The sequence below is a fragment of the Bradyrhizobium sp. ARR65 genome (assembly GCF_000472385.1).
GTDB lineage: Bacteria > Pseudomonadota > Alphaproteobacteria > Rhizobiales > Xanthobacteraceae > Bradyrhizobium.
In genome coordinates this window covers 1-57671 of the sequence record NZ_AWZU01000044.1, presented here as the reverse complement: position 1 = coordinate 57671, position 57671 = coordinate 1, and the positions used below count along the sequence as shown (strand labels likewise).

The window sequence follows — 57671 nt, the reverse complement described above, 5'->3', positions numbered from 1 at the left end:
TAACCAGGCCGTTCTCTTTGACGATGTTGCGGGTCTCGGCATAGCCGCGGGTGGTCGGCGCGCGCACGCGGATCCAGTCCGGCTTCGGCGGCGAGAAGGCATCCGGCCGGTTCACCTTTTCGGGGTGACGCGGGCGCAACGGGGTCGGCGAAACGGTATCGATAATGGTGACCATGATGGGCTGTAGGTAATCCGTATGCCGGAACCGCGCAACCCGGCTGCCCCGGACACTAGCAGAATGGTAGTGATATTCGCACCCCCACCACCTGTTCCCTACCGATTCCTCCTTGAAAATGGCTCAAAACTCGAAACCGGCTGCTGTCTCTGCGCCCATTCTCGGCAAGCCGCTCAAACGGACATTTTTCGGGCGCAGCGTGCATGAAGTCGCACCCGAGTTGATCGGTGCGACGCTTCTGTTCAATGGCATCGGCGGCCTCATTGTCGAAGTGGAGGCCTATCATCACACCGATCCGGCCGCGCATTCCTACCGTGGCCCCACCCCGCGCAATCAGGTGATGTTCGGTCCTCCGGGCTTTGCCTATGTCTACCGCTCCTACGGCATCCACTGGTGCGTGAACTTTGTCTGCGAACAGGCGGGCTCGGCGAGCGCGGTCCTCATCCGCGCACTGAAGCCGACCCACGGGATCGAAACAATGCGCCGGCGGCGCGGCCTGCATGACCTTCGGGCGCTGTGTTCGGGGCCGGGCAAACTAACGGAGGCGCTCGGCATCACCCAAGCGCATAACGGCCTGCCGCTCGATGCCTCGCCGTTTGCCCTTTATGCACGGACCAGCAAGGCGGAGCTGGCCGCCGGCGTCCGCATCGGCATCACGAAGGCCATCGACCTGCCCTGGCGCTACGGACTGAAGGGCTCGAAATTTCTAAGCAAGCCCTTTCCGAGCGCGGCTTGAACCAATGCTAAACGCCAACTTGCTGCAGTCGCTCCAGCGCCTCGAGAATCTTCTCCTTGCGCGCCACGGCTGTTTCACGCTTCTCGCGCTCTTCCTCGACGACTTCTTCGGGCGCATTGGCGACGAATTTCTCGTTTCCGAGCTTTGCGTCGACGCGCTTGATGTCGGCTTCGGCCTTGGCCATTTCCTTATCGAGCCGGGCACGTTCCGCGGACAGGTCGATCACGCCCTTCAGCGGCAGAGCGGCAACCTCGCCGCGCACGACGACCTGCACCGCCCCCTCGGGCGGCCGATCGGCAAAAGAAAGCTCTGACAGCCGCGCCAAGCGCTTGATCACCTCTCTCCAGCGCGGCGCGCGCTCTTTGGTCTCGGCGGAGCTGCCTGCCAGCACCAGCGGCGTCAATGTCGCCGGCGGGATGTTCATCTCGGCGCGCACCGAACGGATCGCCGTGACGAGATCGACGACCCAACCGATCTCAGCCTCCGCCGCCGTGTCCTCGAAGGAGGGATCGAAGGATAACAGCACGGGCGGAACCAGCGGATCGCTGGCGCTCATGCTCGTCATCAACGTAATCTCCGAAACCTGCTCGGGTGTCAGCTCCGCTTCCTTGCGCGACCAGGGCGTCAGGGCGAGCAAGGTTTCGCGACGCGCCGTCGTCTCCCACAGCGCTTCGGTGATGAAGGGCATGAAGGGATGCAAGAGCTTCAGGATTTCATCGCGCGCCCAAGCCACCATGGCCTGGGTCTCCGTCTTCACTGGCCCCTCCTGCCCGGTCAGCACGGGCTTTGCGAGCTCGAGATACCAGTCGCAATAAACGTTCCAGACAAAGCGGTAGATCGCATTGGCGGCGTCGTTGAAGCGGAACGCCTCCAGAGCCTCGGTCACCTCGCGCACGGCGCGCGCTGTCTCATGCGCGATCCAGCGGTTTAGCGTGTCCTTGACCTTGGTCGGCTCAAAGCCCTCCGGCTGCACACAGTCGTTCATCTCCGCAAAGCGGCAAGCGTTCCAGAGCTTGGTTGCAAAGTTGCGATTGGTCTCGACATGCTGTGATGACAGCTTGATGTCGTGGCCCTGGGCGGCGCCGCGGGCGAGCGTGAAGCGCAACGCATCCGCCCCATACTCATCGATGATGCCGAGCGGGTCGATGACGTTGCCCTTCGACTTCGACATCTTCGCGCCCTTCTCGTCGCGGACGAGACGGTGCATGTAAACGGTCGAGAACGGTGCCTCCTTCATGAAGTGCAGGCCCATCATCATCATTCGCGCGACCCAGAAGAAGATGATGTCGAAGCCGGTGACCAGCACGTCGGTCGGGTAATAGCGCTTCACCTCCGGTGTATCGTCGGGCCAGCCGAGGGTCGAGAACGGCCATAATGCCGAGGAGAACCAGGTGTCGAGCACATCCTCATCGCGGGTAATAAAACCGGCGCGCTTGTTGCGGTCGAGCGCCATCTCCCGCCCCTGCTCGGGCGTGATGACCTCCTGTTCAACATAATAGCCAAGCGCGTTGCTGACGGCCTCTTCCTCGGTCTCGGCAACGAACACCTTGCCGTCCGGCCCGTACCACGCCGGGATCTGGTGGCCCCACCAGAGTTGGCGCGAGATGCACCAGGGTTGGATGTTCTCCATCCATTCGAAATAGGTCCTTTCCCAATTCTTTGGGACGAAAACCGTTCGCCCCGAGCGCACGGCCTCGATCGCCGGCTGCGCCAGAGTCTCCGCGTCAACGTACCATTGGTCCGTGAGATAGGGTTCGATCACCGTGCCCGAGCGGTCGCCGTGTGGCACCATATGGGTGTTCGGCTCGATCCGCTCGAGGAAACCGAAATCCTCCAGACGCGCCACCAGCTTCTTGCGCGCAACAAAGCGTTCGACGCCGTTGAACTCTTCGGCAAATTCCTGCGAGCCTTCCGGCAATCCGCGCAAATAGTCTTCGTTGCCGACCAGGGCGAGGTGCGCCTCCTTGTCGAACACATTGATTTGCGGCAGACCGTGCCGCCGGCCGATCTCGAAATCGTTGAAGTCGTGAGCCGGCGTCACCTTCACCGCGCCTGAGCCCTTTTCGGGGTCGGAATAGGTATCCGCGACGATCGGAATCTTGCGTCCGACCAGTGGTAGGATCACGTATTTGCCGACTAGGTGGGTATAGCGCGGATCGTCCGGATGCACCGCAACCGCAGTATCGCCGAGCATGGTTTCGGGACGCGTGGTGGCGACCAAGATGAAGCTTGAGGGATCGTCGGGGCTGAAGGTCTTGTCCTCCAGCGGATAGCGCAGATACCAGAGATGGCCCTTGACCTCGATCTGCTGCACTTCGATGTCGGAAATCGCAGTCAGCAGCTTGGGATCCCAATTCACCAGCCGCTTGTCCTTATAGATCAGCCCTTGCCGATGGAGTTCGACGAACACTTTCACGACTGCGCGCGAAAGGCCCTCGTCCATCGTAAAGCGCTCACGCGACCAATCACAGGACGCGCCAAGACGCTTTAACTGGTTGATGATGGTGCCGCCGCTCTCTTCCTTCCACTGCCAGACACGCTCGACGAATTTGTGTCGCCCCAGTTCGCGTCGGCCCGGCTGCTGGCGTTCCATTAACTGCCGCTCGACCACCATCTGCGTCGCGATGCCTGCGTGATCGGTCCCGGGCTGCCACAGCACGTCGCGGCCGCGCATGCGCTCGAAGCGGCAGAGAATGTCCTGCAGCGTGTTGTTGAGCGCGTGCCCCATATGGAGCGAGCCCGTCACATTCGGCGGGGGAATCACTATGGTGAATGGCTTGGCATCGCGCCGATCCGGACGGCCGGCGCGGAACGCGCGGGCATCTTCCCAGACGAGGGACATGCGGCCCTCAATATCGGCAGGCTGGTAGGTTTTTTCGATCATGGCCGTGCAATCGGGGTATGGAACAGGCTAGAAAGCCGCGCGCGCGCGCCAAGTCAACCGGACAGACCGGCCCAATCGCGCATAAGAGCGGAGCTAGTGGCTGAATGGGGGCGGTCAACCCTGCCCGACGGCTTACCGGCCGCGCGAAACTCGCTCGATTTCCGCCTTTACGATCCGCTCGACCAGGCCCGGCAGATTGTCGTCGAGCCAGGATTTCAACATCGGGCGCAGCATTTCTTTGACCAGATCTTCCAGGGTCCGGGCGTTGTTGCTGAGCACGGTATTGGCAAGCGTATTGAAGGCGGATTCCACGGCGGCCACCGTCGATTGCGACAAAATCTCCCTTGAGGGCGCCGCCGGCGGCTCAAGTGGGGGCCGATCGTAAGCAGGCGGCCGATGGATCGCGCGCGAAGCGGCCGATTCGGCGAACTCGATGTCGTCGTGAGGCTCGACCTTTTGGAACGACGCTTGCGATGGCTGCGGTTGCGGCGGCGGAGCTTGCGGCGCGGGCACCGCCATCTCGTCGGTCAGCTCGAACACCTCGCCATCGGGCTGCGGCGGCCGCACTTCCTCCGGCGTCGTGGTTTCGTCGAGGCCGGCCAGCAGAGCGTCGATGTCGTCCTGGCTGTTGCTGGCCGCGACCGCAGGAGCCGGTGCCGATTGCGGCGGTGCTGGAGGCGGCGGCGCGGCCACCTTTGGCGGAGCAGGCGGCGCCGTGGGGATCTTCGACGGCGGCATGTCGGCGGTTGCCGGCCTGGCGGCGGCCGGTGGCGCAGCGGGCTTTTCCGGTTTTGCAGCGGCGGGCGCCGGTGGCGGACTGACAGGCTTTTCGGCTGCCGGCGGCTTCGCCTCGTCATCGGCGATGATGCGCCGGATCGACGCCAGAATCTCCTCCATGGAGGGTTCTTGGACCTTTGCAGGCTGCGTCATTTCCGACTCCACATCATCAACGCCCTCGCATGCGTTGTTTTACATCAGCCACGACGGGTTTTCCGGTTCCGGGGCCGAGGAGCCGGCGATTTGATCGCCCAGGACTCACTTGTCCCCAGATCAAGCGCCGCTCGATGCAACTCGCGCGAAAGCCCCACCCCTTGCTTGAGGGCAAACGAAGCGTCGCGGCTGACGACTCTCCGGACGCGCGAATCGCTCTGTCGCCCAAAGAAAGGCTATGTCATGGCTGTCAGCGTTTGCAAGCAAAGCGCCGGAAGACCCAACGGATCTTCCGGCGCTTGAAAACGACTCGTCGCTGAATGGTGCGCGATTAGCGTCCGTCGGGCGTGCGAACGCCGGCCCAACTGTCGCGAACCTGCTGGTAATGCACGCTCGGATCGTAAGTCGGGGTACGCAGATTGAGCACCTGCGGCGACAGCCGCCCAATCGCTTGTAGTACGTTGTACGATGCGACGACCCGATCATGTTGCGCAGTTACGAGCGCGATGCGTGCATTGACCAGCGCCTGCTGCGCGTTCAGCACGTCGAGCGTAGTGCGCTGGCCTGCCTTAGCTTCTTCGCGCACGCCATTGAGCGCGATCTCGGACGCCGTCACCTGCGCTTGCGCCGACGCCACCTGCGCCTTGGTTGCAACCAGTTGGCCCCAGGCTGTGACCGTGTTCGCGCGGGTCTGATCGCGGGTCGTCTCCAAGTTGAGCCGCTGCTGCGCGAGGTTTTCTTTTGACTGGCGGATTAGCGAGTATTCCGCGCCGCCCTGGTAAATCGGAACCCTAACATTCGCGATTGCAGACGCGGTAAACTGTTGCGCGATCGTCGGGCTCTGGTCGTTGGCTTGCTGGACCGATGCCTGCAACGTAACGCTCGGCAGCAGCGCGCCTTCGTTGATCTTCACCTGCAGATAGTTGACGTCGATGCCGTACATGGCGGCGGTCACATTCGGATTCTCGATCAGGCTGATGTCAACCGCCTGCTGCAATGTAGAGGGCAGAAAGCGGTCGACCGGCGAACCCGGCGCAAGATTTGTAGGTTCGGTGCCGATGATGCGGCGGAAATTCGACCGCGTCGTCGTCAGGTTCGACTCGGCGGTCAGTTCCTGTGTCTTGCCGGCGGCCAACTGCGCTTCCGATTGCGCGACGTCGGTGCGCGTCACCTCACCGACGTTGAAGCGATCGCGCGTTTGTTTCAACGTCTGCTCCAGCACGCGGACGTTGCTTTTCTGGACCTCCAGGTTGGCCGCATCCCGCAGATAGTCCATGTACACCGTGGCGGCGTTGAAGAGCACCGTCTCTTCCAGCACACGCAGAGCCTCGCGTGACCCCGAAACCTGGGCTTCGGCCGCGCGCACGCCATTGGCGGTCTGATATCCGTTGAACAAATTTTGCGAGGCCGTGAGACCGACACTGCGGGGAATGTTCGTGCCATGAACCCTGAGCTTGGCGCCGCTCTGGCTCAACGTCTCGTCTGTATATTGATAACCCGTACTGGCGGTGAGGTTCACCGTGGGACGATAGCCCGACAGCGCCTTCGGCACGTTTTCGTCAGTCGATCTCACCTGCGCGCGTTGCGCATTGAGCTGGGGATTGCTTTGATAGGCCCGGACCAGCGCAGCCTCGATCGTGTCCGCAAGGACCGGCGTCGGTCCGGCACACGCCATCAGAAGGACCGCAGCCGCAGCTCCGGTGAAGACCTTCACCCCATGCATTCCTGTTATTCCATTCATTTTAGCACCGGCTCGCCCCAGCTTGCCGGGCCACCCCTAGAGTCAGCGCCCCGCCCAACATAAGCTGCGCACAGGCGCTACGGAACCACCTCCGGGCAGAACCCAAAGGAAACTCTGTGGCTGCAGCATCCGCGCCACACTTCTGATTCAAAATGGGATTTTAACACCACCTGGGATGTCCCATTGGCCCACCCTGGGATGCCACTGGCCTAGAACACGAAGCTCGGATGCCGCTCCAGCCCGGGCAAAATGGGGGCGGCGGCGTCAAAAAGCGCGCGATGGCCGAGATCCCCGTGCGAGCGGGTCACGAGGGTGGCGCGAGCGGGCCTGCTCGCTGCAAAGATACCCACCAGCCTACCGCCCTCGGCGAGCTGGTCGAATAGGTGCTCCGGCCTCACTTCGGTGGCGCCATTGAGAATGATGACGTCGTAAGGCGCATCGGCCGGATAACCGTCAGCAGCCGCTCCTGATTTGATCGTCGCGTTCGTAAAGCCGAGCTGGCTGAGTATGGCATTGCCTTTCTCGGCCAGCTCCGAATCGCTTTCGGTCGCAGTCACCTTTGCCGCCAGGCGGGCGGCCACCGCCGCCGCATAGCCGCTCGCGCAACCCACGACCAGCACCTTGTCGCTTGCCGCGATCGAAGCCGCCTGCAGCACTTTGGCAAGAACCTGAGGCTTGATCATGAAGCGCTTCGTGGAACCGCCCGCGGTCACGTCGAGATCGAGGTCGAGATAGGCGAGCGCCTGCTTGTCCTGCGGGACGAACAGCTCGCGGGGAATCGCAAGCATCGCCTCGATGATGCGCGTATCGGTGACGTCATTGGTGCGCACCTGGCCATCGACCATTTTCTGGCGCGCGGTCGCAAAACCGGACATTGGTGAACCTTGTCAGAAGCGAAAGCGGAGCAAGCCCGCGGAAGGAGCTGAACGCCGCATCTTTTGGTACAAGCCCTGCCAAAACGCAACACAGAGGGCACCGGCAGGGCCGGCCCCTCCGTGTTCTCGGTCCGGTTCTTTGGGATTGCCTTTATTCGATTGTGACAGCAAGGCGGCCGATCAGCCGAGCGATCTCGTCCAAATGGCCAAAATCATGCTCTTCGATGACGCGCGCCAAGCGGGCGACACATTCGTCATCGGTCAGCGAGACCACGTGGCTTGGAACAATCGAGGGCATCGAATCGGTTCGCTGGGCCCCAATGCTCTCTTTCATGGAATCACCTCCGTGAAACCCGTGCCCGAAGGCTCTTGGCCAAATAAGTCGATTTGGCGTCGCAGCGGCGAGCCCGGCCCGCGACACTGAAAAGAAGTGAACGGGGACCCAGGATTCCCCTCCCCGGTTTCAAAAATGTCAGGCAACTTATTGCGGCACCTTGCGTTTCGACCCCTGGCGACATTCACAAGCAAGTGCGCGATTTCTCCTATGCAAGCGGAAAAGGCTTTGTTATACGCTCCGCGCTCGCGAACATTTGTTTCGCTCATTCCTCGGTAGCTCAGCGGTAGAGCATCCGACTGTTAATCGGATGGTCGCTGGTTCGAATCCAGCCCGGGGAGCCAGTTCCGGCACATCGCCGCGCGAACAGTTTCAACCTCACCACAGCCAAGCGCTTATCGGGGCTTTTCCTCTACAGCCGTGCGCTAAACCGACCCCGATCAATCGCCATGCAGCCCATCGGCGTTCCGTTTCGCTGGTGGCACGGTCGGCTCCAACCAGCCAAATGAACCAAGTGGGTATCGGGGTGTTTTGCACCCGGCAAGGAGGGCCAGCCCAACATGGTCAAGGAAACGAAATTCTTGCGCAAGCAAGCGGACAAGGCCGAGCGCGCAGCGGCCCAAGCTTTGGATCCGGAGAGATCGGCTGGCTTGCGGGCCATGGCCGTGGCCTATCGAACCCAGGCCGACGTGCTCAAGAGATCGCGACAAAAGAACAAAGCCGGCGAGAGAAGCGGCGATGATGCCGAGCGATGATCGGGGCGGCGTGCGACAGCACCGCTGATCCCAGGTCGATGCCGTAGCGGATGAAGATGGCCGACAGGAGCAATCCGGCGAGCGAAACGGAAGCGACCTTCGACAAATCGGAGTTTTCGCTGATCGAGCGGGAGAGAACGGCGACAACAGCAGTCATCGTGAGGCCCCGAAATTGATGCGTTCAATAGAGCGGCGTGCAGCACGCGGGCTCTTCCACAGCGTTTCGCGGGGTCTGTAGTCGGCTTCACAGGGCGCGCGGATCAGCGTTTCAATTTAGTTTGTTCGGAGCTGCGGGTACGGTTAACGTACACCGGCCTTTCCCCTCGGGCGCGACCGAGTTCATGCCAGGCTTGCGCGACCCGCACCCATGTCAGCCGCTCATCTCCGCTCGTAGCGGCCGCCATCTTCATGGCAGCCTCCGCCTCCCGTTGATGGTCGAACTCGGCTTCTCCGCTCATCGTGGGATCGTTGCAGCGGAATGTAACCGCATTGAGGAACAGGCGCCCCGTACAACTACGGGTATCATCTTATCAAAGGCGCACGCGCGATGTGGTGGGGAATCCGCGGCTGTGACCGCTTGTCGCATGGCGCACAACATCCGGAAGAGCCCGCGCGACCCTATGCGGTAAACTGGTGTTCAGCTCCCCCTCGTCTTACCGCTCACGGCACCGATTCGCGCCGGCAGACCAGATCAATCTCGATCAGGACATCATAAGCAAGTCCGGTCACGCCCACGCAGGTGCGCGCGGGTAGCCAATCCGCCGCGAAGTACCGGCGATAGGTCTCATTCATCTTCATCGCCGCAAAGTCTTCGCTGAAGCGGGTCAGATAGATTCGCGCCATCACGACCTGCTGCGTAACGCTGAAGTCGACGGCGGCAGACATCACGGCAATCGCCTCGTCCTCGCTGAGACCTTTGATGTTCATGATAAAGCGGCACACCTTGCGGAACGCGTCCTTCATGGCGAGGTCGAGCGAGGACGTCGCGTAAAACTCGCTCTGCCCGTGTGCGCCGAACTCGGCGAGATAGTTGGGATGGCTGAAACCGGTCAGCACCCAATCGGTCTCGGTCTCGATCAGGGGATAGTTGAGATCGGCAAAGGGCTCCCCCGCAAGCGCGCCCTTCTTGTGCAGGATCACGTGCCATGGCGCCTGCTATGTCCAGACATCGAAGAAACCTGGGCCAACGCTTTTGGAAAAACTTGTCCGAGGGCGCGCAAAAAATTGGATCAGGCGCCCCCAAAGATTCAGGCAGCCGGCTGCCAAAAACTGTGTCGCGGGGCGAGCGCCGGCCACTTGCAACCGTTGTTTGAACCTTTCCCGCTCTTCGCGGCACCCAACTGAGAAGAAGCAAAAGCTCTTGGAGGCTGTCATGAACCATTGGCGCGACACCATGGTCGACCGGCCGGAGCCGGATGGCGGGGCCTATGTGACAGGTTGGACGATCAGCGGAATCGCCGTGATTGTGACGATCGTAGCCGTCTGGGTGCTCGGAATTTAGCGATCTTCCGCCTCTCGGGGAGCCCTGGGCGGACGGCCTCGGCTCCTTAAATGTGGTGGCTTGTCTAAATGGGGTGGCTTGTCTGCGGCTGTCCGCAGCATTTGCACAGGACCTGATTCAAGAAAATTCCGGCTGATCGCAAGGACTTGCTGCGCGGGAATTCACAGGGCGGGATAAGTCCGTCCACAGCCCCAGTTCGACGCGGCGGATGTCGCCTCATCGCCGGAAAACGGCGCGGCAGGCTGCTGACTCGGAGGAAATTTTTCCGTGCAAATGTGGATTTTCTCACACTGCGGGGCGCACGCATCCACTAGGGTCCGCGCGAAATCGCAAGAGCTTGCTAACCATGCGGGCCCAAGCGCCGGCATCGTTAGAATTTGAGCGATCCGCTCAACTGCGAAACAAGCGACTTTTGCGACGTTATTGCGCCGCTTCAAAGGGAAGAGCGCAATGAGTGAAGCTGAGTTCGAACGAATGCTGGATGTGGTCCGGACGGCGATTGCACCGGCCCAAGGGGAGGAAACAATCCTGGCTCAGCTACCGCTCCTTCGCGTGCCGCCGAAGGCGGCCAACGACAACGACACGACCTGGCCGCTGATCCCGTTCCCGGAAGGCTGGTACGCGGCCAGCTAGGCGCGGGCCGCTCCCTTGATCGATCAAAATCTAGCGTAAGGCATTGATTTGGACAAAGCCGGAACCCTGCCAATAATCTGGCACGGGCGGTTGCCTGAGCCCTTGATCGCCTGTATCTAACCCGCGCAATGGGGCCACGTGGCGGAGTGGTTACGCAGCGGTCTGCAAAACCGTTTACACCAGTTCAATTCTGGTCGTGGCCTCCATCGCTCCTCCCGACTCGGCGGGCAGCTATATTCGCCCATAACAAATTCCGCTACGCCCGCTTCCGCCGGCGGAAATCGCGGCTCCTTCGCGGCTTGGGCCGCGGGGCGAGTTCGGGATTTGTGCGCTGGACCTCACGAAAGCGCATCAGCATCCGCCCGAAAGCGGCGTTCAACGTCGTTTCGATGTCCGGCTTTTTTTCCAGCGCCGCGATCAGCAGCGCCGCCGCCTCGAGCGTCGACAGCCCCTCGCGGCGGGGTTCGCGGCGCAGTTCGCCGTAAGCCGATGGCCGCTTCGGCCCGAGGATCACGCGCTGGCATTTCAGCATCCACGGATTTCGCCACCACAGCGCCTTGGCCTGGCTCCAGGTGCCGTCGAGGAGCACCACGCCCTCGATTCGCTCCAGGATCGTCCGCTGGTTATCGGCGAGTTCGCCTTTGCGATTGAGCGCGACGATCTCCTTGCCCGGATCGAGCGCGGCCGCGTTCGCCGAGCCGAGATACAGCACCGCCCACCGCGAGGGATCGGCGACCGGCCGCCCCAACGCCTTGGCAAGGCTCGGCCAGGACAGCCCGATCTTGACGACCGCGTCGGTAAAATGCAGCGCGGTCAACCGCGCGGTCCCGAGCGCCCGGTCCTGCTCCTGAGGATGCTGCAGGATCAGGACCGATATCCGGTTCTTTATCGGAGTGATGCTGTCGCAGATGCAGAGCGGCAGCGGCTTCTGGCAGCGCTGGCACTCCGCCACGTGCTCCGCTCCGGCGGGGCTTTCGCTCAAATCTGACATGGGCCGGCTATACGCCGCACCCTCTCCTGCTTCAACAAGCGCTCCACGCCATCGCCGAACAGCCTTGGCTCATCATGGAACCGACGCTAATAGTGGTTCCGCGCTGACCGCCCGCGGGGGGCGCGCTCTGGTCCAGCGAGCGTGGAGGCTTGCCCGCCGGTAGACACGTGCGTTCGGACACAGGGCCACATGAGTGGTGGATCTGCATGTCTGACGTCATCTCGGTAACCCCTGACAATCTGGATGCGAAGCTCTCTGACCTGCCGCGCCTGGTGCGGCTGGCACTCGGATTTGGCTCACGACTGAGGCGCGGCACCCTCGACGTCACTCTGCCCGATGGTCGCGTGGTCCGGCTCGGGGGTGTCGAGCCCGGCCCGGCGGCGAAGATGACCGTGCACGATTACGGCTTTGCGGCGCGGCTTCTCAAGGGCGGCGACATCGGCATCGCCGAGGCCTATCTAAGCGGCGAGTGGGATACGCCGGACCTGACGCAGTTTCTCTATGTCTTCTGCCTCAATCACGACCTGATCCAGGCGATGCTCGCCAACAAGCCGCTGATGCGGTTGGTGCAGATGGTGCGGCACTGGTTCAACCGCAACACCAGGCGCCAGGCGCGGCGCAACATCTATGCGCATTACGACATCGGCAATGCCTTCTATTCGGCCTGGCTCGATCCCAGCATGACCTATTCGTCGGCGCTGTTCGACGACCATACCGCCGACCTCACGGCGGCGCAGAAGAACAAATATCGCAGGCTCGCCGAAGCCATCGACCTGAGGCCGGGCCAAAAGCTGCTCGAAATCGGCTGCGGATGGGGCGGCTTTGCCGAATACGTCGCCAAGAGCTTTGGCGCGAAGGTGGTCGGGCTCACCATCAGCAAGGAGCAGCGCGATTTCGCGCAAAAACGCATGCACGAAGCGGGGCTTGCCGAGAAGGTCGAGATCAGGTTGCAGGACTACCGCGACGAGCGCGACCAATACGACCGGATCGCCTCGATCGAGATGATCGAGGCGGTCGGCGAGCAATTCTGGCCGAAATATTTCTCCCAGCTCCGCGACCGTCTGCTGCCCGGTGGGCTGGCCGGTATCCAGGCGATCACGATTCAAGACAGCATGTTTCAGAGCTATCGGCGCGAGGTCGATTTCATCCAGCGCTACGTGTTTCCGGGCGGCATGCTGCCTTCGCCACAGGTCCTGAAATCGCTGGGCGAGCGGTTCGGCATTCCTGTCATCCGCGAACGCATTTTCGGGCAAGATTATGCCAAGACGCTCGCCGCCTGGCGAAACAACTTCCGCGGCGCCTGGCCGAACCTCAGACCGCTTGGCTTCGACGATCGGTTCCGCCGGTTGTGGGAGTATTATCTGGCCTATTGCGAGGCCGGATTCCTCTCCGGCAATATCGACGTCCGGCAGGTGGTCTTCGCAAAGCAGCGATAAATCCGCTGGCTTGCGCCACCGCATCGCCCTATTACCTTTGCTGGACTTCGGGCAAACGACCGGCATTCCAAAGACATGATTTTCAACAACGACGTCGTCCAAGCCATCGGCAACACGCCGCTCATCAAGCTCAAGCGAGCCTCTGAGGAGACAGGCTGCACGATTCTCGGCAAGGCCGAGTTCATGAATCCCGGCCAGTCCGTCAAGGATCGCGCCGGCAAATGGATGATCCTGGAAGCGGAGAAACGGGGCGAGCTCAAGCCTGGTGGCCTCGTGGTGGAATCAACCGCGGGCAATACCGGAATTGGTCTTGCCGTCGTCGCGAGCGCGAGGGGCTATCGGACACTGATCGTGATTCCGAAAACCCAGAGCCAGGAAAAGAAGGACATGCTGCGGCTCTGCGGCGCCGAGCTCGTCGAGGTGCCGGCGCTACCCTATGCCAATCCCAACAATTACCAGCATCTCGGGCGGCGGCTTGCGGACCAGCTCCGGGAGAAGGAGCCGAACGGCGTCCTGTTCGCCGATCAGTGGAACAATCTCGACAACGCCAAGGCCCATTACGAATCGACCGGTCCGGAGATCTGGCAGCAGACCGACGGCAAGATCGACGGCTTCATCTGCTCGGTCGGGACCGGCGGCACGCTCGCCGGTATCAGTCGGTATCTGAAGGAGAAGAGCAAGGACGTCGTAACCGCCTGCGCCGATCCGCATGGCTTTGCGATGTACGAGCTGTTCAAGCACGGCCAGGCGAAATCGACGTCAGGAGATTCAATCACGGAAGGCATCGGGCTTGGCCGCGTCACACCGGTCATCGAGACGGCGAGGGTCGATGACGCCTTCCTGATCTCGGACGAGGAAGCCGTGACCGTGATCTACGACCTGCTCGAGCACGAGGGCCTGTGCCTCGGCGGCTCGACCGGCATCAATGTCGCCGGCGCCATCCGCCTTGCGCGGCAGCTCGGCCCGGGGCACACGATCGTCACCATCCTTGCGGATTCCGGAAACCGCTATCAGTCAAAGCTGTTCAACCCGGACTTCATGCGGTCGAAAAACCTCCCCGTGCCGGAGTGGTTGGAGCGGCGGACCAAGATCGACGTGCCGTTTGTGTAGCGTGCCGCCCCACATCCCGACCTCATCTCCAGGAGCGGCCAACAGGCCGCGTCTCGAAGGATGGGCCGCGGGTGAGATCGGGCCTCATGGTTCTCCAGGCGATGCGCAGTATCGTCCGGAGACGGCGCTTGCGCTCCTTCCTCACCGTGAGGGGCAAGCGCTAATGCCGCAAAATCTGGCTCAAGAACAGCTTTGAGCGCGCGTGCTGCGGGTTGGCGAAGAAGTTCGCCGGCGTGTTGGACTCGATGATCTGGCCGGCGTCCATGAACACCACGCGGTTCGCCACCTCCCGCGCAAATCCCATTTCGTGGGTAACGACCAGCATGGTCATGCCTTCCTTGGCGAGGTCGACCATGGTGTCGAGCACTTCCTTGACCATTTCCGGGTCGAGCGCCGAGGTCGGCTCGTCGAACAGCATGACCTTCGGGCTCATTGTGAGCGCGCGGGCGATCGCCACGCGCTGCTGCTGGCCGCCGGACATCTGGCCCGGATATTTGTGGGCCTGGTGCGGGATCTTGACCCGCTCCAGATATTTCATCGCGGTTAGTTCCGCATCCTTCTGCGGAATGTTGCGCACCCAGATCGGCGCCAGCGTGCAGTTCTCCAGCACCGTCAGATGCGGGAACAGGTTGAAGCTCTGGAACACCATGCCGACCTCGCGCCGCACCTCGTCGACCCGCCGCAGATTCGGCCCCAGTTCGATGCCGTCGACGACGATCTCGCCTTCCTGGAACTCCTCCAGCGCGTTGATGCAGCGGATCAGCGTCGACTTGCCGGAGCCCGAAGGGCCGCAGATCACGATACGCTCGCCTCTGCCGACCTCGAGATTGACGTCGCGCAGCACGTGAAAATCACCGTACCACTTGTTGAGGCCTTTGATGCTGACGATCGGGTTCTCGGTCATGATGATCTCGGTTCAGCTCCGCCGGTGAGGATTGAGGCGTTTCTCGACGAACAATGAGTAACGTGACATTCCAAAGCAGAAAGCGAAATAGATCATTCCGGTAAAGGCGAAGCCCGTGAACGCGGTCGTCGGCGTCGCCCAATTCGGATCGGAGAACGAGGCGCGCAGCGATCCCAGGAGGTCGAACAGGGCCACGATCGACACCAGCGAGGTGTCCTTGAACAGCGCGATGAAGCTGTTGACCAGGCCCGGGATAACGTGGCGCAGCGCCTGCGGCATCACCACCAGCGCCGTCATCTTCCACCAGGAGAGCCCCAGTGCACTCGCCGCCTCGGTCTGTCCGCGCGGGATCGCCTGCAGCCCGCCGCGGATCACCTCGGCCTGATAAGCGCCGGAGAACAGGGCAACGCCGATGAGGGCGCGCACCAGGCCGTCCACGGTGAAATTGCCTGGCAGGAACAGTGGCAGCATATAGGTGGCGAAGAACAGCACGGTGATCAGCGGCACGCCACGCCAGAACTCGATGAAGGTGATCGAAAAGATCCTGATCAACGGGATAGTCGAGCGTCGACCCAAGGCCAGCGCGACACCGATCGGCATCGAGGTGACGATACCCGTCACCGACACCACAAGCGTCACCAGAAGACCGCCCCACAATCTTGTATCGACGATCGGCAAGCCGCCGCGGTCGAGCCCCATGACGGCGATCACGATAGCGATGCCCGCAAAGCTTGCGAGGCTCGTGGCCAGCGTCCGCCATCCGGCGCGCGTGCCGCCGCCCAGCCAAAACAGCAATCCCGAGACGATGATCGCGGTCAACGTCAAATCGATCCAGACTGGCCGGCCGGCGGCCTGGATCTGATCGCGCAGCCAAACCAGCGGCAGAAGGATCAGAGACAGCGTCACACCGAGCAGGACGACGACCTGCCCCAACAGCCAGAGCACGGGTCCGATGACCGGGATCGCCCCTCCCGTTCGTACGAGCGCATCGCCCGCGCTTTTGATGCTGTCGGCGAAGGCGGACAGCAGGGCGGTGGTCCAGCTTACGCCAAAGCCGTTCAACTCGCCGCCATGCAGCAGGAAGAAGGCGACCACGGGAAACGCGAGAAAGAACAGGCCGGCATTGATGCCTTTCCCCGGCAGGCGCGGAACGAGCAACGGCAGCAGCAGAACTGCGCCCAGCGCAAAGGTCAGATTGACCCGCCAGCGTTCGGGCGTCGGGTAGAAGCCGTAGATAAACTGATCGAGCTTGGCGCCGATATAGGGCCAGCAGGCGCCGACGAGACGGCCGGCATTCTGCTCCAGGCAGGCATTGCGGTCGGTGCCCTGCCAGACCGCATCGACCAGCAGGAATCTGATGGCCGGGATGACCGTGTACCAGAGCAGGAGAATGCCGAGAATTGTGAGCAGGACGTTGGTCGGCGAGTTCAACAGCCGAGTGCGCAAGAACCCGACAAAGCCGGTGGTCTTGACCGGCGCGGGCCGCTCGGCGACCAGCGCATCCCGAACAAAGGATGACGCAGTCATGTCGGTCATTGCCCGAGGCTCCGGCTCAGCCGCCATCCGTACAAGCTCATGATCGCGCTGGTGACCAGCGAGAGCAACAGGTAGACGCCCATGGTAATGGCGATGATCTCGATCGCCTGGCCGGTCTGGCTCAGCGTGGTACCGGCAAAGACCGAGACGAGATCGGGATAGCCGATCGCCACCGCCAGCGACGAGTTCTTGGTCAGGTTTAGATATTGGTTGGTGAGCGGCGGCAGGATGACGCGCAGCGCCTGCGGCACCACGATCAGCCGCAGCGTCGCGCCGCGGCTCAAGCCCAGCGAGGCTCCCGCCTCCATCTGGCCCTTGTGGACCGACAGGATGCCGGCACGCACGACCTCGGCGATGAAGGCGGCGGTGTAAGTCGACAGCGCGACCGTGAGCGCCACGAACTCCGGAATGACGCGCGTCCCGCCCGCAAAATTGAAGCCCTTGAGGACAGGCACCTCGAAACTGAGCGGCCCGCCGAAGATGAGCCAGCTTGCCAGCGGCAGTCCGACGAGGAGACCGAGCACGTAGGGCCAGATGTCGATCGCCCTTCCCTTCTGGAACAATTGCCGACGCGCATAGTAACGCAGCGCCAGCGCGGCAACGACTGCGACGAGGAGCGCGATCAGGAAGGCATCAAGCCCTGGTTCGGCGAGTGGTCTCGGAATCACCAGGCCGCGATTTGAGAGAAAGAAGCTGTTGAACAGTGAGATGCTCTGCCGTGGGCCGGGCAGCGCGGCCAGCACGGCCAGGTACCAGAACAGGATCTGGAACAGAAGCGGCAGGTTGCGCACCAGCTCGACATAGGCGCCGGCCACGCGCGACACCAGCCAGTTCGGCGACAGCCGCCCCAGGCCCACGATGAATCCGATCACGGTGGCGAAGAAAATGCCGATCACCGAGACCAGCAGCGTGTTGAGCAGTCCGACGAAAAACACGCGCGTATAGGTGTCGGATCCCGAATAGGGAATCAGCGTCTGGCTGACGTCGAAGCCCGCGGTATTCCGCAGGAAGCCGAAGCCGGAGGTGATCCGCTGCGTTTCGAGGTTGGCGCGGGCATTGGCGACGATCTCGTAGCCGATCCAGGCCAGCGCGATCACGAACACGACCTGCAACGCAAACCCGCCCCAGCCGGCGCGGCCGCCAAGGGCCCGCTTCAGCCGGAGCGCATATTGCGGCGGTGGTGACCGGACGTCGTCGATACTCATCGCCGCAGCCGTTCGCGTCGAGGAGATCAGCGGATCGGCGGGGCGTACTGGATGCCGCCCTTGTTCCAGAGCTGGTTCAGACCCCGCGCAATCTGCAGCTTGGAGCCGGCACCGACATTGCGGTCGAAGGACTCGCCATAGTTACCAACCGCCTTGACGATCCGGGAGAACCAATCCTTGGTGAGACCGAGCTGTTCGCCGAGATTGCCGTCGGTGCCGAAGGCGCGCTTCAGGTCCGGCTTATCCGACTTCGCCATTTCGTCCACGTTCTTCTGGGTCACGCCGAGCTCTTCGGCATCGATCATCGCAAACAGCGTCCACTTCACGATGTCGAACCACTGGTCGTCGCCATGGCGCACCATCGGGCCGAGCGGCTCCTTGGAGATCACTTCGGGAAGCACGACGTGATCGGCGGGATTGGCGAGCTTGAGGCGCTCGGCGTAGAGCTGGGAGACGTCGGAGGTGAAGACGTCGCAGCGGCCGGACTCATAGGCCTTGACGGTTTCGTCGGCGCTCTGGAACGCGATCACCTCATATTTCATGTTGTTGCCTTTGAAGTAATCGGCGAGATTCTGCTCGGTCGTGGTGCCTGTCTGCACACAGACGGACGCGCTGTTCAGCTCGAGGGCCGAGTTCACCTTCAGCGATTTCTTCACCAGGAAGCCCTGGCCGTCATAATAGGTCACGCCCGTGAAGTTGGCGCCGAGCGAGGTGTCACGCGACAGCGTCCAGGTGGTGTTGCGCGACAGCACGTCGATTTCGCCCGACTGCAGCGCCGTGAAGCGGTCCTTGGCCGAGAGCGGCACGAATTTGACCTTGGTCGGATCATCGAAGATCGCCGCCGCAATCGCGCGGCAGACATCGACATCCAGCCCGGTCCAGTTGCCCTTGTCGTCGGGCGAGGAAAAGCCCGGCAGACCCTGGCTCACGCCGCAGGATAGCATGCCCCGGTCCTTGACCGTCTTGAGCGTTTCCGCACTGGCAGCCTGGACGGAAAACACGGCGGCGAGGGCAAAGGTGAACAACAAGGGTACGCGTTTCATGGCAAAGGGCCTTTTCAAGGGGTCGTCCTCAGGGGCGTTCGCTTTTCAACGCATAACGTCATTGGGCCAACCCGGCGATCCCTGCCGCAAACGCTAACCCGAACACGGTTAACGCGCAGACCGGCCAAGCGATGGATCGGAGGTCGCGGCAAGCCCCTCAACGTGCGGCGACTGAATAGCTCCTCTACATCACAGAACGACTGGCGCGCCGGGTCAAGGGGTTGACGCACCTCTTCTTTGTCCTGTTATTAACAATTCCGCCCGAAGGGATCGGACTGATGCCGCGAGCGGCGACAAAACTTAAGGTAGCGGCTGACACATGGGTTCTTCGAGCGGATCACCGAGCGGGCAGCAAGCCGAAACCACACTGGTGACCGCTGGCCGCGACACCAAGGCGCAGAAAGGCTTCGTCAATCCACCCGTGGTGCACGGTTCGACCGTGCTCTATCCGACGGCGGAGGATCTGCACGCCCATCGCGGAGAGTTCCAATACGGCCGCCATGGCACGCCGACCACGAAAGCGCTGCAGGAAACGCTGATGGCGCTGGAAGGGCCACAATGCGCGGGTGTGGGCCTGGCGCCCTCCGGACTCGCGGCAATCTCGACCGCTCTACTCGCAGTGTTAAAAACTGGTGACCACCTGCTCGTCTGCGACAATGCTTACCGGCCGACCCGCAATTTCTGCAACGGCATGCTCGCCCGCTATGGCATTGAGACCACCTATTTCGATCCCTTGATCGGCGGGGCGATCGAAAAGCTATTCAAGCCCAACACCAGGGCGGTCATGGTCGAGGCGCCCGGCTCGCAATCTTTCGAGATGCCGGACATCCTAGCCATCGCGGCCGTGGCGCATGCGCGCGGTGCGCTCGTCATCGACGACAACACCTGGGCGACCCCACTGTATCATCGCTCCCTGGAGCAAGGCGTCGATATCAGCATCCAGGCGGCCACAAAATATATCGGCGGCCATTCCGACATCATGTTTGGCACCGTCTCCGCCAATGCCAAGACTTGGCCGAGGGTCAGCGAGGCCATCCGCCTGCTCGGCGTTTGCGCCGGGCCTGACGATGTGTTCCTGGCGCTCCGGGGATTGCGGACGCTCGCGGTGCGGCTCGCGCAGCACCATCGCGCAGGCCTTGAGATGGCGCGCTGGCTTGCGGGGCGCCCGGAAGTCATCAAGGTCTTGCATCCGGCACTGGAGAGCGATCCCGGTCATGCGATCTGGAAGCGGGATTTTACCGGCGCATCCGGATTGTTCAGCATCGTGCTGCAACCCAAGCCGCAAGCCGCAGTCGACGCCATGCTCAACAGCCTGAAACTGTTCGGCATGGGCTATTCCTGGGGCGGCTTTGAGAGCCTCGCGATTCCCTTCGACTGCACCGAGTATCGAACCGCAACGCGATGGGCGCCCGGCGGACCGACGCTGCGGCTGCACATCGGGCTGGAGAATGTTGAAGATCTCAAGGCCGATTTGGACCGCGGTTTTGCGGTGTTCAACGCGGCCTAGCACTCCCGCTCGAACGCCACCTCGGTCAGCACGCCAGTGGCATCACGGCGATTGGAGCTTCGGCCGCCAACGTGGCCTCTCATCAGGCGGCCGGTAGCCCTTGGCCGCCCAGGTCGATCACCTTGTCCGATTCGGCGATAACGGTTCGCCGATGTGTAATGGCGAGCACTGTCACGTCGCGGGCGAGCAGGCGGATATGTACCATGATATCGCGCTCGGTGGCCTCATCGAGCGCCGAGCTCGCCTCGTCGAGGAAAAGGATCGCCGGATCGCCATATAGGGCTCGGGCGATGGCAATGCGCTGACGCTCGCCGCCCGACAGCTTCAGGCCGCGCTCGCCAACTGTCGTCTCGAAGCCGTCGGGCAGTGCCTCAATGAACGGCAGAATCGCCGCTTTCTCGGCGGCACGGCGTAGCCGCACTTCGTCCCGCGGCCGGCCGAGCAGAATGTTGTCGGCGAGGCTCTCATTGAGCAGCACGACATCCTGCGGCACGACCGCAACCGCGGCGTACCAGTGGGCGCGATCGATGCCGCCGAGATCGATCCCGTCGACGAGGATGCGGCCGGAATTCGGTTCGATCGATTTCAGAGCGAGCTTGAAAACAGTCGACTTGCCGGACCCGGTCTCGCCAACAAGGAAGGTTATCGTGCCGCGTTCGGCCACGAAGGAGATGCCCGTCACGCCGCGGCCATTGCTGTATGCGTACCCGACGTTCTCGAAGGCGATCCTCCCCTCGCGCGGAAGGAAAGTCTTCGCATGCGAGACCTGTCGCTCCTCCGGCGCCGCCCACATGGTCGCCAACGGAACGAGGGCGGCGCGCGAGCGCACGACATCGTCGATGGCTTGAGCAATCATCTCGAACGGCATGTTAAGCTGCAGCAGCAGCGTGTTGAACAGCACAATGTCGCCTATCGTCAGTGCACCGGCCTGATAGCGCGACGAGAGCAGCAGGAAGGTGACCGCGAATTGGACGGTGAGGCCAAGCCCGAGCAGGGCGATGTAGCCCACGCGCCGCAACACATAGGCACGCCAGTTGTCCCGCACCTCCCCGGCTTTCGCTGTGAAGCGCCGGCTGAGCCAATCGTGGCTGCCGAAATGCCTGAGCGTCTCCATGGCGTTCATGGCGTTGCCGATGAAGCGTGCATTCTCCTGACTGGCTTCGACGGCCTTATCAAGAAAGACCCGCGCTCGCCGCGTCGCGATCAGCGTGAGCGTAACGGCGCAGACGCCGTAAACGAGAACGATCGCAGCGATTTCGATGTTGATCAGTGCGCCAAGTGTAACGAGGGTGAGCATGATCCGCGTCGCGCCCGGAATGAACACGATGAGCCCGAGCTGCACCAAGGTCGTCAGTGCGCCGCGCCCGCGGGCGCTGGCGTTCTGGATTTCCGCCGGATTGTGTTCGACGAAGAAAGCGGCGGTCTTCCTCAAGATGCGCTCAAAGAACCGTGTGGCGGCGATGAACCCGAGATTCTCCGCGCTCATAAACGACAGGTACTGCACCATGTGCTGGAGCGCCGAGGCGATGCCAACCAGGACGGCATAGAACACGAAGCCCCACGCCAGCGCCGTGATCCCGCCCTCTCCTGGCAACCGGTCGATGAGACGTGAGAACAGATAGGGCCCGGCGACACTGGTCACACTCGAGAGCACGACGACCAAGGCGACCAGGAGCAGCATTCATCGGTCGGACTTCCAATAGGCGTGGAGGATTTCGGAAATCGGAGCAAAGACGGCGGGCTTGGTCATGCGTAAGGCGAACTCGACGTATCGCGGATACCATCATCTACCGAGGCAACACGGCAGTGATTTGTCGGAAGTGCCCGACCTGCTGGGCAAAATACGCTCTGTATCTCCGCTCCTCCAGCCCTGGTCGGAGATAAGCCTGTGGCAGTGGTGACCATCGTCCTCCAATCAGGAACGCAACCGCACGTCGGACGTTAACGCGGTGTTTTGACTGACGATATTCGCACAAAAAGACTGATCGCTCGCCATTTGGCGATAGCCTGACGTTTCCGAGCAATGCTGGGATCGAGAACCGATGGGAAGCATGGTCCTGCTCGACTTGATGGGCGGCGTGGCGCTGCTGCTGTGGGGACTGCACATGGTCCACAGCGGGATTGTTCGTGCCTTCGGGTCTGACCTGCGGCGCTTTCTCGGGACAGCCCTGCGTAACCGATTTCTGGCCTTTCTAGGCGGCCTCGCTGTTACGGCGCTCCTGCAAAGCAGCACGGCGACCGGCCTGATGACCTCGTCGTTCGTCACCGGCGGCGCGGTCGATCTTGCTCCCGCGCTGGCCATCATGCTGGGAGCAAACGTTGGCACGACGCTCATCGTTCAAGCTCTATCATTCAATGTCACGGCGGTAGCACCGTTGCTGTTTGTGGTCGGCGTGATCGCATTCAAGCGAGGCGGCCAGACCCGCACGCGCGATCTCGGCCGGGTTGCCATCGGCATAGGGCTAATGCTGTTGTCGTTGCATATCCTGCTCGACACGCTTGCGCCGGCCGAGGATGCGCCCGTGGTTCGAACGCTTCTCGCGGCGATCACTGGCGACTCTATGCTGTGCGTTCTGATGGCCGCTGTGCTGACCTGGATCGCCCATTCGAGCGTCACGGTCGTGTTGCTGATCATGTCGCTGGCCTATTCGGGCTTCATTACGCCTGTGGCGGCGCTGGCCTTGACGCTCGGTGCAAACCTCGGAAGTGCCATCAACCCGGTTATCGAAGGCAGCAACAGCAGCAACCCGGCCAGCCGCCGGCTGCCGTTGGGCAACCTTCTCAACCGCTTGGTCGGTTGTGCCTTGGTGCTGCCGTTCCTGCATCCGATCGCCGAGGCGCTTGGCCGCTTCGAGCCCAATCCCTCGCGCATGACCGCGGACTTCCACACCGCGTTCAGTCTGGCGCTGGCGATCCTCTTCATTCTTCCGCTTGGCTGGTTGGCTTCGCTGCTGACCAAATTCCTGCCCGAACGTGCGAAGCCCAACAATCCCGCGTCACCGCTCTATCTTGATGAGGCGGCGCTCGGTACGCCGTCGGTTGCGCTCGCCTGCGCGGAGCGCGAGGTTCTTCATCTGGGTGACATCGTCGAGACCATGCTACGTCAGGCCATGACGGCGCTGATGACCGACGATCGCCGCCTTGTCGCCGAGGTCAGCCGGATGGACAACGCGGTCGACAAGCTCGACGAGGCGGTGAAGCTTTACGTGACGCAGCTCACACGAGAGAGTCTGGACGAACGCGACGGTCACCGTGCAATGGAGATCATCGCCTTCTCCATCAACCTGGAGCACATCGGCGATATCATCGACAAGAATCTGATGGAGCTCGCCCAGAAGAAGATCAAGCGGAAGCTTGCCTTCTCAAAACAGGGCGCTGCGGAGCTGGAGGCCTTCCACCAGGAAGTGATGAGTAACCTCAAGCTCGCGTTCAGTGTCTTCATGTCCGGTGATGTGAAGATCGCCCGGCAGCTCATTGCGGAGAAGGCGACTTTGCGCACGGCAGAGTTGGCTGCCGCCGAGAGTCACCTGGAGCGACTGCGCGAGCGTCGCCCCGAGAGCATCGAGTCGAGTTCGTTGCATCTCGATGTGCTGCGTGACCTCAAACGCATCCACTCGCACATCTGCTCGGTCGCTTATCCGGTGCTGGAGCGAGCGGGCGCGCTACGGCCGAGCCGTCTGAGGGTCGTCGAGCCCGACCAAGGCGCAACCGACGACAAGGACGCGGCCTCGGCAGGTTGACGAGCCAGGAAGCGCCTGAAGGGGAAGAGACTGTGCGCCGAGGCCGAAATCACGCCTTCGATGACTGCCGGCCGGTCAGGATGATGAAATAGAGGTTGCGTATATAGACGAGCAGTCCGAGCGCCTGGCCAGCGATGAAGACGGGATCGCGACGGTAGAGTGCATAGACTAACAGCAATACGCCGCCGCCGATCGAGAAGAACCAGAATGCGACCGGAATCACGCTGGCGCGCGCACGCTCCGAGGCGATCCACTGCACCACGAAGCGCATGGTGAAGAAGGCCTGCGCCACGAAGCCCAGCACGACCCAGGCGTCGAATTTGATGACAAAGACGTCGTGAAGGTAGTTGATCAGGGCACTCATGTCGACGTCACCTCGGTCACCACAGGAGTCGGCTTCTTGCGCCGGATCAGCCACCATACGCCCAAGAGATCCATGATCCCGATCCAGAGCCGGTCGAAGAAGCCATAGTTCGACACGCCCGACCGGCGGGGCCGATCGACCACGTCCACATAGGCGATGTCATAGCCCTCACGCCGTACCAGCGCGGGGAGAAAGCGGTGCAGCCCGTCGAAATAGGGCATCATCAAGAACACCTCGCGCCGGAATGCCTTGAGCCCGCAGCCGGTATCACGCGTACCGTCGTTCAGGATTGCGCTGCGAATGGCGTTGGCCGCGCGCGACTGAAGCCTCTTGAAGCCCGTGTCCTTGCGCCCCACCCGCTGACCCGCTGCGAGCCCAACCCCCACCCCGCCCTTTTCGATCGCCCCGATCAAGTCCGGCAGGAATGCCGGATCGTTCTGGCCGTCGCCGTCCAGCGTCGCCACGATGGCGCCGCGCGCGGCCCGCACACCGCTGCGCACAGCAGCCGATTGGCCTGACGACACCCCATGCTTGAGCTGCCGCAGGTTTGGCCACCGCTTCATGGCAGCGGCGAGCCGCTCAGCCGTTGCATCCGTCGAGCCATCGTTGACGTAGATGATCTCATAGGCCCAGCGGCCCTCGAGCGCCGCCGAGATTTCCTCGATCAGCGGAACGATGTTTTCGGCCTCATTACGGACGGGAACGACGATAGAAACCGCCAAGGCTCCGTCAGAAACCGGTTTGTCGGAAGAAGGCAAAATCGACGCTCGTCAGATGAGATGGCCAGCCGCACGAAAGCGCAGGGTTCCCGGACACCTGCTGCGCCCGCTTCTTATGGGGCGGAAGCGGCGCGAGCAACCCTTTTAGAACGTGATCCGGGGAACTCCGGGACCCCTTCCCCAAACGGATCAAATCCAGGCAAAAGGCTTAAATCGGGACGATTTTGCCGTCGGAACGAATGGCGAAGCCGAGACGGCGTGCGGCAAACCAGTAGCGCACGGCCATGGCGCCGGCGATTCCAACGATGGCACCGCCAACCACGTCGCTCGGATGATGCGCCAGCAGCACCAGACGGGTCCCGGCAATGACAACGGCGTAAGCGTACATCACAATGCGAGCCCGCGGCCAGACCGCGCCGATCGCAAAGGCCAGCGCGAAGGCGGTCACCGCGTGTGAGGAAGGAAGGCTGAAGTAGGCCTCGGTTCCGGCAAACGGCATGAAATTGAAGGCATTCGCCTTCCCGCCCACGAAAGGTCGGCCGCGACCGATCGCGTATTTGAGGATCTCGGAAAGCAGATCCGAACACGCCACTGCCAGCAGCACATATTGCACCCGTGTGCCCAGGCGCAAAAACCTGGCGCGTGAGGCCCCATGCAAGGCGGGTGCAAGCAATGCGATCACCGCGAGCGCCGCCAGCAAGGTCCATAGCACATAGCTGTCCTTGCCGAAGTCGGTGAGAATTCGCACCGGCCAAAGCGATGGCGTTCCGCGCGACGGCATCAACGTGATCTCGGTCGCGTCAAAGGAGATCATGAGGACAACGAGGAGCGCGCCGCCAATTGCCGTGAGCAGCAGGAGCTGACGCCCGAGATGCCGCGCGGCCGCGCCTCGCCGCGCGTGCGAGGGAGCACGCACGAGCTGCGCAACCGACGAACGCGAGAGCGCAAAGAGCTGGACAAAATAGTTCTGGGATTCGCCGCCGAGCACCGAGATGGACATTATTCCGTGCCTTCGGAGCGGAAGATTGCGATCGAAACTGACCTGCCTTGCGAGATGTTATAGCCTTCGATCCGGTTCGCCACGTTGTAGCGTAGTCCGATCGCTTCGGCCCGCTGCGCAAAACTGCGCTCGGAACGCGTTTCCACCAGCGCGAAGCGGCAGCTCCCCTGGTTCAGGAAATCCGCCGCGCCCGATCCGTCGGTCAGCAGCGTCGAGGTGCCGGTCATGAAGACGAGACTCGGCTCGTGGAAGCCCGCTGAGGCGGCCTTCGGTCCGACGCAACGAACGTTGCGCAACGCGCGTGCGATCTCGGCGCTCGGAAACAGCGGTGTCAAGGACGGCAACACCACGCCGTAGATGGCAAAGGCCAGAAACAACGCCGCAACCACCGCATTCAAAAGCGAGCGCTCGGCCCGGCTATCGTCGTAAAGCCACCAGGCGAACAGGCCGAAGATCAATGCCGCCGCCACGAATGGCCAGGCCAGGAATGCCGGTTGCCGGGTCAGCGCGATCGCCCCGACCACGGCCATCAACGAGGCCAGCGCCGGAATCGCGAACCACCAGGCCGATCCGCGCATCAGCCAGGACCGCGAGAGCACGCGCCGCTCAACCGCGCCGGCGGTCAGGATCGCGATGGCCGGGTAAAGCGGCAGCACATAATGCGGCAGCTTGGTCAGCACCGCCTCGAACACGATCCAGGATGGCACCAGCCATGCCAGGAGGTATTGCGCGCCAGGCTCGCGCCGTGCCCGCCAGACCGCAGGCGCCGCCATCGCAGCGAGCGGTGCGCCTGGCCAGAACGTCACCCAGAACAGCAGCAGATAGAGCCCCGGCGGCAGGCCGTGGGATTCCTGCGCGCCGAGCTTGCTCAACATGTCGCCGCCGACGGAGTCGGCGAAGAACGCATCGCCCGCGCGCCAGAAGATCGCGACGAACCAGGGCAGCACGAGGACCAGCATCCACATCAGGCCCCAGACGGGGCGCAGCAGCCGCAGCCAGGCGATGCTGCGATCGAGAAATGCGAGCGTGACGATGGTCAGGCCCGCGAACAACAGGATCAGCGGACCCTTGATCAGGATGCCACCCGCCAGCGCAGTCCAGAAAATCGCGGGCCAACTCCAGGGCGGATGCGCGGGGTCTTCGCCGCGCTGCCAGCACAGATAGGCGCGCGCCATCGCGCCCATCGCCGCAACGACGGTGAGCAGCAGCATCGCATCCGTCTTGGCAAGCCGCGCTTCGACGCCGAGCAGGACCGAACCGCACATCAGGAGCGCCGCGAGCACGGCTCCACGCCGCGTCACGAAGGCGAGCGCCGTCCAGTAAGTCAGCAGCACGGCGCCGATCGCTCCGATCAGCGACGGAATCCGATAGACCCAAATGCGCAGCTCCGCGCGCGGCAGGCCGAGGGCGGAGGCGGTCTGGACGGCGGCCGCCTGCATCCAGTAGATGCCAACTGGCTTCTTGTAGCGCACGTCTTCCTGGAAGCGGATATCGACGAAGTCGCCGCTTTCGACCATTTGCTTGGTCGCTTGCGCAAAGCGCGGCTCGTCGCGATCGACCGGCGGGATGTTGAAAAAACCCGGCAGGAAGAACAACAGCCCGCAAAGCAGCAGAAAACTCACCGCGCGCGTGTGGCTGCCGGTGACGAAATCGATCATGCGGGCGAGCCGGCTCCCTGGATTGACCAGGTTTTTGGGCTCACGCGAGGCGCCAAATCGGGGGCGGGCATAAGTGTCGGCCATGGGGTTCCGCATACGCCGAAACCGCTATCCCCACAACCGCTTAAGGCGGAGCTATTGGATTCTCACGACGACTGTGTCGGCCGCGCCAGTCGCATCGATCACGGTCAGCCGCGCAAATCCCGGTCCCGGCGGATCGATCAGGCGCTGCCTGCGGCCGTCGATCTCGCCGGCGGCCCTGCCGTTGACCAGCATGGTGATCGGCAGCACGCCCCCGGAAACCCTCACCGGCATCGCGGCGGCCTCCGGGCCGTCCGCACGGTCCACGTCAATCCGGGAACCGTCCAGCGGGAACTGGATGTGCAGCGCCTGTCCGCCGCCGGCGCGCACCAGTTCCCCGAGTGGCCGGAACCGCCGCAACGGCAGCGGCAATTTCGTATTGCTCGCGACCAGAGCACCCTTCGGCGGCTTTGGCAGAGGGGTTGGCAGTTTTCCGCTGCGCGCAAAAGCGTCGAACAGGATCGGCGCGGCCGCATTGCGTCCGATCAGGCCGGGGACCGGGGCACCATCGGGGCGGCCGACCCAGACGCCGATCGTCATGCGGCCGTCGAACCCGATGGACCAGGCATCGCGATAGCCGTAGCTGGTTCCTGTCTTGAACGCGATGCGGTTATGGGGCGCATTTTCAGGTGGCGGCGTGCCCAACAGAACGTTGCCGACCTGCCAAGCGGCCACGCGATCCATCAGCCGCAGCGGCTCGCGAGCATCGTCCTTGACGCCGAGGATCTCGCGGAGCGGCCTTGTGGTTCCAAGCCGCGGCAGGCCAGCATAAAGCAGCGCAAGATCCTGCAAGGTGACGCCAACACCACCCAGCCCCATCGCGAGCCCCGGCGCCTCGTCCTTCGGCAGCACCAGATTGCCGCCGGCCTGCCGCAAGCGCGACGCCAGCCGGCTCGCGCCGACGCGGTCGAGCAGCGCAATCGCCGGCACGTTCAGCGACAATTGCAGCGCTTTGCGCACGGGTACCGTGCCCTGATAGGTCAGATCGAAATTCTCCGGCGCATAGGAGCCGAAGCGGATCGGACGGTCGTCGATCAGGCTCTCGGGATGAACAAAGCCATCCTCGAAAGCGAGGCCATAGATGAAGGGCTTGAGCGTCGAGCCGGGCGAGCGCACTGCGCGCGTCATGTCGACCTGCCCTGCCCGCTTCTCGTCGAAATAATCCGCCGAGCCGACGCGGGCAAGCACATCGCCGCTCTCGTTATCGACAGCGATGATAGCCACCGAAATGTTCGGTCCCAGCGCTGCAGCGCGATCGCGCGCGAGCGGCTCGAGCACCCTCTGCAAATTATAGTCCAGCGTCAGCTTGATGATCGGCGCATCCTTCATGATCGCGACCGCCTGATCGGCGGAATGCGGCGCCAGGATCGGCATCGGCTTGCGCAGCTTCGGCACCGGCACCGCCTTGGCCTGCGCCGCTTCGTCGCTGCTGATGCGATGCTCCTCCACCATGCGGTCGAGCACGCGATCGCGTCCCTCGCGCGCGGCGTCCGGATAACGATCGAGACGCCGCCGCTCCGGCGATTGCGGCAGCGCGACCAGCAATGCGGCCTCCGACAGCGACAGCCGCTTCGGCTCCTTGCCGAAATACGCAATGGAAGCGGCGCGAATGCCTTCGAGATTGCCCCCATAGGGCGCAAGCGCAAGATAGAGGTCGAGGATCTGGTCCTTCGTGAGCGCGTGCTCGAGCTCGAGCGCGCGCACAATCTGGTGCAGCTTGGCGTAAAGTGATCGCTCGCGCCGCGGCTCCATCAACCGCGCGAGCTGCATGGTGATGGTCGAACCGCCCGAGACGATGTGACCGCGAGTCACAAGCTGAAACGCCGCGCGCGCCAGCGCCAGCGGGTCGACGCCGTCGTGGGTACGAAAACGCTGGTCTTCATAGGCAAGCAGCAGGTTGAGATAGGTCGGATCGACGTCCCTTTTCGCATCGACCGGCAGCCGCCAGCGACCATCCGCCATCGCATAGGCGCGCAGGAGCTTGCCGTTGCGATCGACGATGGTGGTGGAGACCAGGCGTGCCTTGTCGAGCGGCAACGGGCCGAGCGAGATAACCCAGGCGGTGAAGGCGCTGGCGATGACAACAAGGAAAACAGCGAAGACGGCTGCTACGCGCCTCACACTTCGCCCAAGAATTCCGTCATGGCCGGGCTTGTCCCGCCTGCGGGGCCGAAGCCCCTTCGGCGAGGCGAGGGCCCGGCCATCCACGTCTTTCCCGCTTGCGGCAACTAGTGTGGATGCGCGGGACAAGCCCGGGCATGACGGCTGGACGTGAGGCGCCATCACGTCAGCCCTTTCACCGCCGCTCGTCTCAGCACCACTCATTTCGCGGCCCGCACCTCCATGCTGCCGGTGCCGGTGCGGCCGTAGCGCGAGGGGTTGTACATGTCCTCGACATAGGCCTGCGGCAGCACGTATTTGCCTGGCGAGACCGCGCGCACCACATAGGCGAGCGTGAATACCGATTTGGCGTCGCTGGCACGGTCGACCGCCGCGGTGAAGCGGTCATCGCGGAATTCAGTGTCTGCCGCGTCGACACCGTCCTCGATCCAGTCCAGCGTGCCGCTGTCGCCGGAGGAGACCAGATGCGGATTGTCGATCTCGAGCCCAGCCGGGAGATAATCGGAGACGATGATATGGCCGTATTCCGGCTTCGGCTCGGTGATCTTCAACACCACGGCGAAACGGTCGTTCTGCTTGGCCTTGCTCACATCGGCCGGCTTGCCGTCGAGCGTGTAGTAATTGCGCTCGATCGCAAAACCATTCGACGCCGCGGGCTCCGGTACGGCGGGAGCGCCTGACACGGAGACCACCACCTGCACCGGCGCATCGCCCGTGTTGGTAAGCTTGAGCGGCTGGTTCGCCATCTCATCCGCCTTGTAGCTGCGGAAGAGCGCGGTCTTGACCGCCTCGCCGTTGAGGTCGAGCGCCAGCGTCTCCTTGGCCAATGCGCGGGCAGCCAGCACCATCCAGGCATTCTCCTGCGTCGAAGTGTACGGCGTCAGTCCCCGCGCGGCCTCGACACGGGCGACGGCCTGGGTGATCGTCGCCTTCGGCGCGTTGCCTTCGGCTGCAAGCGAGATCAGCGCGGCGGCGTCGCGCAGCGCCGAGCCGTAATCGGTGCGACCGAATTCCAGCACCGGTTTCGGATTGAGGCTGTCGAGCACGGCGGCATAGACCCGCTCCGCGCGGTTGCGGTCGCCGACCAGCGCCAGCGCCGCCGCGAGCTGCGCCTTGGCGATCGGCGTCGCCAGATTGCTCAGCTTGGTGTCGGCGAGATACCGTAAGTCCCCGATCGGCGCCGCGCCGTTACGCGCGAGCACATAGAGGCCGTAGGCGAGATCGCGCCCGCCGTCCTTGTCCGGCTCGTTGGCGTTCACGACCGAGTTTCGGATGCGGTCGAGCGCGTTCTTGAACAGCACGTCCGGCACCGCAAAGCCCTTTTCGCGGGCGCGGGTCAGGAAATCCGTGACATAGGCATCGAGCCAGGCGTCGTCGCCGCCGGCCGACCACAGGCCGAACGAGCCGTTGGAGCCCTGGCGCGCGAGCAAGCGGTCGATTGCATCTCTGATACGCTGGTCGATATCGGTGTCCATCGCCAGATGCGCGCCGGCCGCAAGCTCGTTGACATAGAGCAGCGGCATGGCGCGGCTGGTGATCTGCTCCGAGCAGCCATAGGGATAGCGGTCCAACGCCTGCAGGATGGTTGCGGCATCGAGCGCCGTCGACAGGCTCGCCGACAGCGACACGCTGCCGGTGCCCGACACGAGATCGGAGAACATGTCCGACGTCAGCGTCAGGCTTTCGCCCTTCGCCAGCGTCCTGATTGAGCGGCGCGCCAGGATTTGCGTGGCGGGCTTGACGTCGAGCGCATAGTGCCGCGCCAGGGCAAGCCCGTTCGGCCCCTGGATGGCGACATCGATCTGCGCCGTGCCAGCGCCGCCGCCGTCGAGCGACAGCGTCGTCGAGCTGCGCTGCTTGGCCGCGAGATGCAGCGTCGTCGCCGGATTGCCGGCGACCTTTACCGGCCCCGCCGTCCTCACGTTGATGACATAGTCGCCGGGCGCACCCTCGACATTGTCGAGATCGAAGCCGATCGTGCCGTGATCGCCGTTGAGGAGGAAGCGCGGCAAGGTTGCGGTGAGCACCACGGGATCACGCACCGTGACATCGAGGCTGGCGCGGCCGAGCTTGGTGGCGCTCCACGCCACCGCCATCACCCGCGCGGTGCCGGCGAAGTCCGGAATGTCGAAGCTGATCTCGGCAGTGCCGTCGGCGGCGACCGTGACAATGCCGGAATAGAGCGCCAGCGGCTTCTGCGTCGGCGGCGAGCCCTGCAGCTCGGCGGCGCCGGCATCGCCGCCAGACCTGATCTGGCCGCGCGCGCCCTGCATGCCGTCGATCAATTGGCCGTAGAGATCGCGGATCTCCGCGGTCAGACGGCGCTGGCCGAGATAATAATCGTCCGGCGCCGGCGGCTTGTAATTGGTCAGGTTGAGAATGCCGACGTCGACCGCGGCAACGACCACCTTGGCGTCTTCGCCGGGATTGAGTCCAGTCAGCTTCACGGGAATCTTCAGCGTCGAGTTCGGACGCACCAGTGATGGCGGCGACAAATTGATCGCGAACGTGCGCGCCGTCTTGTCGATGCCGAACCACTTCAAGCCGATAGCGCGGCCCGGCATGCGCTGTGCCGCCGCATCCAGCGGCCGCCGCAAGGTCGTCAGCACATAGGCGCCGGTGCCCCAGTCCTTGCCGACGGGAATCCTGACCTGCGTGGTGCCTTCCTTGACGTCGAGGGTCTGCGTCGTCAGAAGCCGGTCGCCGAGCACATTGACGGTCAGCTTGCCGACCGTGCGCGCGTTCACCGCGACGACCATGGTGTCCCCGGACTGATAGTCCGGCTTGTCGATCGAGGTCTCCAACAGATCCGGCGTGTCGGCGCTGCCGTCGGAATACCAGCCGACGTCGAACTGCACCGAGGTGATCGGCCCATCCGCCTCGCTCGATTTCACGTCCAGCCGGTAGCGGCCCGGTTGCGGCGTGAAGCTGATGCGTGTCGGTTTGTCGGCTGCAATGGCGAGATCGCCGTCGGCAACGCGGCTGGTCGATTTGATCGGCTCGTAATCCCAATAGGAGTTCTGGCGGTACCACTGCCAGCGCGATTCAATCTTCAACAGTTCATAGTGCAGGCCGTCGCGCGGCAACGTCTTGCCCTCGGGCGAAACGAAGACGACATCAAAATCCGCCTTATCGCCTTCGGCGACGTTGCGATCGCCGAACAGCGGCTTGACGCCGATCTGCGCCGTGGTCGGCGCAACGGGGAGCACAAGCTTGCGCTCGACGGCGCGGCCGCCGGTCTCCGCCATGCGAATGAAGACTTGCGCCTCCTGCGGTCGGGTCGAGGTCGGCGGTTTTGCCAGACTCACCGGGAAGCTCGCGACGCCGTTGGCATCGGATTCCGGCAGATCCTCGATCGGGGTTCGTTCGTTGGAGGTGGTCTCCTCGTCGGCGACGCCGAACTGATAGCCCGGAAAGCCGGGCCGCTCCGCGGCGGGCACGACCAGCATGTCGCCCTCGAGCTGCAGGTTGGATGCCGGCGCGCCATAGAGGAAATGTCCCTCGACCTTAAGCTCCGCCGGAGCATCCGCTTTGATCAGCTTGTCCTTGGACGTTAAGTCGAATTCCAGCCGCTCGGGGATGTAGTCCTCGACCATGAAGGTGGTCTCGCCGACCGAACTCCCCTTCGGATCGGTGAACGCGCGAACGCGCCAGGTGCCCGTCGGCACGGCCGAATTGAGCGGAACGGCGAACGTCCGGCCGCCAGCGCCCTGGTCGGCGAGCACGGCACGGCGAAATTCGACGCCATCGGGCCGCTCGATCACGAGGGTGAGCGGCGTGCCGGCGAGCGCATTGCCCTGTCCGTCGCGCAACAGCGCAGTCAGATAGACCGTCTCGTTGGAGCGGTAGACGCCGCGCTCGGCATAGACGAAGGCATCCGCGCCCGCGGGGACCGCCCGCCCCGCCACACCGCGGTCGGACAGATCGAACGGGTTGGACTTAAGGCTCAGGAAGGCGTAGTCGGCCTTTTCGCCCGCAACCGTCAGCAGCGCCGGCGACAACCCGCCCTCGCCGCGCGCAAAGCCCGCCTCGAACAGCACATGACCGGCGTCATCGGTCTTGCGGGTGGCGAGAATCTCGTTATTGCGCGTGATCAGCCGCACCTCGGCGCGCGCCACCGGCGCGGTGGATGCCAGCGAATTGACGAAGACATGAATGCCGTCATTGCCCGAGAAGGCGGTCACGCCGAGATCGGAGACGATGAACCACTGGGTCGCGAGCTGATTGTCCTCATCGCCGCTGGCACCTGGGCCCTTGGCCGCCGCGGTCATGACGTAGACACCCGGCTGCAGGTCGCCAAGCGCCTGGTCGACCGGGAATGCGGTCGTGACCTCCTGGTTGAGCGTCGTGGCCGTGCTCAGTTCGCCCGACCAGACCTTTTGTCCGCGCTGATCGCCGAGATCGGAAAGCTGATAGCGGCTGATTGGCCGCTGGAAATCGCTGTCGATCACGGTGTTGATCAGATTGCGATCGCCGATCCGGTAGACGTCGATCGCGGCCGCCGGCGTGTTGACGCTGACGAGCGGAATGCCGCGCTGGCCGGTGCGCGGCAGCACATAGGCGCGGCCGGTGAAGCGCACGAAGGGCTTGCGGTCGCGCACATAGACGTTGAACTCGGCCGACTTGGGCAACGTCTCCTTCACGGTCGAGGGCAGACCCGCGCGCAAGACGACATTGTAGCGCTCGCCGTGCTTGAGCCCCTCGACGCAAAGCTGCTTCTCTTCCGACGACAGCGCCGGCTTGTCGGTACCAGCCAGCGCGACGTATGGCGTGAAGTCGGTGCGCTTGGCGAGTTCTTCGGAGAACTGGAAACAGACCCGCGGCGAGGCCGAATCGGAATCGACGCTGTAATCCAAGAGCTTGAAGCCGTGCTCGTCGCGCAGCCTCTCATATTGACCGCGGACATCGGCAACCTCGCGGCTGTCAAGCGAGAGCCTGAGCGCGTCCAGCGCCGGCCGCCACAAATGCCGCTCCGCCAAGGCGCGGCCGAGCACGGCCAGGGCATCCGCCTCGTCCTGTGGATTGCCGGCGCGCTGATAGGCGACATAGGCCGCCGTCGAGGCGCGCTCGAGCAGGAATGTCTGCTCGCTGGAGTTTTTCGGCACGATCTGGAAAATGACCCGGGCGAGCCGCAGCCAGTTGCCGGCATCCTCCGGCGCGACGGCCGCGATCTGGCCGAGGATCTGCAGGCCCGAGCGGAAATCGTTGCGCCTGAAGGCGGCGTCCGCGTCGGTCCTCAAGCTAGCCGCGGACTTGCTGACCGGCCCCGCCTCCCCTTTGATCTGGGCCTCCAGCTTGATGGCGGAATCCGCGATATCGTCGCGCTTGAAGCTCTTGTCGGCGGCCAATGCAGAGACCAGGCAAAACGTCAGCGTGGCGCAAACCGCCGCGGCGCGAACCAAAGCGATCATGACGGAGCTCCATGGGCCCGCGGACCTGCGCCGCGCGGCCGAAAAAGAAGTGCGAAAAGGTGACGGACTGATGGCGGGGGAACTTGAATAGCAGAAAGTCGCAATCGACATAGAATAGCCAGGAACCTTGGCGCCCTCGAGATGGACGCAGATGCGGCGGACCGCTGGCGGCCAACCTCTTACCGCCTTTGTCGCCTCTTCATCGAAACCGGTTCGGAAAACTCTTTTCGGAATTGCGGATTTTTCATATTGGCAGTGTTATGAAAGTGGCCCGCCGTTTTGGCGGCGCCGCTTTTGAGACGGTCCCATAGCTCAACTGGATAGAGTAGCGGATTTCTACTCCGCGGGTTGCAGGTTCGAGTCCTGCTGGGATCGCCAAAGATCACCACCGCGGCCCCGATGCCTGGCCGGATCAGCGGAGCGTCAAACCGGGTAAAGGTGCGGCCAGCCGGGACTGCTTAGGATGCCAAACCGACGAGTTGGAAGACTGCGGGTCCGGCACAGTCGTGAGGCATCAACCGCGAGAGCGAATTCATAGACGATTCGTAGCCTGATAAGAGAATTGGCGGAGCTCGGAAGGCACCAAGCGTCATCAAGCCGCGCCCGCCATACTCCGTTGGCGCCGCCTGGTGGGTACGCTGCGTGTCTTGCTGTTCAGGTGACCGACAACCTTTGCGCCTCGCCAATTTTGCGCCCCAATCAATCCACCACAGACGGCGAACCCGCGGCAGACAACGGCGGATTACGCCGCCGCTAGGGCGTCTCGGCGGGCCTGCGAGGGATCATTCTCCCGTTGCAATCGGAACAAAATAGGAACATATAGACCAAACGACCGCCCGGGCCGTGCGGAGCCGGGCGAGATGGCAGCGGCAATAACGAGAATGACCGATAGAAAACTTGAACAAGAGCGGATTGAGCTCGCGAGAATGACGGCCGTGAGCGCTGCGACAGATGCCGGCCGCGCGGCGCGCCTGGCCCGCAAATCACTCGTGGTTGCGATGTTGGCGCTCATCGTGGCCGTCGTGGTGGCGCTGGTGCGGTGAAAGCACCTGCCTTTCAAGCCGTCCAGGACGCGCGGGCCTCGGTGGTTTGGCGCGCCAAGACGGCGGCGCGGTGACTGCGGCAGTCGCGCGCTCCCGCACGGCCGGAGCTCACATCGAAGGGCTGAGTGATCCGCAAGGTTTGAATATTTTGACCAAGTGCCCGTTCCAGCACTCATGGTGTTCTTGGGCAAAGGCAAGCAAGACCATGAAAATCAAGGACACTATGGTACATCCGACCGCAATATTTTTTATCAATGGCTGCCCCTCCAATGCGTAGCAGGCGACCGCGCGGCCAAGATGATGATCACCACGGCCGGCGGACGTCAATCGCCGCGAACTGCAAGAGATAGAAGGCACGTTTCAACGGTTTGGCAGCTCTGGGCAGGCGTATTCACTCGGTTCCCGATCTTGGCGAACGATTGCACCGCCGGCAAAAAGTACCCGGAACTCGATTTAAATTAAAATAGTTAAATTTTTAATCCTATATTTAATTTAAAATATTAATACCTGGGCAAAATGCAAGGAGAAATCAAATGAAGATCGGCTCTGGCATTTCCGCTGCACTTTTGGTCCTCACTCTGACCATGGTTGCGCCGCCCGCGAACGCTTGCAACGACCGTGGGAATTGCGCGAACGCGCCCGGCCATATCAAGGGAGCCCCAGGGCCAATAGCTGGCGCAGGCCTTCCGATCCTTGCAATTGGCTACGGGGTCTATTGGCTGATCAAGCGCCACCGTAAGCACGACTGATACTCAGACATGATCGACACTTAATAGTCATAGTCGGGGCAAGGCACCGCGACGCGGCTCTTTCGTGAAGCTGCACGCGACTGGCCGAGCGGCTTGAGGACGGCATTGGCCTCTCCGGTCGAAAAGCCGGAGAGAGCAGTGCTGCCGCGGGACCGCCTACGACTTCGCCTTTAGGATCCCGAGACTCGCCGGCCGCGGCCGGATCTTCAGTAACGTGAACGGCCCGCAGGGCGCGCTTTAATGCTGCGGGTGCATGAACGCCTGCATCTCCTCCAGGGTCAGTGTGCCATCCTTGTTGGCATCCATGGCCTTGAAGATTCGTTCGTGCGCCGCCTGAAACTCCTGCAGGGAGATGGTGCCGTCGCTATCGGTGTCGATCAGGGCGAACATGATGCGCAACATGATCGGGGGCGGCCCCATCATGCCGTGGCCCATCATACCGGCTCCCATCATACCCCGGCCCATCGTGTGTCCCCCCATCATGCCTCCCTGGCCTCCCATCGGACCGGCACCCTCCTGGCCCATTGGGTGCGATTGCACTTGTTGCTGATCTGGCGCGGGCATCATGCGGTCCTGTGCCATCGCACCGGACGCGCCAAATGCCAGAATGAGGGCAGGTATCGTGAGCAGAGGAACGACGCGCCTGTGCATTTGGAACCTCCTCAGAAGAACACAGCTTCCAGGCCCGATTAATTCCGCACGAATGATATTGATCCTAAAGCTTGTAATGCGCTGCCTGGATGCAAAAGAACGCGCCGCGGCTAACGAGGCGATTGTGTCGTCGATGTCAGGAGAGCAGACGGGGACTGGGACCAGTTGCCAGATCAAAAAGGGCCCGCCATTCGCGACGGGTCCAGTCCAGGGAGAAAGGCATGCAGGATAAGCTGATTCGCGGCAACGTTGTGTGACGTAGTTAACACACGCGGCCAAAATTTCACCGCGCTGCTCACTCCGAAACTCGTCCCGAGCGGCTAATCGTGCATCGCGCTCGCGCGCTCACTCGGACAGACGAAAGCCGGAGCGCGTTTTGCGCGCGCTCCGGCTTTCGCAGAACTTCAACGGCTAGTTCTGCTCAATAACACCAGCGCGGATCGGCCTGCACGTATTGGCCGTTCGGATAGCGGTAATAGCAATTGCCCTGCGCAAGATAGTAGCCGGGCCGTGACGCAGCGGTGGCGCCAGCGATCGCGCCGGTCGCGCCGCCGATGACGGCGCCGGCTGCCGCGCCCGAAGCGTGTCCGGTCAACAGCCCGCCCAGCACGCCACCGACAATTGCGCCGCCAAGGGCGCTCGCACCCGGATCCGGCGCTGGCGGCGGTGGAGGTGGCGGCGGGGGCGCATAGGCCGCAGTCGGCGGCGCATAAGCGTCGGGCGGCGGCGCATCCGCATAAACCACGTCGTCGGCATAGTCCTCGGAGATGTAAGTCGGCGGCCCGTCCATCCGCTCGGGGTAGTAGTACCAGACGCCGCCGACATCCCACCACCAGCCCATGCGGCCGTCGTGCATCTCATGGCGCCAGCGCCCGCCGTGCCAGTCGACGCGGCCACGATAGGCATGGCCGCCAAAGTCGCGCGCCACGACAGCACCGTGCGCGAAACGCGCATCGGCGGCCCTGCCCGGCCCACCACCGCCCGGACGCGCAGGATGGGCCTGCATAGCCGGCCTTCCCGGCGCGGCCTGATTGGCTGGCGGCTGGCCCGGGTTCCCGAATTTCGATTCCTGCGCCTGCGCCGGAACAGCCCATACAGCCATCAGCGAAATCAGCGGCAAGACCAATCTTGTTCGGCTGGACGCGTTCATGTCTCGCATTCCCCCTTTTATCAGAGCATGATCCGGAAGAGCGGATAGTGGCTTTCCGAACAAGTCATGCTCAATCCCTAGCGTGCCCCAGCTCTCAAACGTGAAGAGACGGGCACGCCTCCATTGCTGACAGCTTCTCGCGCGTTGTCTTGTTACAAATATGTAAGATCAAGACAATTTTGCGTCGTCGGTTGGCGGATTGCGCTTGGCGAATCCGCACTCAAGACCCTTATCGCGCGGGCTCGATCACGTTGCAATTGGTCCGGCCCGACATCACGCAATCCTGCAGCTTGCTGGCCGAGCTGAGCTCGCGCGCGAGCCAGAGGCCCACGCCGAGCAAGACAACGGCGATTACGAGCCCCACGATCGCGCCACGGCGATTGTCGCCTTGTTCAGGTTCAGCCATGCTCCGTTCGCAGCCTTCTGCCATCTTGCTCCGCGCCTAACATAAGGGCACGCGCTTTGGCGGCCAGCGCAATTGTGGTGGGTTCATGTCGACCGGTTCCCCAGGCAGAGCTCGCGCGAAACGGGCGGCAGGGGATGAAGGACATCGATGGTATCTGCTTTTGCGGTGCTCGGCGTGATCGTGCGGCTCCCCCTCTGGGTGCTTCGAAGGGGCTAAAGGCGACAAGCGAGATCCGGGCTGCCCAGTCCGGCCAGCGCCGCCGGACCGCCAGAACGTCAGGGGCTGGCCCCCCGCCCGGGGCGGCCGGACGCATCGGCGCCCAAGGTCCACCGGGGCCGGCCGCCGGCCTCTAGGCCAAGACGCCGGATGGCAATGCTTGCGGCTCGATCGGCTGCACCAACGAATGCGGCGCCGATGAAGTCATTGCTTCGGCGATCTGCTGCCGCGGCGAAGCATCAGCCAGGCGACGATCACCATCCAGGAGGTCTGGACCGCCCCTGTCGCAATGCCGGCGACGGCATGGCCCTGCCATGCGTCAAGGAATAGCTCAAAAGCAAATCGAGAGAAACAGGCAAGGGGCTACCGCCTCAGCTCACACCCGCCGAAGCACCGCCCCGTCGATATGGCGGCTGGTGTCGACGACCGGCGACTTGTGATCATCCCGGATACAACGCGTCAGGAAAGCCGTGCGGCTGCAATGCCAGCCAGCGCCGAGAACCGGATGGGAGACCGGCCTTGGATAACTGAGCGCAACTGCAACACCTGCCGCACAAGCCGCCACCCAAACGATCCACGCAACTGCCTTGCGGTTTTGCGATCGAACGGCCATGGCCGCCACTCCTCTTTGAGCAGCCGCACCCTAGGCCGGAGTTTGTGCAAGTACCTGTGAATGAAATCACAATTCGGCAATTTTTGTTCGATTTTGATGAGCCAACGCGCGCGCAAGATGGTGGCTTCTCGGCCCGCGACGCGGTAAATCCCTGCCGATTTCGCGCCTTACCTCGCGGTGCGCGACACAGCCAATTGCAACAACGAAGAGTGACGTAACAAGGCCCATTCGATGAGTGGATTCAAAGAACCCGGTTTCGCAGACCGGCAGAAAGCGGCGCAGCGCGCGCGGGAAAATCTTCTCAAGAGATTCCGCGAGCAGCCCGGCCCCGATGATCCCGAGGTCGCGCGACGCCGCGCCGAGCGCGAGGCGATCGCCGCCAACCGTGAGCGCGTGCGACAGGAGCGCGAGGCCGCCAAGGCGGAACAGAAGCGCCGCGAGGAAGAGGCCGCAGCGCTCGAAGCCGCGCGCATCGCGCGCGAAAAGGAAGAAGAAGAAGCACGGCAGGCTGCGCTTCTGGCCGAACAGAAAGCCAAGCGCGACGCGCGCTACGCCGCGCGTAAAGCGCGAGGCAAGCGGAAGTAGGTTCGGCACCGGCCGTGTGCGTCATTCCGGGACACGCGAAAGCGCGAGCCCGGAATCCATAACCACAGGCCATCATTGTTGGACGCGCAGCTCGATGACTGTTTTCAAACAACACGCACCAGCGGTTAGGGATTCCGGGCGGAGCCCTGAGGGCTGCCCCGGAATGACAGCGGAGAGCGCCCGCCGGGCAAATCGCTCCGACGGCAAATCTGTCCCACTTCATCGGTGCCGTGTCGATCACGTGGTCAAAACCGCGGGAAAGTGACCGCGCGTAAAAACCAATTTCGCAAAGCGCCTCAAGCGGATCGGTGCGTTCAAGATCTTCCCGCAAAAATATTCCGCTTTCGTTTTTTCAGAAATTGAGGATTACTATGCCCGTTCCGCGCCGGCATGAGGGGCGTTACGCGTCGTCACGAACGTGGGGCGGAATGCGGTGGCCGCGGATATGCCGTAAGACGTGCGGCATTGATGCGGACGGCGAAGTCGTGTGGTTCTGGCGCGCCCATGCAGGCGCCAAGTCCGCGCAAGATGATGCGCGGGCGACGGTGGCAAACAAGCTGGTTCAGGGGGAAGAGCGCGAAATAAGCCGTAAACCACTCGTGCAGGGAGGGCCGGACTGCTTCCGCCTAACCTGTGGCTTCTGCCCCGCGCATTCTTGTTGCGCGGGGGCCGCGGGTGTGGCGGGCACCCGGCCTTCCCTGCGCCCTCTGTATTCTTGGAGGGACATGAAAATGCAAACCTCGGGCGCGAACGGCGCCGCGAGAATGCGGACTGTTGTCTCCCCATCGTGGACGGCCATGGCGATGTGCACGGTCTAAAAATTCAATCGGAAGGTCTCCGACCTCGTCCTGGCGAAAAGCCAGCACGAAGAATTGGCGCGCTGCGCTCAGTTCTTTTTCATCATCCCGTCATCTTTTTTCATGCCGTCCTTGGACATCGCGTCGCCCTTCTTCATGCTGTCCTTCGACATGGTGTCCTTCTTCATACTGTCATGCGACATGCTGTCCTTGGACATCGTGTCCTTTTTCATGGTGTCATCGGCGAAGGCTGCGGGAGCGAGCGTCAGGCTGAGCGAAACTGCGGCGACCGAAACAGCGAGCGCGATACGAGTGCGAATGGTCATGATGGTCATCCCTTCAAGAGCTGGTTTTTGCAAGCGACTGACGCCGCCTCCCTGCTCGACGCCGCCACAGCGACGTTTGTTACGCGGCGATCTGTAAAATTTTCGCAGTCCCGGCTTTTTTGCGGCCGGCGCAAGGGGTGGTTTTGCCGCTTCGACACAATTTCGCCCGTGATGGACGTGTTAGTGCGCGCGCACATCGGCAGGGGTTGGAGCGAGTGTGCGCCGCAACAAAATGCTGCCGCCAATCGCGGCGAGGTTCCAACTATCAGATTAGAGAAATGCGGGTTGCATTCCGGCTAAGGTGATGCACAAGGCCGGGTTGAAAACCTGCTCAACGGTTGCATTAAAGGGGACGTTTTCCATGCTTACACGCCGTCATCTCATCGCATCAGCGCTTGCTGCCCCCGCCATCCTCCGGTTTGGAGTCGGCACCGCAAAGGCCGCAACCACGCTGAAGATCTCGCACCAATTCCCCGGCGGCACCATCGACAAGGGCGACTTCCGCGACCGGCTTTGCCGTATGTTTGCCGCTGAAGTGGCAAAACGTAGCGGCGGCGACATTTCCGCCGAAATCTATCCCAATTCCTCGCTGATCAAGACCAACGCGCAGTTCTCCGCGATGCGCAAGGGGGCGCTCGATATCAGCCTCTATCCCATGCCTTATGCCGGCGGCGAACTGCCGGAGACGAATATCGGCCTGATGCCCGGCCTGGTTGCAACCTACGATCAGGGGATGCGCTGGAAGACGGAGCCGGTCGGCAAGGCACTGAGCGATTTTCTTGCCGATAAAGGCATCATTCTGCTCTCCTGGGTCTGGCAGGCCGGCGGTGTCGCCAGCCGGTCACGGGCGATCGTCGCGCCCGAGGACGCCAAGGGCATGAAGGTACGCGGCGGCTCACGCGAAATGGACATGGTGCTGCAGACGGCGGGCGCCTCCGTGCTATCGGTGCCCTCGAACGAAATCTATCAGGCGATGCAGACCGGCGCCTGCGACGCCGGCATCACCTCCTCGACCAGCCTGATCTCGTTCAGGCTCGAGGAAGTCTCCAAGGCGCTGACCTCGGGCGCGGGTGCGTCCTACTGGTTCATGCTGGAGCCGCTGATGATGTCGAAGGCGGTGTTCGACAAACTGCCGAAGAACCACCAGGACATCATTGTCGCTGTCGGCAGCGAGCTCGAGGCCTTCGGGCGTAAGGGCGCACAGGAGGATGATGTCGAGGTCGCCAAAGTCTACGAGAAGGCCGGCGCGAAGGTCGCTCCGCTCGATCTCGCGACCGTCAACAAATGGCGTGACATCGCCCGCGACACTGCGTGGAAGGACTATGGGGCCAAGACCGCAGCCGCTGCCAACCTTCTGAAACTGGCCTCCAACGTCAACACATGATCCACGGTCCCCTTCCGGGTCGTGAGGACGCCTCCGAGGCGGCCACCGGCAGCGCGCTGGTGGCCGCTCTCGAAAGCGGGCTCGCGCTGCTCAACAACGTCATTCTCGTTTTCGCCGCGATCGCCCTGATCGCGGCCTGCGTGATCCTGAGCTACAGCGTGATCGGCCGCGCGCTGTTTCAGGCCGCCAATTATTGGCAAGACGAGGCCGCGGTGTTTCTGCTGGTTGGCGCCACCTTCATGACGTCGGCCTACGTACAGGCAAAGCGCGGTCATGTCAGCATCGAAGCCTTCGTCGGGCTACTCTCGCCGCTTGCCAATCGCATCCGCCTCTGGCTCGTCGATCTCGCCAGCTTCCTGTTCTGCGCCTTCTTCACCTGGAAGTCCTGGACCCTGACGCAGGAGGCCTATGTCGACGGCCAGGTTTCCAACTCGATGTGGTCGCCGCCGCTCGCCATTCCCTATGCGCTGATGGCGTGCGGCATGACGCTTCTGTGCCTGCAGCTCTTGCTGCAGATCATCACGCCGCTTGCGGGGGCTTCGCGCCGATGAGTGTGTTCGGCATTGGTTTGAGCTACGGGGTCGCAACGCTGGTTGCGATGTTTTCCGGCATGCCGATCGCGTTCGCGCTCGGCGCGGTCGCGGTCGTGTTCATGGGCATTTATATGCCCACGGCGTCGCTCGATACGGTGACGCAGAATGTCTACGAGGAAATGGCCTCGATCACTTTGTTGTCGATCCCGCTCTTCATCTTGAAGGGCGCCGCGATCGGCAAGTCCCGTGCCGGTCAGGATCTCTATTCCGCCCTGCATGCGTGGCTGCACCGCGTGCCCGGCGGCCTTGGCGTTGCCAATGTGTTTGCCTGCGCGCTGTTTGCGGCAATGGCAGGCTCCTCGCCCGCGACCTGCTCCGCGATCGGATCGGCCGGAATCCCGGAGATGCGCAAGCGCGGTTATTCCGGCGGGTTCGCGGCCGGCATCATCGCCGCCGGCGGCACCCTCGGGATCCTGCTGCCGCCCTCCATCACCATGATCCTGTTCGCGGTCGCCGCGGAGAAATCGCTGGGCCGCCTGTTTCTTGCCGGCATCGGGCCGGGGCTGCTGCTGGTGTCGCTGTTCGGCGCCTATGCCGTGATCCGCTTCCGCCGGGAATACGCCGCAGCCGAAGCCGTCTACAACAAGGGCGGGCCTCCCGCTGCCATTCTCACCCGAGACGAGTTCACGCTGGCGGAGCGGTTCAGCGCCCTGCCCCGCGTCATTCCCTTCGTGCTGCTGTTGACCGGCGTGATGATCGCGCTCTATGGCGGTTACGCGACGCCATCCGAGACCGCTGGGCTCGGCGGGATCTTGGCGCTCGGGCTGATCGCGATGATCTATGGCGTGTGGCGGCCGACCGATCTCGCCCCGATCCTGACCTCGACCATTCGCGAATCCACCATGCTGATGCTGATCATTGGCATGTCGCTGCTCTATTCCTACGTGATGAGCTATCTGCACATCTCGCAATCGGCGGCGGAAGCCATCGTCGCAATGCACCTGCCGCGCTGGGAGCTGCTTGCGGCGATCCTGCTGTTGGTCATTGTGCTTGGCTTCTTCCTGCCGCCGGTCTCGATCATCCTGATGACCGCGCCGATCATCCTGCCGCCGCTGCGGGCGGCCAATTTCGACATCATCTGGTTCGGCATCATCATGACCATCGTGATGGAGATGGGACTGATCCACCCGCCGGTGGGGCTGAACATCTTTGTTATCCGCAATGTCGCGCCCGATATTCCCCTGCGCGAGGTGATCTGGGGGACCCTGCCGTTCGTGCTGTTGATGATGGCCGCGGTTCTGGTGCTGTGCTTCGTGCCGGAGATTTCGACCTGGCTGCCCGACCTGATCATGGGGCCGGAGGGGGCGAGATAGCACGTGCTAGGTGACTGCCCGTCTCTTCTTCGCATTCAGCGCCGTGGCCACGCGGCTGACCGGCGGGCGCCCGAGCAGGCGGCTGATCTCATTGGTCGCCGCCAGCAACTTTTCCATGTCGACGCCCGTCCTGATGCCCATGCCCTCGAGCATGTAGACCACGTCTTCGGTCGCCACATTGCCGGTGGCTCCCGGCGCGTATGGGCAGCCACCCAGCCCGCCCGCCGCGGCGTCAAGCACATGAATGCCCTCTTCCATGCCGGCGTACAGGTTCGCCAAGGCTTGGCCATAGGTGTCATGAAAATGCATCGCGAGGTTGCCCGCAGGCACGTGATCGGCAACGGCGCGCAGCATCTGCTTGGCTTTGAGCGGCGTGCCAACTCCGATCGTGTCGCCCAGCGAGATCTCGTAACAGCCGAGCTCCCACAATTTTCCTGCAACATCGGCTACCGCCTGCGGCCTGATCTCGCCGTCGAACGGGCAGCCCAGCACGCAGGAAACATAGCCGCGCACCTTGAGGCCATCAGCTCTCGCGCGTGCCAACACCGGCTTGAAGCGCTCGATCGATTCCGCAATCGAGCAATTGATGTTGGCACGCGAAAAGCCTTCCGAGGCCGCGGCGAATACCGAAACGACTTTGGCGCCCGCGCCGCGCGCGGCCTCGTAGCCCTTCTCGTTCGGCACCAGAACATGGAATTCAGCGTTTCCAATGTGGCCGACGCTGCGTAGCACCTCATCCGACCCCACCATTTGGGGAATCGCCTTGGGTGAGACGAAGGCGCCGACCTCCACGGTGCGCAAGCCCGCATCAACCAGCCGCTCGACAAAGGCGATGCGGTCGGCGACGCTGATGGGCGTCTTCTCGTTCTGCAGGCCGTCGCGCGGCCCCATTTCGATGATGCGCACGTCGGTCATTCGATATCCGGCTCATTCGCCCGAAGGCTCGACCTCGGCAAGTTCCACGCCTTCCTGCACGATGTCGCCGACCCTGCACCTAATGGCCTTCAGGACGCCGGCAAACGGCGCCCGCAGGGTCTGCTCCATCTTCATGACTTCCAGCGTAAGGATCGCGGCGCCTTTCTCCAGTTTAGCACCCTCTTCTGCGAGTACCGCGACGACCGTTCCGGGCAATGGCGCTATGATCTTGTCCTCGCCGGTCTGCTCCTCCGTTTCCCCGCCGAACGGATCGACCCAATGCAATTCGAAGCGCCCGTTGCGGGTCCGCAGGTAAAGCTCATGTCCGTCGATCATCGCGACGACAGGCGTTCTCACGTTATCGAGCGTGAGATCAAAGCTGTCGCGTTCGGCTCGGCTGAACGCAAAGCTATACTCGCGGCCGTCGATCGCAAGCGTCAGCGGCCCCTTGCCATAGCGCAGGGTCACCTTCCGCTCAGCCGCGTGGCCTTGCCGAAACGAAAATACCCGCTCGCGGCGGCCGACCGGCATCCAGCCAAAGCTCTGCCAGGGCGAATGCACCTCGGCCTTTGCTGCTTCCGCTTCCTCGCCGAGAAGCGCCGCCACGGCTGCGCACAGTTCGAGTTCGCTCGCAGGTGGCGGGGCAGGCGTCAACGCCTGCAATTCGCGCTCGATGAAACCGGTATCGATCGTGTTGGCAGCAACTTGCGGATGGCTGACCAATGCCGCGAGAAACGGAATATTGGTGATCACACCGCGGATGTCGGTCTCCTGCAGACCGCGGTTAAGCCGCTCGATCGCGTCCCTGCGCGTAGGCGCCCAGGCGATCATCTTCGCAAGCATGGCATCGTAATAGGGCGAGACCGTATCGGTCGCCCGATAGCCCGCATCGATGCGCAAACCCTCGCTCTCTTCGGGAAGTCGCCAAGCGTTGATCTTCCCGACGGAAGGCATGAAATTCCTGGCGGGATTTTCCGCATAGATGCGCGCTTCGATGGCGTGACCATTCAACCTGATCTGATCCTGGGTCAGCGGCAGCTTTTCGCCGAAGGCAACGCGCAACTGCCATTCGACGAGATCAATGCCGGTGATCAGTTCCGTCACCGGATGTTCGACCTGCAGGCGGGTGTTCATCTCGATGAAGAACACGTCCTTGCCGTCCGAGACGAACTCGATCGTGCCCGCGCCGACATAGTTGACCGCGCCTGCGGCTTTCCGCGCGGCAGCGCAGACCGCCTCACGCTGCGCGGCGTTGAGCGTCGGCGATGGCGCCTCTTCGATCACCTTTTGGTGCCGCCTCTGCAAAGTGCATTCGCGCTCGAACAGCGACAACAGATTGCCGTGGCTGTCGCCGACGATCTGCACTTCGATATGGCGGGGATTATCGACGAATTTTTCGATCAAGAGGCGGTCGTCGCCAAAGGCAGCCTTGGCCTCGCGCTTGGCGCTGACGATCGCGGCAGAAAGCTCGTCTGCCGAGCGCACGATCCGCATGCCGCGTCCACCGCCGCCCGCGGACGCCTTGACCAACACCGGAAAGCCGATCTTGTTGGCGGCATTCGCGAGTATCGGCGCGTCCTGCGCCTCACCGTGATAGCCCGGCACCAATGGCACGCCCGCCTTTTCCATCAAAGCCTTGGAGCCGGATTTCGATCCCATTGCGGTCATCATCTCGGCGGTCGGGCCAACGAAGACGATGCCGGCTTCCGCACAGGCTTGCGCGAATTCCGCATTCTCGGAAAGGAAACCGTAGCCAGGATGCACTGCCTCCGCCCCGGTCATGCGCGCGGCCTCGATCACCCGCGCAATGTCGAGATAACTGTCGCGGGCCCGCGCAGGCCCGAGCAACACGGCCTCGTCGGCCGTCTCGACATGCATGGCTCCGCGGTCAGCCTCGGAATAGACGGCGACCGTGCGCAGGCCCATCCGTTTGGCGGTGCGGATCACCCGGACTGCGATCTCTCCGCGATTGGCAATGAGCAGCGTGCGGAAGCGACGGTACAACTTGGAACGATCCATCGTCACATCCTGAACAGTCCGAATTTCGTGGGTTCGATCGGCGCATTCGCGGCGGCGGAAAGACCGAGTCCCAGGATCAGCCGCGTGTCGGCCGGATCGATCACACCGTCATCCCATAGCCGCGCGGTCGCATAATAGGGATTGCCCTGGCTTTCATATTGCGCGCGGATCGGCGAGCGAAACGCCTCCTCCTCTTCCGCCGACCAGATCTCCCCCTTGGCTTCGATATTGTCGCGCCGGACCTGGCTCAGCACCATGGCCGCTTGCTCACCGCCCATCACCGAGACTCGCGCGTTCGGCCACATCCAGAGGAAACGCGGGCTGTAAGCGCGCCCGCACATGCCGTAATTGCCGGCACCATAAGAGCCGCCGATCACGACCGTGAATTTCGGCACCGAAGCTGTTGCGACGGCAGTCACGAGTTTCGCGCCATCACGCGCAATGCCCCCGGCCTCGTATTTTTTGCCGACCATGAAGCCCGTGATGTTCTGCAAGAACACCAGCGGAATGCCCCGCTGACAGCAGAGTTCGATGAAATGCGCGCCCTTTAGCGAGCTTTCGCTGAACAAAATGCCGTTGTTGGCGATAATGCCGACCGGGTAACCCCAGATATGGGCGAAGCCGCAGACGAGTGTCTGGCCGTACAGCTTCTTGAACTCGTCGAATTCAGAGCCATCCACAATCCGCGCGATGATGTCGCGCACGTCGAACGGCTTTCGACCGTCGACCGGGACCACACCGTAAATTTCTTCCGTCGGAAATAGCGGCTCGCGCGGCTCGCGCATATTCAGCACATTGTGCCGCGGCGGCTTGAGCGTACCGACGATGCGCCGTGCGATCCCGATCGCATGCGCGTCGTCTTGGGCGTAATGATCGGTGACGCCAGACTGGCGCGAATGCACGTCGGCACCACCGAGTTCCTCCGCGCTGACCACCTCGCCGGTCGCAGCTTTCACCAGAGGCGGCCCGCCGAGGAAGATCGTGCCCTGATTGCGAACGATGATGCTCTCATCCGACATCGCCGGTACATAGGCGCCACCGGCCGTGCAGGAGCCCATGACTATGGCGATCTGGGGGATGCCAAGTGCCGACATCTGCGCCTGGTTGTAGAAGATGCGGCCGAAATGTCGTTCGTCGGGGAAGATCTCGTCCTGCAGCGGCAGAAACGCGCCGCCGGAATCCACCATGTAGACGCAAGGAAGATTGTTCTGGCGCGCGATGTCCTGCGCGCGCAGGTGCTTCTTAACCGTCATCGGGTAATAGGTGCCGCCCTTGATCGTGGCATCGTTAGCCACGATGACGCATTCGCGCCCCGCAATCCGTCCAACCCCAGTGATGATGCTGGCGGAGTGCACGTCGCCACCATAGAGACCGAAAGCGGCGAGCGGCGACAATTCGAGAAAGGCCGTGCCGGGATCGACCAGCAGGTCGACGCGCTGACGCGCCAGCATCTTTCCACGCGACGTATGCCGGGCTCGGGAAGCCTCGCCGCCGCCCCCTGCGACGGTCGTCAGTTTCTCGGTTAGATCCGTAACCAGCGCGCGCATGGCCTCAGCATTGCGCGCGAAATCCGGTGATGCGGGATCGATACTGGAATGCAGCGGCATGGCTTTGGCGATTCATGAAATGCCGCGATCGAGGGCGGCTTGCGTTAAGGTGTCATTGCAAAGCCGCCTCGGCAACTCCGGTGTGGCCGTGGGGCAGAGCGGGCCCGCGGGGTCAGCAGCGCCCCCGCAGCGGCTAGTGCGTCCAGGGTTCACCGCGCCGGAACGAAAAATTGTCGGCATAGGCAACCGGGCGCCGGACCGGCTCCTTCGGCTCGATCACTTGATAGGGAATGCCCTTGCGTTCGCAGTAGGCGATAGCCTCTTCTTTGGTATGGAAGCGCAAGGTGACCTGCTGCTTCATGTCGGTCGAGGAGGTCCAGCCCATCAGGGGCTCGATGGCGCGCGGCTGCTCCGGCTCATAGTCGAGCTGCCAATCCAAGATGTTGGCCTTACCCGATTGCATGGCGTTTTTGGCGGGCTTGAAAATCCGTGCAGTCATGGATGGTCGGGACCTCGAAAAAAGCCGTATTGAAGGGCGTGGTCGAAACGTCCAAGATAGGCTAGAGCCACCGCTCGTGGTTTTGAACGGTGATTCCTCTACCCGGGAAGTTACCCTCGCCCGCCCGGTATAGTCACTCTGTCGCGCTGTGACAATCGCGACACAGCACCGTGACAAGCTGGGGCGGCAAGGGCCCCGGCCGGCTTCAATTTCAAGAAACAACTTTACCCGCGAAACGCCCATGAAGATCAACGCCACCCTGCCGGAAAAAGGACGCGATCTCCGCCTCGACCTGTTTCGCGGCATCGCGAACTGGGCGATTTTCCTGGATCATATTCCTGATAACGTCGTGAACTGGATCACGACTCGGAACTGGGGGTTTTCCGACGCTGCCGATCTGTTCGTTTTCATTTCGGGCTACACCGCCTCTTTCGTGTACGCGCGGATGATGATCGAACGCGGCTTCATCGTCGGCGCGACCCGCCTCACCAAGCGGGTCTGGCAGCTCTACGTCGCCCATGTCATCCTGTTCGTGATCTACATCGTGGCGATCAGTTTCCTGGCGCGGCGTTTCATGGATTCCGAGCTGATCAACGAGTTCAATGTCGCAGGCCTCGTCGACCATGCCACGGAAACCCTGGGTCAAGGGCTGCTGCTCAAATTCAAGCCGGTCAATCTGGACGTGCTGCCGCTTTACATTGTGCTGATGGGGTTTTTCCCGCCGGTGCTGTGGTTCATGCTGCGCCAGCCCGACCTCACCATGGCGGCGTCGATCGCGCTCTGGCTGGTCGCCCGGCATTTCGGCTGGAATTTCACCGCCTATCCTGCGGGCGTATGGTACTTCGATCCGTATGCTTGGCAGGTGCTGTTCGTGTTCGGCTCGTGGTGCGCGCTCGGCGGTGCCAAGCGGGCAGCCTGGATCATCAATTCCAAGGCTGCGCTTTATCTCGGCATCGCCTACCTGATCTTTGCGCTGATCATGACGATGGCTGGCCGCTTTCCGGACTTCGGAGCGCTGTTCCCGGATTGGCTGTATTCGACGTTCAATCCGAACGATAAGACCTACATGGCGCCCTATCGCTTCCTCCATTTCATCGTCATCGCGATGCTTGTGGTCCGCTTCATTCCGAAGACCTGGCCGGGCCTGGAGTGGCCGGTTTTCGATCCGGCCATCGTCTGCGGCCAGCAGTCGCTGGCGGTGTTCTGTGTCGGCGTCTTCTTGTCCTTCGTCGCTCATTTCACGCTGACGCTCAGCTCCGGCTCGTTCCTTGCCCAGGTCCTGGTCAGCGTCGCCGGCATCGCCATCATGACCACGGTTGCCTATTACATCTCCTGGTCGAAGCGGCAGGATAAACCGGCGGCAAAGGCCGCGGCAGCAGCCCCCAAGCCGACCTAGGAAAGGCTGTAGGTGGCGAAGCGCTTCATCGGCGTCCTCTGCCCTTGGGCTTGTCGCCAATCAGCCGGCCGCGGGAAGAGATACCGCCCCAAGCCGTGGACCAGGCGAGCGTCGCATCGGACGCCGGCTCGCTGGACCGCCCGGACGAGTCCGGATTGCGCTTGCCCTGCAGTGCGAACATCGCCCCCTGCGGGTCGATGCAGCGGGCAATCCAGGTTCCGTCCCATAGTTCGACCGGTCCCTGCGCGATCCGGCCGCCTGCCGACTTCACTTGCTCAATGGCATCGTCGAGGTCGGCGACATCGAAATAGTAGAGCCAGAACGGCACCGGCGTGGCAGCAAACTTGGTGAACATGCCACCGAGCGTGCGCCCGCCCGCGGCAAACAGTTGATACGAGTCGAGCGGAGCAGCTTCAGCCCGCGCTCTCTCCCAACCGAACAACGCGCTGTAGAAATCAAAGGCCGACCTGCCATCGGCGGCGAGGAGCTCGTGCCAGCCCACACGGCCAAGCTCACTCGCCTCCCCAGCAGGCGCACCGCCATATTTTAGCCCTTTGGCCAAGGCGAACGTTGCCGTCTGCGGATCGGCGACAACCGAGATGCGGCCGATGTTGCTGTCGGTCGGCGGTACATATATCGCGCCCCCGAGATCTCTGAGCCGCTCGACCGCACCGTCCACGTCCTGCACCGCGACATAACCAACCCACCGCGGCATAGCACCCTTTTCGCGTCCTTCTGGCGGCAGCTCCATCAGGCCTGCTATCGGCATGTCGTCGATGCTAAAGACCCGGTAAGCGAATTTTGCCGTGGAGGCGTCCTGCACATCCCAGCCGACAACGTCACGATAGAACGCTTGCGCTGCCGGCAAATCGATCGTCAGCAGTTCGTACCAGGCAAAGGTCGCGGGATGATCGACCATTCAGAACTCTCTCCGATCGCCTCAACAACCAAATGCGGCAACGCATCGCAACGTGCACGCGTCGCGCGTGCGATCATGATTGTGAACGTTTTTATTCAGCATGTGATTCATCAAGATGAACAGGAACTGAATACACTACAACGAGTTAGTGAAGCCATCTAACTTGCCTAGCGAACGAGCCAAGCGTAGAATTTATTGGCTGGAGTTTGAAAACACTTCTGACAGGTATGGAGGATGCGACGATGCCACGGGTGAAGCAAGCTTCGAAACGGAAGCGCGTGACCAAAGCTGCTGCCGTGCCGGCATTGGGTGCCGCTGGACTGGGCCTTTCTATGGTGGGAAGCGCATCCGCGTCTACGATGCCCACAGCAGACGTCCCGCAATCGCTGAACACCGTGCCGAATCAGCGCTTCGTTCTCGGCGAGGAGGAAATCGCCGACGTCAGCCTCGCGACCTTCCATCTCTTCGATAAAGAGAGCGGCACCGGTGGTGTGCAGCAGATGGCCTGGGGCTGCCGCTGTGGCGGTTGCCGCGGTTGTGGCTGCCGCGGTTGCGGCTGCAGGGGCTGCCGTTGTGGCGGCTGCGTTGGTTGCGGCGCCTGCTGTGCGTCTTGGGGCGTATGCCGTTGGTGCTAAACCGCGGCACATTCTGATTGCGCAGCAACAAGCGCTTATTTCATTGGCCGGGCTCGATAAGGGACCCGGCCAATTCATGTGCCCGTCACAGCGCTGTCGCCGCCCATGGCTTGGCGGCCTCTGCCGCCGCAGACCGAGCATATTTCCAAGCACGGCGAAACGTGCTAGCGCGCGGTCAGGATGAGAACGCCTGCCCGCCGCGGAAGCCGGCATGCTCCGGCGCTGTACCTTCATCGATAGAGTGCGTGTGCTGACACGATGACCGCCAAACGCAACACCAAAAAGGCCGACGCCGTTCTGCAGTTCGCGCCGAATTTCACTGCCTATGTGCTGCCCGGCGATGTCGTCTGTCTCTATTCCGAGGATCGCAAATTCTTCCTTCACGGCGCGCTCTATTGCGCGCTCGCAGAGGCGATCGGGGATCGCGGAAAGAGCCAGCAACAACTGCTCGCCAGGCTGAAACCCAAATTCCCGGACAGTCAGATCGAGGAAGCGCTCAAGCGTCTGATCGAGCGCGGCTACGTCGTGCCCGTTTCGAATTCCTTCACCGCCCCTGTGGCCGGCTATTGGGCGAGCCTCGGCCTTCCTCCGGCGACCGCCGCAGAGGCTCTCAAGACGTGTCGCGTGCGCATCGAGGCGATCGATGTGGACGGCGCCAAGGAGCTGACCACGGCGTTGCGCGATCTCGGCGTCAACATCGTCAATCGATCGCCCGATCTCACCGTCACCCTCGTCAACGACTATCTGGAGCGGCGGCTCGCTGAACTGAACAAGCAGCGGGTGACCGATGGGACGCCGTGGTTGCTGGCCCAACCGTCCGGCGTCTTTCCGCTGGTCGGGCCGGTGTTCAATCCGCCAGAGAACGCCTGCTGGACGTGTATGTTCGACCGTATGATCAGGAATCGCGAGATCAAGGGTTTTCTCGAGCGCGGGCCGGCACGGCCCGTTGCGGTCTCGCCGCTCGTGCGCAAGCCCTTTGGTCAAAACGCTGTTCACTTCGCTGCGGTCGAAATCGCCAAAGCGATCGCCTCCGGCTTTCGCACCGATCTTAACGATCACATCGCAAGCTTCGACCTTCTGGGCGCGACGGTCGCAAGACACTACGTGGCGAAACGGCCGCAATGTCCCGATTGCGGGGAACGAAAGCTGCAGAACCCGCGTCGCGCCCCCAAGCCGATCGAACTCGGGCCCGGCGCCAAACTGGTCATGACCAGCGGCGGCTATCGCACCGTTACTTCCCAGGCCACGGTGGCGCGCTTTCGCAGGCATGTGAGCCCGCTCACCGGCGTGGTGAAGAAGCTCGAGCGTATCCAGGCCGACCTGCCGCTCAACACCAACTTCTTCGCCCAGCACAATTTCTCCGCCCCGGCGCAGAGCCTCGACCAGCTCCGGTCCGGATTGCAGGGCGGCAGTTTCGGCAAGGGCTCGACCGCGGAGCAGGCGGAAGCCAGCGCGCTGATGGAAGCGATCGAGCGCTATTCCGGAATTTTCCAAGGCGACGAGATCAGGATCAAGCGGCGCTTCACCGATTTTGCGCCGGGCGAAGCGATCCTCCCCAACGACGTCCAGCTCTTCAGCCAAAGGCAGTTCGAGACGCGGCTCGATCCGCAAGCAGACGATCAGCATCCCGTGCCCCCGCCGCTCGATCCATCCGAGAAGATCGAATGGACACCGGTCTGGTCGCTCCGCGATCACCGCTTCCGCTACGTCCCGACGGGCCTCGCGTATTTTTTCTACCACGATGCGCACACGGATTCGAACGGCTGCGCCGCCGGCAATACGCTGGAGGAAGCTATCGTCCAGGGTTTCCTCGAGTTGGTGGAACGAGATGCCTACGCGATCTGGTGGTACAACCAGGTGCGCCGCGCTGAGCTCGATCTCGACCAGTTCGACGATTCCTATGTCCGCGATCTCAGATCGCAGTTCGCCGCCGCCGGACGCAAGGTCTGGGTGCTCGACGTCACCAGCGATCTCGGCGTGCCGACCTATGTCGCCATCATGCATTGGATCCAGGATGGTCACGAGAACATCGAGTTCGGCTCGGGCGCGCATTTCGATCGCCGCATTGCGCTTCTGCGCGCGCTGACCGAGCTGAACCAGTTCCTGGCCATCGGCATGATGGGCGGCGCCAGCGGCGAGAAGCCGTCGCTCGACGGCGTCACCCCGCTGCGGCTCGAGAACTACCCGTTCCTCCTTCCGGCCGAAAATCCAGTCGTGCCGCCGGCGCCGGGCCTCAAGCTCGCCGATAACAGCCGCGGCCAGGTCGAGGCCTGCGTCGATGTCGCCCGCGAAGCGGGTTACGATTTTCTGGTGCTCGACCAGACCCGCCCCGACGTCGGCGTGCCGGTGGCGCGCGTGATCGTGCCCGGCTTGCGCCACTTCTATCGCCGCTTTGGCCCCGGCCGGCTGTACGATATCCCGGTCAAGCTCGGCCTGCTCGACCGCCCGCGGCTGGAGAGCGAGCTGACGCCGTTCCTCCCGCACACCTGACGGAAACCGGATTCCTTGCGTGCTCCTTCCAAGAAAACAGGGCGAAAGACGCAAAGCGCGACGCTGTCCGCAAGACTGAACGAGCGGGTCGGCCTGGAGGCGCAGGGCGACGGCCGTCTCGCCGCCAGCGTCGACGGCTATCCGCTCGACCTTGGCCCGTTCAGCGCAGGAGCGATCAAGCAAGCGGCAGGCTTGCGCGCCGGCCTGCCGCTTGGCTCTCTCGCCGCCGCTCGCAAACCGCTCGACCGGGAGATCGCTGCACTGGTCCGGCGCCTCGCCCGCAGCGGGTTGATCGAGTACCCGCTGTCGCGCGGAAAAAAGCATCTGGCCGTCATCGAGCCGCAGGTTGCGGATTACTGGCCGCAGGCCGCAAAGCTGCGCGCCAGCGATACCGTCGTGCTCTCCCGCTTTGCCTATCTGCGCCGCCGCGGCAATGCGCTGGTCCTGGAGTCGCCGCGCGCCGCAGCGCTGTTTCAGATCTGCGATCCGACCGTTGCGAGCTTTCTTGCCCGACTGTCGAAGCCGCAAAAGCTTGCGACCCTGCGGCAGCAGCGCGGATTTCCAGGGCCTGAGCTGTTCGCGCTGCTCGCCGCTTGCCAGATCCTGCTGACGCTCGATGCCAAGGACGGCGACGGCCTGCGGCCGCAGGAAGGCGACGACAATCTCGTGCTGTGGGACTTCCACGATCTCCTCTTCCACACCCGCTCGACGGAGGGGCGGCAGGCCAATCCACTGGGCGGGCTCTACCCTTACGCCGGCCTGATCGCGCCGCTGCCGGCCGAGCGGCCAAGCTGGCCGGGCAACAGGATCGAGTTGAGCGGGTTCGAGCCGCCGACACGCGCGCCAATGCCGATGCCAAAGCTCTTGCGCGAGCGTCACTCGGTGCGCGACTTCGACGAGGCCAACCCGATCACGCTGGCCGAGCTCGGGCAGTTTCTCGATGCCACCGCCCGCGTCCTGTCGCGCTGGGAGAGCCCGGTTGATTTTGATGGCGGCGGTCCGATCGTCGGCTTTACCTCTCGTCCATACCCGTCCGCCGGCAGCGCCTATGAACTCGAGCTCTATCTCGCCGTCGCCAATTGCGCCGGCCTGTCGCGCGGCTTCTATCACTATGATGCATCCGCCCATGCGCTGGTCACGATCGGGGCTGCTGCGGCAGAATTGGAGGCAATGCTTGGCGCGGCTCAATTCGCCATGGATGCAGCCACCTTGCCGCAAGTGCTGATCACCATTGCCGCACGGTTCGGCCGCTTGTCCTGGAAATACAGCGCAATCGCCTACTCCCTGATCCTGAAGGACGTCGGGGCAATGGTGCAGACGTTCTATCTGACCGCCACGGATATGGGCCTTGGCGGCTGCGCCATCGGCACAGGCAATATCGAGCTGTTCGCCAGGACGACGGGGCTGCCGTTCCACGCCGAAGGTCCGGTCGGCCAGTTTGCCCTCGGCCGCGGCGCCGGGACGGACGCCACGGATTGAGCGGCGAAGACCGCAAAGCCGAGCGGCGCGCGCCTTCGCCGCTCTACAGCGCGGCGAACGGCCGACTTGGCCTTGTAATTGATCCAGCGCAAAGACGGGCGGGCCGCAATCAGCTTCTTCTATCCGCACGCGGGCGTTCCTTCCCCGGAATACCGCTTTGACTTGAGGATGCCCCCGGGAGGACGCCCCCGAGCACGCTCGGGGGCATCCATTTTCGTTTTGGCCGGCCTGTCGTCACGACCAGGCGGAGATCCGGACAGCGGACTTTGTCCGTCGCGATGGGTGGTCGAACTTCGCAACAACCATGGCCTGTGCTTATGGGTCGCGACGTACACGGATTCAATTTTCAAACAGCATTAGGATACGCGTTCGCATTCCCGCGGCGCATTTCGCGCCCGAGCTTTTGCTTATAGCCACCCTCTTTGAAATCAGAGGGCGCAGGGAAGACCGGGTGCCCGCCGGCACCCGTGGGCCCTCGCGCGAAAAAGTACGCGCAAGAGCGCGAAGACCACAGGTGTAGGCGGAGAACACTCCGGCCTTCCCTGCGCAGTGGTTT

The 57671-nt window shown here is 62.9% G+C and carries 43 protein-coding genes, 3 tRNA genes and 2 pseudogenes (1 of these 48 running past the window's edge); 18 read left to right on the top strand and 30 right to left on the bottom strand.

Annotated elements, in window-relative coordinates; genetic code table 11:
* Positions 1–175: the start of a lipoyl synthase gene (lipA, locus tag F758_RS0133410; RefSeq protein ID WP_024511955.1), read on the bottom strand. The gene continues 785 nt to the left of window position 1, outside the view; the window shows 175 of its 960 coding nt (coding positions 1–175); its start codon is at positions 173–175; the stop codon falls past the left edge of the window.
* A gap of 118 nt (positions 176–293) precedes the next feature.
* Here lipA and F758_RS0133405 point away from each other — a divergent pair, with 118 nt between their 5' ends.
* On the top strand, positions 294–911 hold the full coding sequence (locus F758_RS0133405; protein ID WP_024511954.1) for a DNA-3-methyladenine glycosylase: 618 nt from the start codon (positions 294–296) through the stop codon (positions 909–911).
* A 7-nt stretch (positions 912–918) separates the two neighbouring features.
* Here the strand turns inward: F758_RS0133405 and F758_RS0133400 are convergent, their stop codons facing one another.
* The 5 genes from F758_RS0133400 to F758_RS0133380 form a co-directional block, all read right to left on the bottom strand.
* Positions 919–3795: a valine--tRNA ligase gene (locus tag F758_RS0133400; RefSeq protein WP_024511953.1), complete on the bottom strand. Its 2877-nt coding sequence runs from the start codon at positions 3793–3795 to the stop codon at positions 919–921.
* Positions 3796–3927: 132 nt separating this feature from the next.
* The gene (locus F758_RS0133395) at positions 3928–4725 is read right to left on the bottom strand and encodes a PopZ family protein (protein ID WP_024511952.1); all 798 of its coding nucleotides are present in this window, start codon (positions 4723–4725) and stop codon (positions 3928–3930) included.
* 331 nt (positions 4726–5056) lie between these two features.
* The gene (locus F758_RS0133390) at positions 5057–6448 is read right to left on the bottom strand and encodes a TolC family outer membrane protein (protein ID WP_024511951.1); all 1392 of its coding nucleotides are present in this window, start codon (positions 6446–6448) and stop codon (positions 5057–5059) included.
* Positions 6449–6675: 227 nt separating this feature from the next.
* The gene (locus F758_RS0133385) at positions 6676–7341 is read right to left on the bottom strand and encodes a protein-L-isoaspartate O-methyltransferase family protein (protein WP_024511950.1); all 666 of its coding nucleotides are present in this window, start codon (positions 7339–7341) and stop codon (positions 6676–6678) included.
* Positions 7342–7492: 151 nt separating this feature from the next.
* Entirely contained in the window at positions 7493–7675 is a 183-nt protein-coding gene (locus tag F758_RS0133380) for a hypothetical protein (RefSeq protein ID WP_024511949.1), read from the bottom strand.
* A 269-nt stretch (positions 7676–7944) separates the two neighbouring features.
* Here F758_RS0133380 and F758_RS0133375 point away from each other — a divergent pair.
* A tRNA-Asn gene (locus F758_RS0133375) sits at positions 7945–8019 on the top strand.
* Positions 8020–8368: 349 nt separating this feature from the next.
* Here F758_RS0133375 and F758_RS50040 read toward each other — a convergent pair.
* The 3 genes and pseudogenes from F758_RS50040 to F758_RS53480 form a co-directional block, all read right to left on the bottom strand.
* On the bottom strand, positions 8369–8587 hold the full coding sequence (locus F758_RS50040) for a hypothetical protein (RefSeq protein ID WP_157450255.1): 219 nt from the start codon (positions 8585–8587) through the stop codon (positions 8369–8371).
* Between the two features lie 503 nt (positions 8588–9090).
* Positions 9091–9285 (bottom strand): annotated as a pseudogene (locus tag F758_RS53485) (RidA family protein); the annotation flags it as partial.
* Positions 9277–9576: pseudogene (locus tag F758_RS53480) on the bottom strand (acetamidase/formamidase family protein); the annotation flags it as partial. The pseudogenes F758_RS53485 and F758_RS53480, both read right to left, overlap by 9 nt.
* Before the next feature lie 226 nt (positions 9577–9802).
* On the opposite strand from F758_RS53480, the gene F758_RS52860 reads away from it, so the two are divergent.
* From F758_RS52860 to F758_RS0133340, 3 genes are all read left to right on the top strand, one after another.
* Positions 9803–9931: a hypothetical protein gene (locus F758_RS52860; RefSeq protein WP_283805891.1), complete on the top strand. Its 129-nt coding sequence runs from the start codon at positions 9803–9805 to the stop codon at positions 9929–9931.
* 450 nt (positions 9932–10381) lie between these two features.
* On the top strand, positions 10382–10564 hold the full coding sequence (locus tag F758_RS0133345) for a hypothetical protein (protein ID WP_024511945.1): 183 nt from the start codon (positions 10382–10384) through the stop codon (positions 10562–10564).
* 132 nt (positions 10565–10696) lie between these two features.
* Positions 10697–10770 (top strand) — tRNA-Cys (locus F758_RS0133340).
* 50 nt (positions 10771–10820) lie between these two features.
* Here the strand turns inward: F758_RS0133340 and F758_RS0133335 are convergent.
* Positions 10821–11555, bottom strand: a complete 735-nt coding sequence (locus F758_RS0133335; protein ID WP_024511944.1) for a tRNA-uridine aminocarboxypropyltransferase — start codon at positions 11553–11555, stop codon at positions 10821–10823.
* A 206-nt stretch (positions 11556–11761) separates the two neighbouring features.
* On the opposite strand from F758_RS0133335, the gene F758_RS0133330 reads away from it, so the two are divergent.
* Both F758_RS0133330 and F758_RS0133325 read left to right on the top strand, forming a co-directional pair.
* A complete protein-coding gene (locus F758_RS0133330) occupies positions 11762–12991 on the top strand; it encodes an SAM-dependent methyltransferase (protein ID WP_024511943.1) in 1230 nt (409 codons plus the stop codon).
* A gap of 75 nt (positions 12992–13066) precedes the next feature.
* Positions 13067–14101 (top strand): cysteine synthase A, encoded by a 1035-nt coding sequence (locus tag F758_RS0133325; protein WP_024511942.1) that lies wholly within the window; start codon positions 13067–13069, stop codon positions 14099–14101.
* A 160-nt stretch (positions 14102–14261) separates the two neighbouring features.
* Here F758_RS0133325 and F758_RS0133320 read toward each other — a convergent pair whose 3' ends face one another.
* The 4 genes from F758_RS0133320 to F758_RS0133305 are packed head-to-tail and all read right to left on the bottom strand — an operon-like array spanning position 14262 to position 18789.
* Complete coding sequence (locus tag F758_RS0133320) at positions 14262–15005, bottom strand: amino acid ABC transporter ATP-binding protein (RefSeq protein WP_024511941.1); 744 nt, start codon at positions 15003–15005, stop codon at positions 14262–14264.
* Between the two features lie 12 nt (positions 15006–15017).
* On the bottom strand, positions 15018–16541 hold the full coding sequence (locus F758_RS0133315; RefSeq protein ID WP_024511940.1) for an amino acid ABC transporter permease: 1524 nt from the start codon (positions 16539–16541) through the stop codon (positions 15018–15020).
* Positions 16538–17746, bottom strand: a complete 1209-nt coding sequence (locus F758_RS0133310; protein ID WP_024511939.1) for an amino acid ABC transporter permease — start codon at positions 17744–17746, stop codon at positions 16538–16540. Before F758_RS0133310 ends, F758_RS0133315 begins: the two co-directional genes overlap by 4 nt.
* 26 nt (positions 17747–17772) lie before the next feature.
* Positions 17773–18789 carry an amino acid ABC transporter substrate-binding protein gene (locus F758_RS0133305; RefSeq protein WP_024511938.1) on the bottom strand — a complete coding sequence of 339 codons (1017 nt, stop codon included), beginning with the start codon at positions 18787–18789 and terminating at the stop codon, positions 17773–17775.
* Positions 18790–19108: 319 nt separating this feature from the next.
* Here F758_RS0133305 and metC point away from each other — a divergent pair, with 319 nt between their 5' ends.
* Positions 19109–20296: a cystathionine beta-lyase gene (metC, locus tag F758_RS0133300; protein WP_024511937.1), complete on the top strand. Its 1188-nt coding sequence runs from the start codon at positions 19109–19111 to the stop codon at positions 20294–20296.
* Positions 20297–20378: 82 nt separating this feature from the next.
* On the opposite strand, the gene F758_RS45120 is transcribed toward metC, so the two are convergent.
* The gene (locus F758_RS45120) at positions 20379–21977 is read right to left on the bottom strand and encodes an ABC transporter ATP-binding protein (protein WP_198026621.1); all 1599 of its coding nucleotides are present in this window, start codon (positions 21975–21977) and stop codon (positions 20379–20381) included.
* 361 nt (positions 21978–22338) lie between these two features.
* Here F758_RS45120 and F758_RS0133290 point away from each other — a divergent pair, with 361 nt between their 5' ends.
* Entirely contained in the window at positions 22339–24036 is a 1698-nt protein-coding gene (locus tag F758_RS0133290; protein WP_024511936.1) for a Na/Pi cotransporter family protein, read from the top strand.
* A gap of 49 nt (positions 24037–24085) precedes the next feature.
* On the opposite strand, the gene F758_RS0133285 is transcribed toward F758_RS0133290, so the two are convergent.
* From F758_RS0133285 to F758_RS0133260, 6 genes are all read right to left on the bottom strand, one after another.
* Positions 24086–24400: a lipid-A-disaccharide synthase N-terminal domain-containing protein gene (locus F758_RS0133285; RefSeq protein WP_024511935.1), complete on the bottom strand. Its 315-nt coding sequence runs from the start codon at positions 24398–24400 to the stop codon at positions 24086–24088.
* Positions 24397–25122, bottom strand: coding sequence for a glycosyltransferase family 2 protein (locus F758_RS0133280; protein WP_035723985.1), 726 nt, complete (start codon positions 25120–25122; stop codon positions 24397–24399). The genes F758_RS0133285 and F758_RS0133280 overlap by 4 nt, the downstream gene beginning before the upstream one ends.
* A gap of 205 nt (positions 25123–25327) precedes the next feature.
* Positions 25328–26119: a phosphatase PAP2 family protein gene (locus tag F758_RS0133275; protein ID WP_024511933.1), complete on the bottom strand. Its 792-nt coding sequence runs from the start codon at positions 26117–26119 to the stop codon at positions 25328–25330.
* On the bottom strand, positions 26119–27861 hold the full coding sequence (locus F758_RS0133270; protein WP_024511932.1) for an ArnT family glycosyltransferase: 1743 nt from the start codon (positions 27859–27861) through the stop codon (positions 26119–26121). Before F758_RS0133270 ends, F758_RS0133275 begins: the two co-directional genes overlap by 1 nt.
* A 51-nt stretch (positions 27862–27912) precedes the next feature.
* On the bottom strand, positions 27913–30183 hold the full coding sequence (gene pbpC, locus F758_RS0133265) for a penicillin-binding protein 1C (protein ID WP_024511931.1): 2271 nt from the start codon (positions 30181–30183) through the stop codon (positions 27913–27915).
* A complete protein-coding gene (locus tag F758_RS0133260) occupies positions 30180–35390 on the bottom strand; it encodes an alpha-2-macroglobulin family protein (protein WP_024511930.1) in 5211 nt (1736 codons plus the stop codon). Before F758_RS0133260 ends, pbpC begins: the two co-directional genes overlap by 4 nt.
* 301 nt (positions 35391–35691) lie before the next feature.
* Here F758_RS0133260 and F758_RS0133255 point away from each other — a divergent pair.
* Together F758_RS0133255 and F758_RS0133240 are read left to right on the top strand one after the other, a co-directional pair.
* Positions 35692–35768 (top strand) — tRNA-Arg (locus tag F758_RS0133255).
* A 1198-nt stretch (positions 35769–36966) separates the two neighbouring features.
* The gene (locus F758_RS0133240; RefSeq protein WP_024511928.1) at positions 36967–37182 is read left to right on the top strand and encodes a hypothetical protein; all 216 of its coding nucleotides are present in this window, start codon (positions 36967–36969) and stop codon (positions 37180–37182) included.
* Between the two features lie 237 nt (positions 37183–37419).
* On the opposite strand, the gene F758_RS0133235 is transcribed toward F758_RS0133240, so the two are convergent.
* From F758_RS0133235 to F758_RS51075, 3 genes are all read right to left on the bottom strand, one after another.
* Positions 37420–37833, bottom strand: a complete 414-nt coding sequence (locus F758_RS0133235; RefSeq protein ID WP_024511927.1) for an EF-hand domain-containing protein — start codon at positions 37831–37833, stop codon at positions 37420–37422.
* 421 nt (positions 37834–38254) lie between these two features.
* Positions 38255–38983 carry a hypothetical protein gene (locus F758_RS0133230; RefSeq protein WP_024511926.1) on the bottom strand — a complete coding sequence of 243 codons (729 nt, stop codon included), beginning with the start codon at positions 38981–38983 and terminating at the stop codon, positions 38255–38257.
* 229 nt (positions 38984–39212) lie between these two features.
* On the bottom strand, positions 39213–39413 hold the full coding sequence (locus F758_RS51075; RefSeq protein ID WP_245286663.1) for a hypothetical protein: 201 nt from the start codon (positions 39411–39413) through the stop codon (positions 39213–39215).
* Between the two features lie 1036 nt (positions 39414–40449).
* On the opposite strand from F758_RS51075, the gene F758_RS0133215 reads away from it, so the two are divergent.
* On the top strand, positions 40450–40803 hold the full coding sequence (locus F758_RS0133215; protein WP_024511924.1) for a DUF6481 family protein: 354 nt from the start codon (positions 40450–40452) through the stop codon (positions 40801–40803).
* An 886-nt stretch (positions 40804–41689) separates the two neighbouring features.
* Here the strand turns inward: F758_RS0133215 and F758_RS0133210 are convergent.
* Entirely contained in the window at positions 41690–41926 is a 237-nt protein-coding gene (locus F758_RS0133210; RefSeq protein WP_024511923.1) for a pentapeptide MXKDX repeat protein, read from the bottom strand.
* Positions 41927–42287: 361 nt separating this feature from the next.
* On the opposite strand from F758_RS0133210, the gene dctP reads away from it, so the two are divergent.
* The 3 genes from dctP to F758_RS0133195 are packed head-to-tail and all read left to right on the top strand — an operon-like array spanning position 42288 to position 45216.
* On the top strand, positions 42288–43310 hold the full coding sequence (gene dctP, locus F758_RS0133205) for a TRAP transporter substrate-binding protein DctP (protein ID WP_024511922.1): 1023 nt from the start codon (positions 42288–42290) through the stop codon (positions 43308–43310).
* Positions 43307–43861: a TRAP transporter small permease gene (locus tag F758_RS0133200; RefSeq protein ID WP_024511921.1), complete on the top strand. Its 555-nt coding sequence runs from the start codon at positions 43307–43309 to the stop codon at positions 43859–43861. Before dctP ends, F758_RS0133200 begins: the two co-directional genes overlap by 4 nt.
* Positions 43858–45216 carry a TRAP transporter large permease gene (locus F758_RS0133195; protein ID WP_024511920.1) on the top strand — a complete coding sequence of 453 codons (1359 nt, stop codon included), beginning with the start codon at positions 43858–43860 and terminating at the stop codon, positions 45214–45216. The genes F758_RS0133200 and F758_RS0133195 overlap by 4 nt, the downstream gene beginning before the upstream one ends.
* A gap of 6 nt (positions 45217–45222) precedes the next feature.
* Here F758_RS0133195 and F758_RS0133190 read toward each other — a convergent pair whose 3' ends face one another.
* The 4 genes from F758_RS0133190 to F758_RS0133175 form a co-directional block, all read right to left on the bottom strand.
* Positions 45223–46131 carry a hydroxymethylglutaryl-CoA lyase gene (locus F758_RS0133190; RefSeq protein ID WP_024511919.1) on the bottom strand — a complete coding sequence of 303 codons (909 nt, stop codon included), beginning with the start codon at positions 46129–46131 and terminating at the stop codon, positions 45223–45225.
* Positions 46132–46143: 12 nt separating this feature from the next.
* Positions 46144–48150, bottom strand: coding sequence for an acetyl/propionyl/methylcrotonyl-CoA carboxylase subunit alpha (locus F758_RS0133185; protein WP_024511918.1), 2007 nt, complete (start codon positions 48148–48150; stop codon positions 46144–46146).
* A gap of 2 nt (positions 48151–48152) precedes the next feature.
* Complete coding sequence (locus F758_RS0133180; RefSeq protein ID WP_024511917.1) at positions 48153–49757, bottom strand: carboxyl transferase domain-containing protein; 1605 nt, start codon at positions 49755–49757, stop codon at positions 48153–48155.
* A gap of 133 nt (positions 49758–49890) precedes the next feature.
* Positions 49891–50196 carry an ETC complex I subunit gene (locus tag F758_RS0133175; RefSeq protein ID WP_024511916.1) on the bottom strand — a complete coding sequence of 102 codons (306 nt, stop codon included), beginning with the start codon at positions 50194–50196 and terminating at the stop codon, positions 49891–49893.
* A gap of 241 nt (positions 50197–50437) precedes the next feature.
* On the opposite strand from F758_RS0133175, the gene F758_RS0133170 reads away from it, so the two are divergent.
* Positions 50438–51592, top strand: a complete 1155-nt coding sequence (locus F758_RS0133170; RefSeq protein ID WP_024511915.1) for an OpgC domain-containing protein — start codon at positions 50438–50440, stop codon at positions 51590–51592.
* A 25-nt stretch (positions 51593–51617) separates the two neighbouring features.
* On the opposite strand, the gene F758_RS0133165 is transcribed toward F758_RS0133170, so the two are convergent.
* Positions 51618–52511: a VOC family protein gene (locus F758_RS0133165; RefSeq protein WP_024511914.1), complete on the bottom strand. Its 894-nt coding sequence runs from the start codon at positions 52509–52511 to the stop codon at positions 51618–51620.
* Positions 52512–53404: 893 nt separating this feature from the next.
* On the opposite strand from F758_RS0133165, the gene F758_RS0133160 reads away from it, so the two are divergent.
* Positions 53405–55636, top strand: coding sequence for a TOMM precursor leader peptide-binding protein (locus tag F758_RS0133160; protein ID WP_024511913.1), 2232 nt, complete (start codon positions 53405–53407; stop codon positions 55634–55636).
* A gap of 15 nt (positions 55637–55651) precedes the next feature.
* Entirely contained in the window at positions 55652–57115 is a 1464-nt protein-coding gene (locus F758_RS0133155; RefSeq protein WP_024511912.1) for a SagB/ThcOx family dehydrogenase, read from the top strand.
* Positions 57116–57671 lie beyond the last annotated feature (556 nt).

What these genes read in the sequence shown, in the direction of transcription:
- F758_RS0133405 (WP_024511954.1), top strand. Translation starts at nt 294, where the DNA reads ATGGCTCAAAACTCGAAACCGGCTGCTGTCTCTGCGCCCATTCTCGGC.
- F758_RS0133400 (WP_024511953.1), bottom strand. Translation starts at nt 3,795, where the DNA reads ATGATCGAAAAAACCTACCAGCCTGCCGATATTGAGGGCCGCATGTCC.
- F758_RS0133395 (WP_024511952.1), bottom strand. Translation starts at nt 4,725, where the DNA reads ATGACGCAGCCTGCAAAGGTCCAAGAACCCTCCATGGAGGAGATTCTG.
- F758_RS0133390 (WP_024511951.1), bottom strand. Translation starts at nt 6,448, where the DNA reads ATGCATGGGGTGAAGGTCTTCACCGGAGCTGCGGCTGCGGTCCTTCTG.
- F758_RS0133385 (WP_024511950.1), bottom strand. Translation starts at nt 7,341, where the DNA reads ATGTCCGGTTTTGCGACCGCGCGCCAGAAAATGGTCGATGGCCAGGTG.
- F758_RS0133380 (WP_024511949.1), bottom strand. Translation starts at nt 7,675, where the DNA reads ATGAAAGAGAGCATTGGGGCCCAGCGAACCGATTCGATGCCCTCGATT.
- F758_RS50040 (WP_157450255.1), bottom strand. Translation starts at nt 8,587, where the DNA reads ATGACTGCTGTTGTCGCCGTTCTCTCCCGCTCGATCAGCGAAAACTCC.
- F758_RS52860 (WP_283805891.1), top strand. Translation starts at nt 9,803, where the DNA reads ATGAACCATTGGCGCGACACCATGGTCGACCGGCCGGAGCCGGATGGC.
- F758_RS0133345 (WP_024511945.1), top strand. Translation starts at nt 10,382, where the DNA reads ATGAGTGAAGCTGAGTTCGAACGAATGCTGGATGTGGTCCGGACGGCG.
- F758_RS0133335 (WP_024511944.1), bottom strand. Translation starts at nt 11,555, where the DNA reads ATGTCAGATTTGAGCGAAAGCCCCGCCGGAGCGGAGCACGTGGCGGAG.
- F758_RS0133330 (WP_024511943.1), top strand. Translation starts at nt 11,762, where the DNA reads ATGTCTGACGTCATCTCGGTAACCCCTGACAATCTGGATGCGAAGCTC.
- F758_RS0133325 (WP_024511942.1), top strand. Translation starts at nt 13,067, where the DNA reads ATGATTTTCAACAACGACGTCGTCCAAGCCATCGGCAACACGCCGCTC.
- F758_RS0133320 (WP_024511941.1), bottom strand. Translation starts at nt 15,005, where the DNA reads ATGACCGAGAACCCGATCGTCAGCATCAAAGGCCTCAACAAGTGGTAC.
- F758_RS0133315 (WP_024511940.1), bottom strand. Translation starts at nt 16,541, where the DNA reads ATGACCGACATGACTGCGTCATCCTTTGTTCGGGATGCGCTGGTCGCC.
- F758_RS0133310 (WP_024511939.1), bottom strand. Translation starts at nt 17,746, where the DNA reads ATGAGTATCGACGACGTCCGGTCACCACCGCCGCAATATGCGCTCCGG.
- F758_RS0133305 (WP_024511938.1), bottom strand. Translation starts at nt 18,789, where the DNA reads ATGAAACGCGTACCCTTGTTGTTCACCTTTGCCCTCGCCGCCGTGTTT.
- metC (WP_024511937.1), top strand. Translation starts at nt 19,109, where the DNA reads ATGGGTTCTTCGAGCGGATCACCGAGCGGGCAGCAAGCCGAAACCACA.
- F758_RS45120 (WP_198026621.1), bottom strand. Translation starts at nt 21,977, where the DNA reads ATGCTGCTCCTGGTCGCCTTGGTCGTCGTGCTCTCGAGTGTGACCAGT.
- F758_RS0133290 (WP_024511936.1), top strand. Translation starts at nt 22,339, where the DNA reads ATGGGAAGCATGGTCCTGCTCGACTTGATGGGCGGCGTGGCGCTGCTG.
- F758_RS0133285 (WP_024511935.1), bottom strand. Translation starts at nt 24,400, where the DNA reads ATGAGTGCCCTGATCAACTACCTTCACGACGTCTTTGTCATCAAATTC.
- F758_RS0133275 (WP_024511933.1), bottom strand. Translation starts at nt 26,119, where the DNA reads ATGTCCATCTCGGTGCTCGGCGGCGAATCCCAGAACTATTTTGTCCAG.
- F758_RS0133270 (WP_024511932.1), bottom strand. Translation starts at nt 27,861, where the DNA reads ATGGCCGACACTTATGCCCGCCCCCGATTTGGCGCCTCGCGTGAGCCC.
- pbpC (WP_024511931.1), bottom strand. Translation starts at nt 30,183, where the DNA reads ATGAGTGGTGCTGAGACGAGCGGCGGTGAAAGGGCTGACGTGATGGCG.
- F758_RS0133260 (WP_024511930.1), bottom strand. Translation starts at nt 35,390, where the DNA reads ATGATCGCTTTGGTTCGCGCCGCGGCGGTTTGCGCCACGCTGACGTTT.
- F758_RS0133240 (WP_024511928.1), top strand. Translation starts at nt 36,967, where the DNA reads ATGAAGATCGGCTCTGGCATTTCCGCTGCACTTTTGGTCCTCACTCTG.
- F758_RS0133235 (WP_024511927.1), bottom strand. Translation starts at nt 37,833, where the DNA reads ATGCACAGGCGCGTCGTTCCTCTGCTCACGATACCTGCCCTCATTCTG.
- F758_RS0133230 (WP_024511926.1), bottom strand. Translation starts at nt 38,983, where the DNA reads ATGAACGCGTCCAGCCGAACAAGATTGGTCTTGCCGCTGATTTCGCTG.
- F758_RS51075 (WP_245286663.1), bottom strand. Translation starts at nt 39,413, where the DNA reads ATGGCAGAAGGCTGCGAACGGAGCATGGCTGAACCTGAACAAGGCGAC.
- F758_RS0133215 (WP_024511924.1), top strand. Translation starts at nt 40,450, where the DNA reads ATGAGTGGATTCAAAGAACCCGGTTTCGCAGACCGGCAGAAAGCGGCG.
- F758_RS0133210 (WP_024511923.1), bottom strand. Translation starts at nt 41,926, where the DNA reads ATGACCATTCGCACTCGTATCGCGCTCGCTGTTTCGGTCGCCGCAGTT.
- dctP (WP_024511922.1), top strand. Translation starts at nt 42,288, where the DNA reads ATGCTTACACGCCGTCATCTCATCGCATCAGCGCTTGCTGCCCCCGCC.
- F758_RS0133200 (WP_024511921.1), top strand. Translation starts at nt 43,307, where the DNA reads ATGATCCACGGTCCCCTTCCGGGTCGTGAGGACGCCTCCGAGGCGGCC.
- F758_RS0133195 (WP_024511920.1), top strand. Translation starts at nt 43,858, where the DNA reads ATGAGTGTGTTCGGCATTGGTTTGAGCTACGGGGTCGCAACGCTGGTT.
- F758_RS0133190 (WP_024511919.1), bottom strand. Translation starts at nt 46,131, where the DNA reads ATGACCGACGTGCGCATCATCGAAATGGGGCCGCGCGACGGCCTGCAG.
- F758_RS0133185 (WP_024511918.1), bottom strand. Translation starts at nt 48,150, where the DNA reads ATGGATCGTTCCAAGTTGTACCGTCGCTTCCGCACGCTGCTCATTGCC.
- F758_RS0133180 (WP_024511917.1), bottom strand. Translation starts at nt 49,757, where the DNA reads ATGCCGCTGCATTCCAGTATCGATCCCGCATCACCGGATTTCGCGCGC.
- F758_RS0133175 (WP_024511916.1), bottom strand. Translation starts at nt 50,196, where the DNA reads ATGACTGCACGGATTTTCAAGCCCGCCAAAAACGCCATGCAATCGGGT.
- F758_RS0133170 (WP_024511915.1), top strand. Translation starts at nt 50,438, where the DNA reads ATGAAGATCAACGCCACCCTGCCGGAAAAAGGACGCGATCTCCGCCTC.
- F758_RS0133165 (WP_024511914.1), bottom strand. Translation starts at nt 52,511, where the DNA reads ATGGTCGATCATCCCGCGACCTTTGCCTGGTACGAACTGCTGACGATC.
- F758_RS0133160 (WP_024511913.1), top strand. Translation starts at nt 53,405, where the DNA reads ATGACCGCCAAACGCAACACCAAAAAGGCCGACGCCGTTCTGCAGTTC.